Raw genomic sequence first — 55257 nt, 5'->3', positions numbered from 1 at the left:
GGGCCATGACCCAAGCCACGGCGCATGAGATCGGCGATCGTCTCGCTAAGAGTGCGATGTGTATCGCGTGCGATGGACTGCACCTGTTTGTGCAAGTCCGCGGGAAGGTCGACCGTCGTACGCATCACCACATCATATCATCACTGCACCTTGATGCGCCTAGTCATAGGCCGCCGCTAACCTCGTGCATATGCCCCTGTCGAAGGATGAACGCGAAGAGTTCCTTGCCCAACCACACATCGCGGCCTTGTCGGTGTACGCCGGCGGCAGCCGCGGGCCGTTGACCGTCCCGATCTGGTACCAGTACACGCCCGGCGGCGAGCCGTGGGTGCTGACCGGGGCCGGGTCACGCAAGACGCGACTCATCGAAGCGGCCGGCTACTTCTCTTTGATGGTCGAACGTCTGGAGCCGACGGTGCGGTATGTCGCGGTCGACGGGCCGGTCAGCCGAATCGAGCCCGGCACCGACGACCAGCTCGTCGAAATGACCCGCCGCTACATGCCTCCGGAAAAGGTGGAGCCCTACCTCGAATACGCGCGCAACGAACTGGGCGAGAGCGTCGCGATCTATCTACAGCCGCAACACTGGCTTTCCGCCGACCTGGGAGGATTGTGACATGGCTTCTCGGCACGCACTATTCAGGGTTTTCTACGGACTCGGATTCACTCCGTGGGATGGTCATCCGATCGTCACGTTGCTGCGCGAATTGGTCGAAGGGCCGGATGCGCTGCCGCCCGGATCGGCGCTCGACGTCGGTTGCGGCACAGGCGATTCGTCGATCTATCTGGCCCAGCACGGATGGCGGGTGACCGGCGTCGACTTCGTCCCGAAAGCGCTCGACAAGGCGCGCGCCAAGGCCAGCGCCGCTGGCGCCACAGTCAACTTCGTGCACGCCGACGTCACGCATTTGAGCCAGGCCGGGGTCGGCGGCGACTTTCAGCTGATCGTGGACAACGGCTGCCTGCACGGCATGAGCCATCACGACCGAGACCTCTACGTCCGCGAGATCACCGCCGCCGCGGCGCCGGGCGCCCGGCTGTCGATCGTCGCCTTCAAGCCCGGCGGGCCGGTCGGACCGGCAGGCATCGACCAGGCGGAGATCGAGCGCCGGTTCACTCCCGCATGGACGCTGCTGTCGGCGGCGGACGAACCGCGGTGGACGCCGCAGGGCGGGTTGGCGGGCCGGTTCGCGGCCCGCTTCGAGCCGCGTGCCTACGTTTTGCAGCGGCAGGGCTGACGCCGCCGCGACACTTGATCAGTCGCGACGACACGCCGAGAAGCGTCGCAACGACTTAAGTCTCGGCGCGGACCTTAGGTGAGCGACGCCGGTGGCAGGAACCGGTCGCCGTACTTGGCGGCCAGCTCGCGGGCGCGGGCGACAAAGGCTTGCTGACCCCTGCCGTGCGCACCCTCATAACCGACAACGAACTGCGCGGTGCCACCGGTCCACGGCGGGAAGCCGATCCCCATGATCGAGCCGATGTTGGCGTCGGCGGTCGACGTCAGCACACCCTCGTCGAGGCACTTCTGAGTTTCCAGCGCCTCGGCGAACAGCATCCGGTCGATCATATCCTGAAGCGGCGGCTGCGACGAACCGGAGTTGAACGTCTCACGCAGACCCGGCCACAGGCCAACCCGCTTGCCGTCGGCGTACTCGTAGAAACCCTTGCCGGACAACCGGCTTGGCCGGCCCAGCTCGATCATCTTTTCGACGACGGCTTCCGCCGGGTGCGGCTCGTAGGTGCCGCCGGCATCCTCGACACCCTTGCGGGTGGCGACGGCGATCTTGTGCATCAGCTCCATGTTGAGCTCGTCGGAGAGCTGCAGCGGCGGCGCCGGGTAGCCGGCCTGCGAACCCGCGTGCTCAATCGAGGCAGGCTCCACGCCCTCGCCGAGCATCGCCAGCGCCTCGTTGACGAACGTGCCGATCACGCGCGAGGTGAAGAAGCCGCGGCTGTCGTTGACCACGATCGGCGTCTTGCCGATGGCCAGGGTGTAGTCGAACACCCGGGCCAGCGCCTCGTCAGATGTCTTCTCCCCCTTGATGATCTCGACCAGCGGCATCTTGTCGACCGGCGAGAAGAAGTGGATCCCGATGAAGTCCTCCTGCCGCTTGACGCCGGTCGCCAGACCGGTGATCGGCAGCGTCGATGTGTTGGAGCCGAGCAGCGCGTTGGGCTCGACGATGTCCTCGATCTCCTGGAACACCTTGTGCTTGAGCTCCTGGTTCTCGAACACGGCCTCGATCACGAAGTCCACGCCGGCCAGGTCGGCGGCGTCGCCGGTCGGCTTGATCCGGTCCAGCAGCGCCTTGGACTTCTCCGGTGTGGTGCGGCCACGCTCCAGCGCCTTGGCTTCCAGCTTTTCGGAGTAGCCCTTGCCCTTCTGCGCTGCCTCGAGACTGACATCCTTGAGCACCACGTCGAATCCGGCCTTGGCCGACACGTAAGCGATGCCTGCGCCCATCATTCCGGCGCCCAGCACGCCGATCTTCTTGATCGGCGTCTTGCCGATGCCGTCGGGCCGTGAGCCGCCGGAGTTGATGTGCTGCAGGTCGAAGAAGAACGCCTGGATCATGTTCTTGGCCACCTGAGACGTGACCAGCGAAGCGAAATAACGGCTTTCGATGCGGGTGGCGGTGTCGAAGTCGACCTGCGCGCCCTCGACTGCTGCGGCCAGGATGGCCCGCGGCGCGGGCATCGGCGCGCCCTTGAGCTGCTTGCGCAGGTTCGACGGGAACGACGGCAGGATCGCCGCCAGCGACGGCGAGCTCGGGGTGCCGCCGGGCATCTTGTAGCCCTTGGCATCCCACGGCTGCACATGTGCGTCCGGGTTGGCCTTGATCCACTCCTTAGCCCTCGGTACCAGCTCCTCGACCGTCGGCAACACCTCGTCGACCAGCCCGATCTCCTTGGCCTTGGCCGGCTTGAACCGGGTGCCCTGCGCCAGGATGTTGACGAAAGCGTTCTGGATACCGAACATCCGCACGGTGCGGGTCACCCCGCCGCCGCCGGGCAGCAGACCCAGCGTCACCTCGGGCAGACCGATCTGGCTGCCCTTGACGTCGGCGGCAATGCGGTGATGACAGGCCAGCGCGATCTCCAGGCCGCCGCCCAGCGCCGCGCCGTTGATGGCGGCGACGACGGGCTTGCCGAACGTCTCCAGGGTGCGCAGATCCTTCTTGACCCGCTCGACGGTGTCGAAGAACTGCCCCGCGTCCTCGGGACGCGCCTGGACCATCGCGGTCAGGTCACCGCCGGCGAAGAAGGTCTTCTTGCCGCTGGTGATCACCACACCGGTGATCGAATCCTTCTCGGCGACAAGGCGTTCCACCGCCTTGCCCATCGACTCGATGTAGGCCTCGTTCATTACGTTGGCCGACCCCGACGGGTCGTCCATGGTCAGCGTGACAATGCCGTCGGCGTCCTTGTCCCACTGAATCGTGTTGTCTGCCATTACTGTTCGAAACCCTCTCAAACTCGTTCAATGATGGTCGCGACGCCCATGCCGCCGCCGATACACAAGGTGACCAGTGCGCGTCGCGCCCCCCGTCGCTCCAGTTCGTCGACCATGGTGCCGAGGATCATCGCCCCGGTGGCGCCCAGCGGGTGGCCCATCGCGATCGCGCCGCCGTTGACGTTCAGCTTCTCGTCGGGAATGTTCAGGTCTTTCTGGAACTTCAGCACCACCGACGCGAACGCCTCGTTGAGCTCGAACAGGTCGATGTCGTCGACGGTCAGCCCGGCCCGGTCGAGCACCTTGCGGGTGGCCGGGGTGGGGCCGGTCAGCATGATCGTCGGCTCGGCGCCGCTGGTGGCGGTGGCCACGATGCGCGCCCGGGGCGTCATATTGGCGGCCTTTCCTGCGCTTTCACTACCGACCAGCACCAGCGCGGCGCCGTCGACAATGCCGGAGCTGTTGCCGCCGGTGTGGACGTGGTTGATCTTTTCCACCCAGTGGTACTTCTGCAGCGCCACGTCGTCGAAACCGCCCAGTGCCGCAACGCCTTCGAACGCCGGCTTCAGCTTGGCCAGGCCCTCCATCGTGGTGTCGGGCCGCATGTGCTCGTCGTGGTCGAGGATCAGCAGACCGTTCTGGTCGCGGACCGGCACCACCGACTTGGCGAAGTAGCCGCCGGACCACGCCGCGGCGGCCTTTTCCTGACTGCGCAGCGCGTAGGCGTCGACGTCTTCCCGCGAGAACCCCTCGATGGTGGCGATCAGGTCAGCGCCAATACCTTGCGGAACGAAGCCCAAGTCGTAGTTGGTGGCCGGGTCCAGCGCCCACGCGCCGCCGTCGGAACCCATCGGCACGCGGCTCATCGACTCCACGCCGCCGGCCAGCACCAGGTCGTCCCAGCCGGAGCGCACCTTTTGGGCGGCGGTGTTCACCGCTTCCAGGCCGGACGCGCAGAACCGGTTGAGCTGCACGCCGCCGGTGGTGTCGGGCAGGCCAGCGGCCAGCACCGCGGTGCGGGCGATGTCACCCCCCTGGTCGCCCACCGGCGACACCACGCCGAGGATGACGTCGCTGATCAGGTTCTCGTCGAGGTCGGGGAAGCGCTTGCGCAGCTCGTCGATCAGGCCGACGACCAGGTTCAGCGGCTTGACCTCGTGCAACGACCCGTTCTTCTGCTTGCCGCGCGGAGTGCGGATGGCCTCGTAGACGAAGGCTTCTTCGGACATGGCTGATTCCTCTTCCAAGGGTCGGATCCGTCTGCCGTCACCCTAACAGCAGGCCCGATCAACCTGTTGGTTGGGAGGCCGTCAGCGCCGAGCGTGAAGTTGAGTTCACGCTCGACGCTGAGCGTGAAGCTATGTTCACGCTCGGCGCTTTAAGCTCGACACTCATGACGGTGTCGCGACTGCGGCCCTACGCGACGACGGTGTTCGCCGAGATGTCGGCGCTGGCCGCGCGCATCGGCGCGGTCAACCTCGGGCAGGGCTTCCCCGACGAGGACGGCCCGCCGGGAATGCTGAAGGCCGCCCAGGACGCCATCGCCGACGGGTTCAACCAGTACCCGCCGGGCATCGGTGTCCCCGAGCTGCGCCACGCGATCGCCGCCCACCGGCAGCGGCACTTCGGTGTCGACTACGACCCCGACACCGAGGTGCTGGTGACGGTCGGGGCCACCGAGGCCATCGCCGCCGCGGTGCTCGGACTGGTCGAACCCGGCGACGAGGTCATCTTGATCCAGCCCTTCTACGACTCCTACTCGCCGGTGGTGGCGATGGCCGGCGCGCAGCGGGTCGTGGTGCCGCTGGTGCCCGACGGCCGCGGTTTCGCTCTGGACGCCGACGCGCTGCGGCGTGCGGTGACGCCGCGGACCAGCGCGCTGATCGTCAACTCACCGCACAATCCGACCGGCATGGTGCTGAGCGCACAAGAACTCAAGGCCATCGCCGAAATCGCTGTCGAGGCAGATTTACTGGTCATCACCGACGAGGTCTACGAGCACCTCGTCTTCGACCAGCACCGGCATCTTCCGCTGGCCGCCTCCGACGGCATGGCCGAGCGCACGATCACCATCTCCAGTGCCGCCAAGATGTTCAATTGCACCGGCTGGAAGATCGGTTGGGCTTGCGGCCCAAGCGAACTCATCGCCGGGCTGCGGTCGGCCAAACAGTACCTGAGCTATGTGGGCGGCGCGCCGTTTCAGCCGGCGGTGGCGCACGCACTCGACACCGAAGACGACTGGGTGGCGGCGCTGCGGGCGTCGCTGCAATCCAGAAGAGACCGCCTTGCCAACGGCCTGGCGGAGATCGGCTTCGAGGTCCACGACAGTGCGGGCACCTACTTCTTGTGCGCCGATCCGCGACCGTTGGGCTACGACGACAGCACGGCGTTCTGCGCCGCGCTGCCCGAGCGCGCGGGGGTGGCGGCGATCCCGATGTCGGCCTTCTGCGACCCGGCGGTCGGCGGACCGTGGAATCACTTGGTGCGGTTCACCTTTGCCAAGCGCGACGACACGCTCGACGAAGCCATCCGCCGCCTGGCGGTGCTGCGATCGCCTTAGCCGCCCGTCACCCGCTTGCGCAGGCCCTCTGTCGCGGTGCCCAACACGATGTTGCTGGCCCGCTTGACGAGGAACTCCGGAACCGGCCCCGACGGTTCGACCGTAATGGCGAAGCGCACCCGCGTCTTGTCGACGCCTTCTCGTTGCAGCGTGTACTCGACGTGCTGGCCGCGCTGCTGGAACGTCGCTTCGGCATCCCAGACCACCCAGTCGGGGCCCCAGTGGTATTCGAGAATTTCCTTGTCGACCAGCCCGAAAATCTTGATGGTGGCCCGGACATGGTGGGGCCGGCCGTCTTCGTAGCGGTCGAGCACCTCGACGCGCTTGTGCACCGGCGACCACGACGTCAACGTGCTGATATCGGCCAGCGCCTCCATCACCACCTCCGGCGGTGCGTCGATGACGATTTCGCGTGACGCTTGGACGGCCACGTCGGCACCTACCCCCGCCGATCCGAACCGACGACGCCCGTGACGCGCCGGCGCAGTCCTTCGGTCGCGGCGTTGAGAATCTTCTTGCGGGCCCGGTTGACGAGAAACTCGGGCAGCGGCGCCGACGGTTCCAGCGTGATGTCGAAGCGCACCCGCGTCTTGTCGAGCCCTTCGCGCCGCAGCGTGTACTCGGCATGCTGGCCGTGCTGATGAACGGTCTTCTCGGCGTCCCACACCAGCCAGTCCGGGCCCCAGTGATATTCGAGCACTTCCTTGTCGACGATGCCGACCACTTTGACGGTGACCTTCACGTGGTGCGGCCGGCCGTCGGGATAGATGTCGATGACTTCGGCGCGCTTGTGCACCGATGACCAGGACGGCACCGAGCCAATGTCGGCTAGCGCCTCCATGATTGCTTCCGGCGGCGCGTCGATGACAATTTCCCGCGATGCTCGTACGGCCACTATTCCCAACGTAGCCCCGCGGCCGGATGCAGAGGGCAGATCCGCGATTACCAGCCGATTTTGTCCAACGGTGTGGTGCCCGCCGGCGGCGCCCCGACGGCTCCGGCGGCGGTGCGGGGCCGGTACCGGACCGCTCCCGTTCGTAGAGCGCGGCGACGATGCCCAGCGGCACGAACATCGACCCGCCGCCGAAGTCGGCGACCAGGTTCAGCGGCGGCATCGGCGGCCCGTCGCGGTAGCCGAGCGCCGACAGCGCCCCGGTCTGCGACAGCTAGTTGATGTCATGGCCGGCCGTGGCGGCCCGCGGGCCGTCCTGACCCCGTCCGGTGATCCGCGCGAAGATCAGCCGCGGATTGACCGCCGCGCACTCGTCGGGACCGATGCCGCCGAGTTCGACGACCCGCACCCCGGCCAGAGGGCCGGTCACTTGCCTTTCTTCACGCTGAGCACCCGTTTGCGCAATCCCTCGGTGGAGGTGTCCATCACTCCTTTGATGGTGCGTTTGAGCAGGAAGCCCGGCAGCGGAACCATCGGGTCGATCGTGATGTCGAACTTCACCCGGGTCTTGTCCCCTTCCGGGATCAACGTGTACGTGGCGTCCTGCGCGCGCTGCTGGCCGGCGCTGACCAGCGTCCAGCTGACGGTGTTGTCGCCCCACGTGTAGGCCACCACCTGCTCGTCGGTGATGCCGGCCGCTTTGACTTTCATCTTCGCCACGCTGGGCCGCCCGTCGTCGCCCCGCTCGACCACCTCGGAGCTCTGGTGCGACGACGACCATTCGGTCAGCGACTCGAGATCTGCGATGACGTCCAGGATCTCTTCGGGGGTTGCTTCGATGACTACTTCGCGGGATTCCTTGATGGCCATGGTCCGCACGATAGCGAGGCGGCGTCTGATCTGTGCTGTTTTCGGGCCGGCGTACCGTCGATCCCGTGACTGCTGCCTACACCGTCGGTGACTACCTGCTGGACCGTCTCGCCGAACTCGGCGTCTCCGAAATCTTCGGTGTTCCCGGCGACTACAACCTGGAGTTCCTCGACCACATCGTCGCCCACCCGGACGTCCGGTGGGTGGGCAACGCGAACGAGCTCAACGCCGGCTACGCCGCCGACGGTTACGGGCGACTGCGCGGAATGTCCGCTGTGGTAACGACATTCGGTGTCGGCGAGCTTTCGGCGGCCAACGCCATCGCGGGCAGCTATGCCGAGCATGTACCGGTGGTGCACATCGTCGGCGGGCCGTCCAAAGACGCGCAGGGCAGCCGCCGGGCGCTGCATCATTCGCTGGGCGACGGCGATTTCGAGCACTTCCTGCGGATGAGCCGGGAAATCACCTGCGCCCAGGCAGATCTCAGGCCGGCGACGGCGACCCGGGAGATCGACCGTGTGCTATGCGAGGTGCGGGAGCAGAAGCGGCCCGGCTACCTGCTGCTGCCCACCGACGTGGCGCGCTTCGAAGTCGAGCGGCCCACCGCGCCGCTGCCGCGCTATGCCGGGGGCACAAGCCCGCGTGCGCTCGCTCATTTCACCGAGGCCGCAACCGAACTCATCGCCGACCACCAGCTGACGGTGCTCGCCGACTTCCTCGTGCACCGACTGCACGCGGTTTCGCACCTCGAGGCGCTGCTGGCTGCCGACGTGGTGCCGCATGCCACGTTGATGTGGGGCAAGAGCCTGGTCGACGAGAGCTCACCCAATTTCCTGGGCCTCTACGCCGGGGCGGCCAGCGACGAACCGGTTCGCCGCGCGATCGAAGAGGCGCCGGTGTTACTGACCGCCGGGGTGGTGTTCACCGACATGGTCAGCGGCTTTTTCAGCCAGCGCATCGATCCCGCGCGCACCATCGACATCGGGGTGCAGCAGAGCACGGTCGGCACCCAAGTGTTCGCACCGCTGGAGATGGAGGCGGCACTGGATGCCGTGACCACAATCCTCGCCCGGCGCGGCATCACGTCACCGCCGGTGCCCTCGACGGGCGACGGTGTGCCGCTGCAGCTTCCGCCGCCCGAGACACCACTCACCCAGAAAGCGTTGTGGGACAGGTTCTGTCAAGCTCTCACGCCCGGCAACGTGGTACTGGCCGATCAGGGCACCTCGTTCTACGGCATGGCGGGCCATCGGCTTCCCCGTGGCGTGACCTTCATCGGCCAACCGCTGTGGGGCTCTATCGGATACACGTTGCCGGCCACACTCGGCGCGGGGCTGGCGCATCGCGACCGCCGGCCGGTGCTGCTGATCGGCGACGGCGCCGCGCAGCTGACCGTGCAGGAACTGGGCACCTTCTCCCGCGAAGGACTCTCACCGGTCATCGTCGTGGTCAACAACGACGGCTACACCGTCGAGCGGATGATCCACGGAAAGACGGCCCCCTACAACGACATTGTGCGCTGGGACTGGGCCGAGATTCCCCACGCGCTGGGCGTGACCAACCATCTGACGTTCCGCGCGCGGACCTATGGCGAACTCGACGCGGCGCTCACCGCCGCCGCCGAGCATCAAGACCGGATGGTGCTCATCGAGGCTGTCGTGCCGCGCCTCGACGTCCCCGACCTGCTGGCCGAACTGGCCAAACCGACGTCACCGGACGGGAGTGCGCGCCGCTAGCGGCGATCGCAAGAGCGGCGAAGGGCGCTGGGGGCACCTCCCGCTCGCGGGGGACGTGTCGCGCTGTCAACTGATCCGTTCATCGAGCTGATGATCGCGCGCAGCGTGCGCCGGCAGCGGCCGCAGTCGGCGCCGGCGCCGCATGCCTCGGCGATCTGCTTGGTGGTCGACGCGCCTTGCGCCACAACCTCTGCCACCTTGTTGTTGGTGATCCCGTTGCAGAGGCAGACGAACATCACCGTCCCGCCTCGATACGCATGACGTCGACGAATCTGCCGACGAACAACGGTGGGTAGGCGCCCACTCCCGTCCCGCTCATCCACTCGGCCGCGGCGTCGGGCTGCTCGATCCAGCGCTGAGCCGTCGTCTCGTCGTCGAACTCCTGCAGGATCATCACTTCCTGCCCGTCGTCGAAAGCTTGGAAAAGCCAAGTCTTTCGGATGCCCGCGGCGCTGAACCGGCCCCAGGCGGCCCGGACCCCGGCTGTCAGCGTGGCCACGTTGTCGACCGGTGCGACCGCGGCCAGCACGATTCCGGGCGCATGCGGCTCGGAAGCCCGAGACGAATCGAACCGTTCGACGATTTCACCGGCGAACACTGCAGGGATGTCGTCGACACCCACCGCGTCGAACCAGTCGAAGAACACCCGTGACCGCAGCAACTCGACGATCGGTTCCCGGCTACGCACGCCGATCGTCACCAGGACACGGCCGTAGTCCCGCGTCGACTTGTACAGCAGCACGTGATGCGCGCCGATGTCGGCGAGGGCCGACTTGCGCCGCTGCAGCAGCGGCCATACCCGGTCCGGGTCCGGAACCCGGTAATCCGACGCGAGCACCATCGAATGCGAGTTGAAGTCCGCCACACTCACCGGAGTTGATCCTTCATCACCTTGCCGGTGGCGTTGAGCGGCAGCTCGTCGAGAAACTCGATCGATCGCGGCGCTTTGAATCCGGCCATCCGCTCGCGACACCACGCGATCAAATCCTCTTCGGACACCGGGGTTTTCGGCACGACGAAGGCCTTGCCCACCTGGCCGAGTCGCTGGTCGGGAACGCCGATCACCGCGGCCTGGGCAACCGCAGGGTGTTCCAGCAAAAAGCCCTCGATCTCGGCCGGGTAGGCGTTGAACCCGCCGACGATGAACATGTCCTTTTTGCGCCCGTCGATCCGTAGCCGCCCCGCCGCATCCAGCGTACCCAGATCGCCGGTGTGCAACCAGCCTTCGGCGTCGATTGCTTGCGCCGTTGCGGCGGGGTCGTCGAAATAGCCCTGCATGACCCCGTATCCGCGAACGAGGACCTCACCGTCGTCCGCGATGTGGACCTCGACGCCGTCGCAGGGCAGACCTGCGGTAGTGGCCACGTCTTCGAAGGAGTCGCCGGGCCGGGACAGCGTGACGTTACCGGCCTCGGTGAGCCCGTAACCGGTCATCAACGTCTGGAACGGCAGTTCGTCATGGATGCGGCGGACCAGCTCCACCGGAATGTCGGCGGCGCCGGTCACGGCTGCGCGCAACGTCGACAGCTTGTCCTTGTCGCGCACAGTCAGCAGCGAGTGGTACAGCGTCGGCGGGCCGGGCAGCATCGTGATGCGTTCGCGCTCAATGAGGTTCACTACGGTGTCGATGTCGAAAACCGCGACCGGCAGCATCGTCGCGCCGCGCAGGAACGACGTGATCAGTCCTGCTTTCAAGCCGAACGTGTGGAAGTACGGGTTGATCTGCAAATAGCGGTCGCCTTCGCGCAGATCCGCCAGCGTGGCCCATTCGTCGTACATCCGCAGCGTCTGTTGATGATTCATCATCGCGCCCTTCGGGCGACCGGTGGTGCCCGAGGTGAAGATGATGTCGGCGACGTCGGTGCCCTCCACCGCCCGCTCGAAGGGTGCACCGCTGGCCAGGAAGTCGGATTTCAGATCGATGACCGGGATGCCCGCGGGCGCGGTGTAGTCCTGGGCCAAAAATCCCTTCTGCACCAGGACGGCTTTGGCTCGGCTGCGGCTGATGATGTCGCCGCCTTCGTCGATCTTGAACCGAGTGTTGACCGGGACCAGCACGCCACCCGCCGTCAGCAAGCCGAACGCCGCGATGATCCACTCCGCCGAGTTGGGCGCCCAAACGGCGACCCGATCACCTTTTTCGATTCCAAAGTCGGCGAAAGCACCTGCAGCACAGCGGATTCGGTCGACTGCCTCGGCGAAGGTCAAGCGCAGCGGACCGTCGACAATCGCTTCCGCGTCGCCAAAGCGGTCCGCCGCGCTCAAGACCATCTCGGGGATGGTCTGCCAAGAACGCGCTCGCGTCACACCGTGACGAGTCGACCGAGGTTGCCGCCCATGATCTTTGCCTGATCCTCGAGGGGCAGGTGCGACAGCGCGTTGACGTAGTAGGTGGGCTCCGCCAGCCCTTCGGGGTGCGGCCAGTCCGAGCCGTACAAGACCTGATCCACACCGACGAGGCTGACCAGATCGTCGATGCCGTCCTCGAAGAACGGGCTGACGTGGATGCGGCTCTTGACCATCTCGACCGGGTCGCTCGGGAAAGCCTCCGGCGCCTTGCGGAACACCTCGGCCAGGCCGTCCAGCAGCGGGGTCATCCACTTCGAGCCGGCCTCGACGATTGCGACCTTCAGCTTGGGATGGCGGTATAGCGCACCATGGATCACCCACGACGCCACCGAGTCCTGGATCGGCCGCCACTCGTTGAGAATGCTCATCGCGTTGGTCTGGAACGGCAGCATCTCCTGGTCGGCGCCGTCCCACTCGGAGGTGTAGCGGGAATAGCCGCTGTCGGACGAGTGCATCCCGACCAGGACGTCGTGCTCGACGACCCGCTCCCAGAACGGGTCGAACTCGGGCAGCGCGAACGACCGGGGGCCACGGAAGCCGGGAACCGGCGCCGGACGGACCAGGATCGCGCGGGCACCGCGCTTGACCACCCACTCCAGCTCCTCAATCGCCTTCTCCACGATCGGCAGGGTGATGACCGGGGTGGTGAAGATCCGGTTCTGGTAGTTGAAGCCCCAGACCTCGTCGAGCCACTGGTTCAGCGCGTGGATCAGGACGTGGATGGCGACCGGGTCGTCGCGCAGCCGCTCCTCGATCAGGCTGGCCAGCGTCGGGAACATCAGCGTGCGGTCCAGACCCAGCTCGTTCATCTTCTCCAGGCGGGGGCCGGGCTCGAAGAAGGCCGGGATCGCGCGCATGGGCTCGCCGAACAACTCGCGCTTGCTCTTGCCGTCGGGGTTGCCGTACTTGAAGTACTCCTCCCATGCGCCCGGCCGGGCGACGACCTCGAACGTCGGGTTGGGAATATAGTTGCTGATCACGCCGCGCAGCGCGATCTTGGTGCGCCCGTTGATCTGCACGTACTGGACGAAGTCCTTGTACTCCTTGGGCAAAAACTTGGTCAGCGCCTCCGGCGGCTCGTAGAGATGGTTATCCGCGTCAAAAATCGGAAACGGGACGTCTTCCCGATGCGACAACTGCCCCATGAAATCCTCCTTCGCAGTTTGTGAGAATACTATTCTCACGCCCAGCCTATCGCAATGCCCGGTTGTCGCGGCCAGCCTGGGATCGACGCCCTGTCAGCGCCACGGCGATGCTATTCTCCGCTGAGGAGAATGCCAATATCGCGTGATGGAGTGCCGCAATGGTGGACTTGGAGTTCGACCAGGGTCTTGCTCTGCTCACCATCGACCGCCCGCACGCGCGCAACGCCATCGCCCTCGACACCATGGACCAGCTGGAGAAGGCGCTCGATGCGGCCGAGGGGGCCAGCGCGCTGGCCATCACCGGCGCGGGTGATCGCGCATTCGTATCCGGCGGAGACCTCAAAGAGCTCAGTGCGATCAGGACCGAGGACGACGCGGCGGCGATGGCGTGGCGGATGCGCACCATCTGCGATCGGCTGGCCGGTTTTCCTGCGCCGGTGATCGCCGCGCTCAACGGTCACGCGCTCGGCGGCGGTGCCGAGGTGGCCGTCGCCGCCGATATCCGGCTGGCCGCGGACGACATCAAGATCGGCTTCAACCAGGTGACGCTGGAGATCATGCCGGCCTGGGGCGGCGCGGAGCGGCTGGCCGGACTGGTCGGCAAGAGCCGGGCGTTGCTGCTAGCCGGGACCGGGACCGTGCTCGACGCCGCCGAGGCCGAACGCATCGGATTGGTCGATCGGGTGTTGCCGCGGTCCAGCTTCGACGATGATTGGCGGATGATCGCACGCGCGTTGGCCAGCCGCCCGGCCGGCGAGATCAAACGTGTGGTGGGCGGCGTTTCCGCCGATGAAGCGGTGCAGGCTTTCGCGCGGCTGTGGGTCGACGACGCCCACTGGCAGGCCGCCGATCGAGTGATGAACCGCGGCAACAACTCTCGGGCCGGAGGTGCGACGTGAAAACGATCGGTACGACGCTCACGCTCCTGTTGGCAGCGACCAGCCTCGCCGCGACGGCCCGCGCGGACGATCCGCCCATGCATCGTGTCAAGTACAGCGTGACGGCTGCCAACCCAATCCGCGCAGACATCTACTATCTGGACAACGAGCCGCCGCACTTCGCGGCCTGGAGCCACAACCCGTACGAGTGGTCTCCGAACATCCAAGCCGATGTCGGTCCGGGTAAGCCATGGGTATTCGAACTCATGTTGGCCAACCCCGACCAGTATGCGTGGGTTTCTGCCAGCAGCGGTTTATCGAGTGCCAAACCACAGTTTCATTGCGATCTCACGGTGGACGGCATAGTAGTCGCATCCAAGGACGGCCCCAAGGGCGTGCTCTGCTCGATACGTCACTGGTGAGCGGTCTGCGGCTCGCCCTCCAGACGGCGCAGATAGCGTTCGACGAACGCCACCGTTTCGGCATGGCCCGCCGACATGCCCAGCGCCTGTTCCATCACCAGCACCCGCGACACGCTGGTGATCAGCACCGACCACACCAGCGGCGGAACCTCGGCGGGGTCCATCCCGTAGCGCTCCAGCACCGTCGACACCGCCTTGGTCTGCTCCTCACGGAAACGCTCGGCGTAGTAAGCGATTTCGGCTTTGAGCGCCTTGCGGTGATTGGCCAGCGCGACATACTCCATCGTCAGCGCGGTGGCCGCGGGATCGATGCTGAACCGCCACAACGCCCACAGTGGTTGCGGCGACGCCAAAGCGTGGGCGTGCGCCTCGAGGCCTTCTTCGGCGCGACGACGGAAGGCCGCGAGAAACAGATCGTCCATGGTGCGGAAGTAGTAGTGCACGAGCTGCGGCTTGAGCGCGGCCTTCTGGGCGACGCGGCGGGAAGTGACTGCGGCATAACCCTCGTCGAGCATCAACTGCTCGGCCGCGTCGAGCAGCACGGAACGATTCTTCGCGTCCGGCGCCCCGATTCTGCGCGCCGTTGTCATGCGATGCTCCGAACCTCCCACTGTGCCGACCACGCCGATCGTAGCGTCGGCGACGCTCTCGACCTTGACCCCGACATTAGCCTCATGCTAAGCAAGTGCTCAGCACTTTGGTCGATTTCCCGGTGACGCCAGCTCACGTCGCCGTCAATCCAATCTCAGCTTCGGGAGGCACGCAGTACATGACCACTTTCGAATCGGTCGACTTTTTCACCGACGCCTCCCTGGTCCCCGACCCGTATGCCTACTTCGACTACCTGCGCAGCCAAAACCCCGTGCTGCGGCTGCCGCACTACAACGTCGTCGCGGTCACCGGCTGGGAAGAGGCAAACGCGGTCTACAAGGACCCCGACACGTTCTCCAACTGCGTCGCGCTCGGCGGGCCGTTCCCGCCGTTGCCGTTTGAGCCCGAGGGTGACGACCTGTCCGCCCAGATCGACGCGCACCGCGAGCAGTTCCCGATGTTCGAGCACATGGTCACGATGGACCCGCCCGACCACACCCGCGCGCGCTCGCTGCTGAGCCGGCTGCTGACCCCGAGCCGGCTCAAGGAGAACGAGGACTTCATGTGGAGCCTCGCCGACCGCCAGCTCGAGGAGTTCCTCGACAACGGCGAGTGTGAATTCATCGCCGAGTATTCGAAACCGTTCGCCACCTTGGTGATTGCCGATCTGCTCGGTGTACCGGAGGAAGACCACAAGCAGTTCCGCACCGTGCTGGGAGCCGATCGTCCGGAAACGCGGGTGGGCTCGCTCGACCACGGGTCGGTAGGGGTCAACCCACTGGAGTGGCTCGACGACAAGTTCTGCGCCTACATCGAGGACCGGCGCAGCCAACCCCGCGACGACGTGCTGACCGCGTTGGCGACCGCGAAGTATCCCGACGGCTCCACACCCGAAGTCATCGAGGTGGTCCGGTCGGCGACCTTCCTGTTCGCCGCCGGTCAGGAAACCACCGCCAAACTGCTCTCCGCGGCCCTGCAGGTGCTCGGCGACCGGCCCGACATCCAGCAGAGGCTGCGGAGCGACCGCAGCCTGATTCCGGCGTTCATCGAAGAATCGTTGCGGATGGAGAGCCCGGTCAAGAGCGACTCGCGGCTGGCCCGCAAACCGGCCACCATCGGCGGGGTCGACATTCCCGTCGGCACCGTCGTGATGGTGCTGCCGGGTGCGGTCAACCGTGATCCGCGCCGGTTCGACAACCCGCACGAGTTTCAGCTCGACCGCAAGAATGTCCGCGAGCACATGGCATTTGCCCGCGGGGTGCACTCCTGTCCCGGCGCACCGCTGGCCCGGGTGGAGGGTCGCGTCTCGATCGAGCGCATTCTCGACCGCATGTCGGACATTCGCATCAATGAGGCCAAACACGGACCGGCCGGCGAGCGGCGCTACACCTACGAGCCGACCTACATCCTGCGCGGACTTTCCGAACTGCACCTCACATTTACCATGGCGGGGTGAGCGCCGCAGATAAGACGATTGTCATCACCGGCGCCAGCGACGGGATTGGCGCGGCGGCTGCCCGCCGGTTGTCCCGCAACGGGGCCCAAGTCGTCGTGGTCGGACGCTCGGAAAGCAAAACCCGCGCGGTGGCAACGGAATTGGACGTCGACTGTTTCGTGGCCGACTTCACCGATCTGTCGCAGGTGCGGTCGTTGGCGCAGCAGTTGCGCTCGCACTATCCCCGAATTGACGTGCTGGCCAACAACGCCGGAGCCATGACCAGCACTCTGCAGATGACCGGCGACGGGTATGAGCTGGCCTACCAGGTCAACTATTTGGCGCCGTTTCTGCTCACCACGCTGCTGTTGGACGTGCTGGTCGATTCGCGGGCGTGTGTCCTCAACACGTCCAGTGCTTCGCACAAACTGCTCCGCAAGGTCAGCGCCGAGGACCTGGAGAACACCCATCGGGTGCGGCCCAGCAAGGCCTACGCACTCACCAAGCTCGGAATCGTCTTGTTTGCCAAGGAATTACACCGACGCTACCATGACGCGGGGCTTTCGGTGGCGGCGTTCGACCCCGGCTACGTCGACACGAACTTCGGTCCCGCCTCTGGGTCGCGGTTCATTGCCATCATGCGACGAACACCGGTGCGGCATCTGACGGCCAGCGCAGACGAGGGGGCCGACCCGCTGGTGTGGCTCGCGTCGGGCAAGCCCGGAAGCGACTGGAAATCCGGCGAATACTACGTGCGCCAGCGGATCGCCAAAGCGAATCGCCGCGCCGACGACCCGGACCTTGCCCGCGAGTTGTGGGAGCGCAGCCTCGCCGTCGTCAGCCGCTGGCGCTGAGGTCTTCGGCGATACCACATACACGCGCAAGCTTCCGATCAACGGTGAGCAGAGAAACGCGAAGCTGAGTGGCCAACTCGACGTAAAGCGCATCGAGAAGCCGGATGTCGGCACGTCGTGCCCATGCACCGAGGACGAGGGTATCGAGTCCGTGTCGTTGCACGGGGAACTGCGTAAGTCGGGTGAGTCCGGCCTCAACCTCGGTGGCATCGATGGTCCCTGAGCGGTTGAGCCGCCCCAAAGCCGATAAGACTTCTGCGTCGAGGTGCGCCGGCGCATGGATCCTGGTATCGCGTAGACGTTCCTGCACAGCCTGGCCATAGGTGAAATCTCCGAGCAGTTCGACGACGGCGGAGGCGTCGATCACGACATGCTCAGCTGTGCTCACGATGACCGGCCGAATTCGTCGCGCACTTCGTCCAGCGCTTTGATGGCCTCCTCGTGTGATCTCCGCCCGTGTAACGGCGGAAGGGCTTCGAGCCATGTGTTTGTCGCTCTGCGGTCAAGCTCGTCGGCGAGCGCGGCTTGTACCACCGCAGACACGTTCACGTCGGCCGAGCGCACTCGGTCCGCCAGCTCGTCGGGCACATACACGTTGATCCGCGTCATACACACACTATACACACATACTCAGGTGGGCGACGAGATGTGCGTCGCTTCCGAGCGGCCCCGCAACACTGTGGAACCGCGTGATTCCCAGTGCTGGCGCTCGGCGGCATCGGCACGCTCGATGGCCGCATCCGAGCACAGCACCCGTCGTTCCGAGGTTTTGGCGAGATCGGCCAGCCGGGCGGCCTCGTTGACGGCATCACCAATCACGGTGTATTCGTAGCGGTTTTCGGCGCCGATGTTCCCGGCGAACACCGGACCGGCCGATACGCCGATACCGAAGTCGACCACGGGCAGCTGCCTCAGTCGGATCGCCAACGCTCGCGCGGTCGCCAATGCTGCGGAGGCGGCTCCGCTGGTGCGCAGCGGTGCCCCGAACACCGCCAGCGCGGCGTCGCCCTGGAACTTGTTGATCAGGCCCTGGTTTTCGTCGACGGCGACGACCACGATCCGGAAGAAGTCGTTGAGCACCTCGGCGACCTCGCGCGGCGGGCGGCTGGCCGCCAACTGCGTCGAGCCCACCAGGTCGACGAACAGGATGGCCGCTTCCCCGACGTCTCCGGACATCGATGCCCCCTGCTGCAGGGCGCGACGCGCGACGTCTACCCCGACGTGACGGCCGAACAGGTCACGGAGCCGGTCACGTTCCGCTAGGCCGGCGACCATGCGGTTGAATCCGGTTTGCAGACGACCGATTTCGGAACGCTCATAAACGTCGACGAATGTGGCGATCCGGCCGTGCTCGATTTCTCCCATCGCGTCGATCACGTCGCGTACCGGATCCGAGATCGACCGCGACACCAGGATCATCCCCCGCAGGCCCAGCATCACCGCGACAAGCGACAGCACCAGCACGGCGAGCTCCACCGAAGCGGACTTCGGAAGGATCCACCCGTTCGAGTGAAGAAAGACCAGGGCGGCAATGGCTGCGCTGGGAAGCGCGCTGGACAGCAGCCACATGCCGATCAGCCGGGCCAGCACACCGGGGGCCACCACAAAACCCTCGAAACCCGGTGTCGCCGCGGCGATGATCGGGCGCAGCGTTCGTTGAGTGAGCAGAACGGCGGTACCTGTCGCGGCGGCTCCGCCGAAGACGACGGCCAACCCGGTCGCCACTGCAACGGTGAGGCCGCCATCGAGGTCGAGCAGGACGAAGAGCCCGCCGCTGGCAACCCATGTCGTCGCCAGCACGATCGACTGATTGCGCATGAGTTTCATTGCGGCAGCACGCTGTTTTGTATCGGGTTCATTCCCGGCGAGAAACCAGCGCAGTGACGGAGCGACCACCATGACACCGGCGACGAACACCACAACGGTTCCGAGGAACACGACTGCTAGCGAGGTGAGCACATATTTCCCGCTCGAATGGGCCCGGGCCCCGGGGCCGTGGCCGCTGAGCACGACGACGATGACGAGGACCTCGGCGACGCTGAGCAGATGCGCGAACGCCAAGCCGGCCGCGTACCGAATCGACGGCCTAACGACGGTGCCGTGTGGCGCTTCAGCCAGCCTGCTCACAGGATGACGGTAGCGGGACGCGCGTCGTCATGCACGGCGATCTCCGGAGGGTCGGTTCTGAACCGCAGCCGACCAAACCTCAGGTGGGATCACACGATGCGGTGTAAAAACAGAGAGACGAGGAAAGGCGCCAACGATGAAGCGACGATTAATCGCTGCGGTCGCGGTAGCGCTATCAGCTGTGCCCGCCGTCGCCGTACCCGCTGTGGCCGATACCAATTCCGACCCTCACATGCCTGACGTGAAAATCGGCTATTGTCCTGGGGGCAACGGAACGAAACCCATCGCCGCGCCCTATAGCGCGGCTGCCTACTACTGCGATGGCGTTCCATACGCAGACGGTTCGCACTGGCGCTACGTCCAGTTTCCCGTACCGACTTCCATGATCTTCAACCCGGAGCAGGTATCTTTCTACGGACTCCACTGCGTAACAGGTGACGAACTGGTGAGCTCGTCGATGGCGCCGCCGGGAGGCTGCGACGGCGCGGTCTGACCCGGCGCACGAACGGCGGACAGTTTCGTGAAGCGCGGGCAACTACTATGTGTCGCCGCGCACCCAGACCGTTCGACCGTTCTGCGCCATACAAGTCAGGAATAGTCCGTCCGGCGCCTGCGCGACCATGTTCAGATAGGGCGTGCAGTCCGCACCTAATTCTTTGATCCCGACCAAACTTGGTGACCGGAACCATCGCGGCGCGTACCTCCTCGGCGAACCGCAGAACACGATCCTGTTTGGCCCGTCCGAGCCGCCCGGGGCGAAGGCCGTCACGCCGAACACATAGTAGGTCGTGTTCTCACAGAGTGCACCGAGGACCACACCCGGCTGGATGCCCGGAACACAGCTGGGGTCGTCGCAACTGGTGGTGGGCTCGGCCGCCGCCGGCACTGCTGCCAGTCCACCAGCGACCACCAGCGCAGCCACAGCCGCCACGATCGATCGCATCCTGCTAGTCTCGCACGGGTGAAAGCCGAATTCTCGGTTTTCGAGAGGATTATTCCACGCCATGCTAGCCTCCGTCGTGTGCCGTTCCGGCCGATACCGTCGAGGATCGAGCGGCGTACCCAACCAGGGCCGCTGGCCGCCGGTTCCGGAATATCATTTTCGCTGGCTCGCAGTGCACGATCCATCTAAACAAGGAGTTCTGGATGACTTCCCCCGAGCGGCCCGCCTCGGCGCTCGATGCCAACCAGGGTGACGAGGCGCCAGAAGCCAGCCTCCTTGATTTGGCAGAGGCGGCCGAGGCAGAGGCCGCAGCCGCTGAGGCGGAAGCACGAGCTGCGGCGGCCCGCGCGCGCGCGATACGGCTGCGCCGGGAAGCCGGCGCAACGCTATCTGATCATTCCGAAGGTGCGGGCACGGCAGATTCGGCCGATGATGGTGCGGCCCTCGACCAGTCCGCGGAAGGCGCTCCTCGCTCTCGGCGCCTGCGTCGCCCAGGTAGGAAAGCCATCGCCGTCGGCGCGGGGATCGTGTTTATCTGTGCCTCACTCGCAGCGAGCGGTTATATGGTCCGGCAGGACCATATTGCTTCGCAGCAAAGACAACGCGCCGCAGAGTACGCGGCGGCAGCCCGCCAGGGCATCGACGCCTTGATGTCCCTGGATTTCAGTAAAGCCCAAGAGAACATGCAGCGCATCGCTGACAACTCGACAGGGAACTTCAAGAACAGTTTCCCCGTGATCGCTGACAAGCTGACCAAGGGCTTGGAGCAATCCAAGGTGACTACCACGGTCACCGTGCACGATGTGGCCGTCGAATCGATGACCGATAATTCGGCGATCGTCCTTGTCGCAGCCACGACGGAGGCCAAGGCACCCGACGGTCCGCCACAACCGCGTTCCTGGCAGATCGCGCTGGGCCTTCGCAGGGACGGCGGAAAACCCAAGATGGCGAATATCGAGTTCGTGCAATGACAGTCGATCAAGACCCCCAAGTCGAAGACGCTGACAACGTGGATACCGGCGAAAACGAGACGGCCGTGAAGCCCCCGGACGAGCACCCGCCACGGAGACGGCTGAGGCGCCTGCGACAACTAATCGATTTCAGTTGGCGCGGGATACGCCGATTGCTTGCGCGTTGGCGTGTCATCGTGCTGACGGTGGGAGTCGTTGCAGCGGTAGGACTTGCCGGCGGGTTGTACTTCTTTCAGTACCGCCCCATTCACCAGACTGACCAGTCCACGGCACAAGCAGCGATCAAGGCCGCGTCCGACGGTACGGTTGCGGTCCTGTCATACGCGCCGGAGACGGTCGACAACGATTTGGCGGTCGCGAAGTCACATCTGACCGGAAACTTTTTGAAGTACTTCAACGATTTTGGCCGATATTTCGTGAGCCCGGCCGTCCGGCAACAGGGCGTGAAGGCGTCCGCTACCGTCCTGCGCGCCGCTGTGGTGGAAATGCACCCGGATTCGGCCGTGGTGCTGCTGTTCGTCCACCAGACCAGCACCAGCAAGGAAAAACCGGAGCCGGTCTTGGCCACGAACAGCGTGCGGGTGACGTTGACAAAGGTCAACGGGTCCTGGCTGATATCGAAATTCGAGCCCGAATAGAGCGCGGCACATGATGTGAGGAGCGACCAATGCGGTTAGTTCACGCGATGGCAAGCGCAACACTGACAGCAGGCACAATGATCCTGGGGTTCGACGCCTCGGCTTGGGCAACAACGGATACGGATGCCCTCGCCCTCAACGGAAGATATCAGGCTACGTCCGACGGTCAATGGGCAACGACGAACGACCAGTTTCACAATGAAGCGACCGTCACGTCCATTTGGACCATCACCTCCAGTTGCACCAATCCCATGGAGTGCACGGGCCAAGTCACCAGCGACCAAGGATGGACCGCGCCGCTGCAGCTGGTCGGCGGGAATATGTGGCGCGTTGTCCACGATGTCCCAAACTGGGAGCAATGCGGAGACGACATGCCGGCCGCGACGGGGCACCAGGTTTTCAGGTTCTCCGCGGACGAGAAGCTGGCCGGCGATGACCACACCGTCGGTCCCAGCGGCGCGTGCGGCGCCAACAGATGGCTCGTCATCGACATGCCGTTCAAATTGGTCAAGATCGGCTGAGCCACTATCAACCGGCACAGGTGTGAATGGCGACGCCTACGTTTGGGTGAGTAGCAGGTCTTTCCACGTCTTGGCTTTGTGGTCCGACGGGGTCACCAGGTCTGACTGCCGGTAAAGGTGCCCGTCGGTTCCAACGTACGACCCGGTGCGCGGATTGTACGAAGCGATGGCTACCGACGGGCCGTTCCCAGATCCTTTGGCGCCGAACGAACTCGGGGCGGCTGACGGCATTCCACCGGGTGCCGGCGCAGGGCGCGCCGGCACTGGCGCAGCAGAATCAGCAGTATCCAACGGCGCGAGTGGCCCCAGTGGGGATGGACTCTCGGGATTAACCTGCGGTCCCGGCGGCGGGCTCGCAGGATTACCTTGCGGCCCCGATGGACTCGCGGGGTTAGCGGGTGGCGCCAGCCAGGGCGGACCTGCGGCGTACGTCGCCGGTCCCGGCGGCGGGGCACCGGCCGCGTTGCCGGGCGGTAACGGTCCCAGCGGCGGGCGCGCGGGGAGCGCCGGTGGTGGCGGTAGCGCCGTGGGCGGCGGTAGCGGCGTTCCCTCCGGTGGACCGTATTCAAAATCGTGGAAGTTAATCCGATCATCCGGTGGTATGCCCTGCGACACCAGATTCGGATCCAGCGGGTAGGGCCCGGCCATGTGCTGTCGCATGGCCAGCGGTTCGTATGGCTTGTCGCTGTTGCAGATTTCGACGGTCGGTGCGCGCTTTCCGGGATGCCCCATGCACGGATAGTTGCGTGCGCCGCGAACCGCCAGCGGCGAATCCTGCGGCAGTTTGCAGTACAACCCGTCCGGGGTATCGACCGTGGTGGTGTCGGCTGGTGATCGCCACTGGGAGGGCGGCAAGAAGCCGACCGTGCACGCCGGCGGATCAGCGACCGACACGTGGAAACCACCTACCGGTAGGCCGGTGTAGTTGTTGATCGGCTGAGCCGCCTGAAGCCCTGCGATAGCCGGCGGCAGCAGCACCAGTAATTGCTCTAGTGAGGGATGATAGGTCACGCCGATTTGGCCGATCGTGGTCAAATTCGCGAGCAACACCGGCAACGTGGGCTTGACCTGCTCGAGCAGGCGGGCGGCCTCGTCGGCCGTCCCAGGCCCGTTCTGCAACAACGTCCGGACCTGGGCATCGTCGGTCGCTACCTGCTCGCTTACTCCGGCGAGACTACGTGCCCACTGCCTGATCGAGTCGGCGGTCTGGGCTTGCGAGTCCAGCAGCGGCACAGTGTCTTCCGTTAGTGTCCGGGTGCGGTCGGACACAGCGTTGGCGTCGGCCGCCACCCTGGCCGACGAGTCGAACAGCGAGCCCAGGTCGTAGGCGGATCCGTTGAATCCCTTGAACGATTCATCGAGCAAGGTGCTGAGTCGATCCTTGGGAATGCTGTCGATCAGCTTGGTGGTCTGGTCCAGCATCGGTCCAACCGGTTGCGGGATCGCCGTCTTCCCAGCGGGTATCACAGAACCGTCACGCAGATAGGGTGGCGAGTCGGTATGCGGCCGCAAATCGACGTACTGCTCCCCCACAGCGGAGATGCTGCGTACCTCCGCGCTCAGGTCGGCCGGAATCTTGGGCGAAGTGCCAAGTGACAGCGTCGCTTTCGCGCCGTTGGGTGTCAGCCCGACCGCTGTAACCTTACCTACCTGGACACCGCGGTAGGTCACGTTGGAGAAACGGTACAGTCCCCCCGCGGCGGGCAACTCCAACGTGACCGTGATCCGGCCGATACCCAACAGGGTAGGTACTTGCATGTAGGAGAAGATCATCAAGACCACGCCGATGATCGAGACGACCACAAAGATGGTCAGCTGAACCCGAACAAACCGCGTCAACATCAGCGGCCCCCAGTCATGGCGGGGGGATTCGGGCCGCAGGGGTCCGGCGGCGGTGGCGTACGCGGTAATCCGGTGACACCGTCACCATTGGGAAACTTCGTGTAGAACGCGTCGTATCCCGGATCTCCGGGCGCTGGCACCCAGGAGAGATCCTTCTGTTGCCAATGTGTCCCTATGAATGTCTGTTGCTTCAGCCGGGAACGAGTCATGTCGATGATGACGAAGACATTGAAGTAGTCGCCCCGCACACCCCGGTCGATGAGATTTTGGCCGTACGGGAAGGCCGATCCTGCGAAGGCAATGTTCTTCGCAAGGTCGGGACCAACCTCGGCGAGCGAACAAAATGTCGGCGCAAGGTTTTGCAGGTTCTTCACCAAGTCGGTTTGTGTGTCGTTGACGAGCCTTGTCGCGGTGTCGCTGAAAACCCCGAGCTTTTCAAGTGCGGTGGTTATCTGTGGCCGTTCCTTCAGCAGAACATCGAGCGAGGGCGAAATCTCTCGTAGCGCACGGGCGATGACGTCACGTTGACCGGCGAAGGTACCGGCGACACGGTTCAAGGCCTGAATTGACGCGACGACGTTGTCGCGCTGGTCGTCGAACGTTCCGACGAAATCGTCCAGCCGGGTCAGCAGATCCCGGACCTCGCCTTCACGCCCCGACAGCGCGCCACTGAAGTTGTGAATGACGTCGCCAATCTGTCCCAACCCTCCCGAGTTGACGATCACCGACAAAGACGCCAGGGTCTGCTCGGTCGACGGATACGACGACGACTTGCTCAGCGGGATCGTGGCGCCCGGTTTGAGTCTTCCGGTCGGTGGCTGGCCGAGCGGGGGATTGAGTTCCAAATGCATCGACCCCAGCAGGCTGGTCTGCCCGACTTTGGCCACCGCGTTGGCGGGGACGACGACATCGGGCCTCACCCCGACCTCGACGTCGGCGTGCCAACCCTGCACTGTCATTTTGGCCACGCTGCCGACCACGACATCGTCGATCATGACGGGCGAATTCGATTCCATGGTGCCAACATTGGGGATCTCGACATGGAACAGTTGGGCCGCGGGTCCTCGTCCCACGGCGCCCGGAAGCGGCAGCGAGTTCAGGCCCTGGAATGCGCACCCTGTCGCGGTCAGCACCACACACGATCCGATAACCAGCAGTCGGCGCGCAGTACCGAAGACCGTCATGACCCTGGCCTTTCCGCGGGGAGCAGCATGTCGGGCACGGTCGGAGGTGCAGCCGCAGGCGGCTCCGCAGGAGGCGGCGGCCCGGGCGCGACCGGCTGGGCCGCGGGAGCGGCAGGGGAAGCCGGCCCGCCGACCACCGGAGCCGGCCCCCCAGCAGGCGGCTCGGGCGGCAGCGAAACGGCGCGCGGAGGCGGGGGTGGCGGCGGCGCCCAGAAGGCACCCGGACCCCAATTCGGAATGTTGTCACCGGGCAGCCCGGTGTATGCCGAGCCGGTGGGCGGAATTTCGGGTGGCGTGGGGGTCGTGCCGTTCAGGCCGCCCTCGCAGGCCTCCATGTGGGGATGACACGGTATCAGGGCCGGGTCGGTGTAGATGACGTCTTCCGGGTCCGCCGCTTTCGCGATCCACGGGTTAGTCGGAATGGGAAGATAGTTGATGAAGTTCAGCAGCCGTAGGCCTGGGCCCAGATATTCGGAACATAGCTTCCCGGATTCCGACGCCGTGATGTTTTCGATGGCCTCCAGAGACGTGCAAATCGAGAACGTCGTGTTCGAGAACTGGTTGACCACGAAAACGCCATAGTTCAGTCCGGTAGCGGGGCTGTAAATGTTGTAGAAGTTGGCGAACGCGTTCGGCGCGACGTGCAGGATGTTTTCGACATCCGTTCGGTGCTCGACAAGGTTTTGGGTGACGTCGACCAACCGCGCGATCTGCTCGCTCGTTTTGTCGCGGGTCCCTGCGACGAAGCGCTGCACCTCGCCCACCGCCACCGACAGATCTTTCAGGGCCGCATCCAGATCGGACCGGCTTTCGTTGAGCACGCTGGTCAACGTGGCGAACCGGTCTTGGAACTGAACGATCTGGGTATTGCTGTCGCGCAGCGCCGTGACGAATGTTTGCAAGTTCTTGATGATGTCGACGATGTTGCCGCTCCCGTTGGCAAGGATTCGTCCGACACCGGACAGTTGCGCGAGTGTCTGCCGCAGCTTGTCTCCGTTGCCCTCCAGTGAGTTGGCGGCGCTGTCGATAAACCGAGCCACCGACGGCGTGGAGACCTTACTGTTGGGCCCCAAATCTGTTGCCAGCAGTGTCAGTTGGGTTTTCACCTCATCCCACTCGACCGGTACAGCTGTCCGATCTGCTGGTATCACCGCTCCGTCGGGCATCGTCGGGCCATTCGTCCGGTAAGCCGGTGCAAGCTCGACATACCGCGCTGCGACCAGATTCTGGGCCACAATCACCGCCTTGGCATCGGCTGGAATGGGCACATCACGGTCCACGTGGAGCGTCATTTTGGCTTGAGTGCCCACCGGCTGGATGGAGGCGATATTGCCCACCTTGACACCCGAGACCCGCACCTCATCGCCCGGGTAGATCGCAGTAGCGGTGGTGAAAAAGGCGGTAATCGTCTTTGGCCGGAAGAACGTGTGGCGGACCACCAAACCCGCGCCGATAACGATCAGCGCTGCCAGCGCAATCGCCAACCCGGCTGCCAGCCTGTTGCGCGGAATCATCCTCCTCCGATCCTTCCGCCCAGTGTGCAGCCGTCGCACGGCGGAATACCGGCGTACGGCCAGGGAAGCAGCGCCCGTGGCATGGGTGACGGGTAACCAGGGCCTCGACCGGGTGCCGTGTCAAAGGTGCGGAAGCCCCACAGGTAGTCGATAAATGGTTGAAGGAGCTGCAGTACCAACATGTTTGGGACGAACGCCTGATAGTAGAAGCCGCTCGACACTGCCTCGCCAAGAGTGATCTGGTATTTCGCCAACCCGGGCAGCGCTTTGGCGATGTTGTCCCGATTCTTCTCCAAGACCCCTAGTACCGAATTCAGCCTGTCCAACGTCGGCGCCAACTTCGCTTCGTTGTCGTGCACCAGGCCGGTCAGTTGCTTGGCGACAACGGAAGTGTTCGCCAGCAAATCGACGATCGCCTGACGTCGCCGTACCAGCACGCCAACCAGATCGTTGGCGTTGAGGATGAGCGTGTTGACCTGTTGGCTGCGCTCCGAGAGGATTCCGGTGACATCACTGGCGCTCTTGAGCAGTTCGCTGAGATTCTCGTTGCGGCTGTTGATGGTCTGTGACAACCGGGTCAGCCCGTCGAACGTCGGTCCCAATTGTGGTGCGATCTGGTCGATCGTTTTCGACAGGGTGTCCAACGATTGGTTGAGCATGGCGGTGTCGGTCCCGGCTGCGTTGGTGGTCAGTTCGCTCACCGCGTCGGTCAGTGAATATGGCGAGGATGTACGCGTCGTCGGGATGACGTCCATGGGATGCAAGCGACCGCTGCCGGCCGACTCCAGCGTCAGCACCCGCTCGCCGAGGAGTGTGCCGGTTCGGATGTGCGCGGTGGTCTCCGAACCCAGCAGAATATTTCCGTTGAGGCTGAAGGTCACCAGGGCATCCCCGTGGTGCAGCGACACATCCGATACCGAACCGACCTTGATACCCGATACCATCACGCCGTTGCCCACGGCCAGACCGCCCGCTTCGGAAAACAATGCCTGGTAGCGCACGGCGCTCGCCAACGACAACAGCCGCTCCGGCTGCAGGCCCACGGCGATGACGAGTATCACCAGGACGACCCCGATGAAACCCGCCTTTATCAGGTGGGAACCGCGGTATTTAAGCATCGGGTTCTGCGCACCTCCCGCCTTCTTGCTTGATCCACGGCGCAACCACGGTGCGGTTCTGCATGTCGGTGACCCGCCAGCTCAGCGCGCAGAGGTACCAGTTGATGGTGCTCATGTATGAGCCGGCCCTGATCAGTTTCCGGTAGTTTTGCGGCGCCTTGATCAAACCGGCGTCGATCTGGTCCTTGTGGTCATCGAGCAAGGGCGCCAATCGGTTCAACTGATTTATGTCGTCGCGTAACGGCGGGCGTGCGTTGGTCAGCAAGTCCGCCAGGGACGCTGTTCCCTTGTCCAGAGAGTCAATTGCGGTGCCGATCGGATCTCGGTCTGCCGCAAGTTCGCCGACGAGCCGTTGGAGACGGTCGATTGTGCCGGAGAACTTGCCGCCTTCCTTGTCGATCGTGGCTAGCGTGATGTTGAGATTGTCGATCACTTGCTGGACCACTTGTCTGTTGTCCGCCAACGCGTTCGTGAAAGAAGACGTTCTGGACAATAGCGACTCCAAGGTCCCACCCTGGCCTTGAAAGACCTGAATGAGCGATGACGTGAGCGCATTCACGTCTTGCGCGTTCAAACCGCGGATCACCGGCTTCAGTCCGCCCAGCAGCAGATCGAGGTCGAGCGCCGGCGCGGTGCGGTCGACCGGAATCTGCGTCCCTGCCGGCAATCGCTTCGTCGAGCCCGGACCATCGAGTAGCTCCAGATACCGATCGCCCACCAGGTTGAGATACCGAACCGCCGCCTTGGTGCCGTCAGTGAGCACCACTGTGCGGTCGGCGTCGAATTTCACCAGGACTTTTTTGTCCGGCCGTAGCGAGACGCTATTGACTGTGCCGACTCGGATACCGGCGACGCGCACTGAGTCTCCGGACTTCAGGCGTGACACGTCATTGAAGACGGCCGAATACCCGGACGTCGAACCAGTTCGGTACTGGCCGAAGATGAAGAACAGGAAGGTGGTCAGCACCCCCATGATGATCGCGAAGATGCCGAACTTGATGATCATTGCTCGCGTTGAGGCGCTCATCCGGGCTGGCCGATCTGTGCGGTATTGCGAGGCGGTCCGTCAAGCGGCCCGAACAGCCACTCTTTGATGAGGTCCGAGTTCCACAACAGGAATTGGTTTCCGTACTTGAACGGGTTGGAGCCGGTGTCGGCAACGATTGATGGAGCCTTCCCCTCGAAGGGCATCTCCGGAAGATCAGTGCATTGCGGGCCGCCCTTGGCCGCCACCCGTGGCAGGTCGCCCGGATACCGGTAACGCTCCGCACCGAATTCGAAGCCGATCAACAGCGTGATGCCCGGATCTTTGAACGGCGGATTCTTCCACCAGTACGAGAGACCCTTGATCCCGCACCACAGTCCTTCGTGATACTGGTTGAGGACATCTGTCGTCGGCAACAGCAGGTGCACGACGTCGGTCAGCCGCTGGCGGTTGTCGCCCAACACCTGATTGCCGATGTCGGCCAACCCAATCGAGCTGACCAGTAGTGAATCCAGATTGTTTTGCTCGTCGACGATGGTTCGGCTGATCCGGGTGGCGCTGTCCGCGGTCTTGATCAGGTTTGGCGCCGCATCAGCATAGGCGTTGAGTACCTCTGGTGCGACCGCAAGGTCATGGGTTAATGCGGGGCGACTCGAATCCAGCGTGGCGAGAAACGCGTCCAAATCACTCAGCGTCTGGCCGATTTTCGTGCCTCGCCCGTTGAACGCCGAAGCCAACGCGCCCAGGGTCTCGTTGAGCTTTTCCGGTTCGATCTTCGACAGCAGCGCTGTCAATTGCTCGAATACCGTGTTGACTTCGACCATCACGTGTTTGCCTTCCAGCGTCTGCCCCGGGCGTAGCCGCTGGGCCGATGGCTCGGCGGGTGCAACCAGGTCGACGAACTTGGCGCCAAACACCGTTGAGGATGTGATGTCGACAAGGACGTTGGCAGGAATGAGACGCAATTGGCCAGGATCCAACGCCAGGTGAAGAGCGGCCTGGCCGTTGGGCAGCGATTCGATCCAGTCGACCTTGCCCACCTGCACACCGCGCATCTTGACTTTCGCATCGGGATTCATGACCAGACCGGCGCGTTGCGAGATCACCGTCACCGGAACGGTTTCGGTGAAACTGCCCTGGAACAAACCCACGGCCAGAGCGAAGATCGCGACGACAACCGCAATGGTCGCCAGGCCCGCCAGCGGACGCGCGTATGACTGCGCGCCGAAGTGGCGCCCTGGCGAGGCAGCCACGGGCGTTGCGGCGCTCGCGGTTTCAGACCGGTGAATCGGGCCGGGCCCGAGGTTGCGCGTCACGTCCCCTCCCCTAGCCAGATAGATTGAAGTTGCCGTTGGAGCCGTAAATGGACAGCGAGACCAGCAGGGTCACCGACACAACGACGATCAGCGACGTGCGGACCGCGTTGCCCACTGCCACGCCGACGCCCGAGGGTCCGCCAGAGGCGAAATAGCCGAAGTACGTATGGATCAACAAGATCGTCAATGCCATCAACACCGCCTGCAGGAATGACCACAGCAAGTCGATCGGGTTCAGGAACGTGTTGAAGTAGTGATTGTAGAGCCCAGCGGACTGCCCGAACAAGAACACCGTGGTGAATTGGCTTGCGACAAACGACAAGATGACCGCGATGGAATACAACGGGGTGATCGCGATCAACCCAGCCAAGATCCGGGTGCTTACCAAATAGGAAACCGGGCGGATCGCCATGGCTTCCAGTGCGTCGATTTCCTCGCTGATCCGCATCGCGCCCAGTTGCGCGGTGACGCCGGCGCCGAACGTGGCGGCCAAACCGATACCGGCAACCACCGGCGCAGAGATCCGGACGTTGATGAACGCCGCCAAGAACCCAGTCAACGCCTCGATCCCGATGTTGCCCAGCGAGCTGTAGCCCTGCACCGCCAGTGTGCCGCCGGCGGCCAGCGTCAAGAATCCGACGATCACCACCGTGCCGCCGATCATCGCCAACGTGCCGGCACCCATGCTGATTTCGGCGATGAGACGAATGACCTCCCGCCGGTAGTGCACAGCCGCGAAGGGCGCCCCGGCGAGCGCCTTGCCGTAAAACAGGGTGTGGTCTCCGATGCGCCCCAACGTGCCAACCGGCCGTTCCAATTGGCGGAACAGCCGCGGGTAGGCGGCTCGCAACGTCATGCCATCCCCCCGCTCACTTGGCCGTCATCTTGATGCCGATCGCGGTGACCACCACGTTGACCACGAACAGTGACATGAACGCATAGACCACGGTTTCGTTGACCGCGTTGCCAACCGCCTTGGCGCCGCCACCGCTGATGATCAGGCCGCGATAGCAGGCGACCAATCCGGCGATCAGGCCGAAAAGCATTGCCTTGACACAGGAAATGATCACCTCGGGAACACCGGTGAGCAATGTGATGCCCGCGGCGAAAGCCCCGGGATTGACGTCCTGGACGAACACCGAGAACGTGTAGCCCCCCAGGATGCCGACTATGACCACCAGGCTGTTCAGCAGCAGCGCCACCAGCCCCGAGGCCAGCATGCGCGGGGTCACCAACCGCTGCACGGGGTTGATGCCCAATACCTCCATCGCGTCGATCTCCTCGCGGATAGTTCGCGAGCCCAAATCCGCACAGATCGCAGTGGCGCCGGCGCCGGCCACGATCAGCACCGTCACAATCGGGCCGACCTGAGTGACGGCGCCGAATGCGGCACCCGCGCCGGACAGGTCGGCGGCACCGAGTTCACGCAACAAGATGTTGAGGGTAAAGCTCACCAGCACGGTAAAGGGAATGGCCACCAACAGCGTTGGCGCCAATGAAACCCGGGCGATAAACCACGACTGCTCCAGGAACTCCTTCCAGAAGAACGGCCGGCGAAACGCGAATTTCACCGCGTCCGCCGACATCGCAAACAAACCGCCGACGGCCTGCATCGGCCCAGAGAAGTTGCGGGGCACCGAGATACCCGGCGACCACCGATCCATCGTCTCTCTAAATCCCATCGGTCCCCGGTCCTTCCAGAATCGTGACGGCCGAAACCGCTGTCGGACCACCGATGTTGTGCGCCAAGCCAATCCGCGCGCCGTCGACCTGGTTGACCGCCTCGCCGCGCAGCTGCTCGAACAGCTCAACGCACTGCGCCACCCCGGTGGCCCCGGGCGGGTGACCCTTCGACTTCAGGCCGCCGCTCGGGTTCACCGGCAACGCGCCGCCGACGCTGGTGACTTCCTCCTCGACGAGTTTGTGCGCGCCGAATCGTTCGGCGAATCCCAGGTCTTCGTAGCTGATCAGCTCGATCCCGGTGAAGTAGTCGTGGACTTCGGCGACATGCACATCCGACGGCGTCAAGCCCGCCATTGCGAACGCGCGTTTGGCGGCGCGAACACTGGCCGGGAAGGTCGTCATATCCGGCTTGTGCTGATGCATTACCGAATCCAACCCCAGGCCGACGCCCCGGATCCACACCGGCCGGTCGGTGAAGCGGTCGACCACGTCCTCGGCGGCGAGCACCAGCGCGGCCGCGCCGTCGCTCTGCGGCGCGCAATCGTAGAGGCCGAACGGGCTGACCACGGTCGGCGCGTTCAACGCCTGCTCAATAGTGATCTCAAAACGCAACCGCGCCTTGGGATTGTTGACCCCGTGACGGTGGTTCTTGACAGCCACCATCGCCATATGCTCTTTGGTGGCGGCCGACTCGTGCAGGTAACGCGCGACATGCAAAGCGAATCCGGCGGGCGCTACCAAGCCCAGCGGATAGTCCCACGCCATGTCGCGAGCCATCGCCTCCCACTCCCACAGCAGGTCCTTCGACGCGGTCTCGCGGAGCTTATCGGCGCCCATGACCAGTACGACGTCGAACGCACCAGATGCGACCCCGAAGAGCGCGTTGCGCACGGCGTCGTTGCCGGTGGCGCAGGAGTTCTCCACCCGGGTGACCGGAAGGTCGGGCAGCCCGAGGGTGTCGGCAAGAATACCGGACGGGAATCCGTCGGTGGTGCCCATTGCGCCGAACCAGGCGGCCTGCAGATCGCGCTTGGCCAGACCCTTGTCGACGCTGGCCGCGCAGTCCGCGAACGCCATCGGCAGCAGGTCTTTGATGCCCAGCGCGAAGTGCTCGGCGAACGGCGTCATGCCGGCGCCGACGATGGCCACTCGCCTCACGCCGCCGCCTCCTCGGGTTCGAAGGCATAACCGTAGTCGGGAACGCCCGACCGTACCGCAATGCGGCGCAGTACCAACCGGCCGCGGTCGCCGATCCGAACGGTGTCGGGTTCGGCGCCGGTCACCTTTACCAGCGCGCGCACGCTGCACTCGTCGAGCTCGACAATCACCAGCGCATACGGCGTCCGCAGACCGGGCACCGGCATGTGCACCGAGACGGCGGTGTACACCGTGCCGGTACGCGGCAGCGGCACCAGTTCGTAATCGGTTGCCAGCGCGCCGTCGTCGCCGACCCGGTAACGCGGCGGAAAGTCCAAGTCGTCGCTGTCGGCGTATTTGCCTGCCTCCCAGCGCACTTTGGCCTCGAATGCCCGCTCGTAGGCGGCCAGCGAAATCGCCAGATCGGTGCCGGCGATGAAGGTCGTCTCGGGCATCGCGCGGGCGGGCGGCTGATGGCGGTAGATGCGGGCCGCCCCGCCGACCACGGTGATCCCGGACAGGCTGGCCTGCTCGACGCCCACCAGCCGCCCAGTGATCTGCGACTGTGCCATGTCGGCAAGCGCGAACAGCCCCGAGCTTGCCCCGACCGTGGGTAGCCGCGGCTGCTGTCCGGCGGACAGCTCGAGCGCCTGCTCGTGCTCCACACCGGCGACCGCCAGCGGAGTGTCGACCCAGGCCGCCTCCAGCGAGGCCACCACCCCGCGTTGCTGCAGCAACCGCGGGTCGCCGTAATCGTGCACCACCCCAACAGCGTTGCGGGTCCGCACTGGCAGGCTGCGGGCAATGCGGGCGGCGGTTCGCACGTGCAAACCCTCTTCGGCCGTCAGCACCGCCGCCGCGCCGGCCGGATCGAGATCCATCCCGATGATCAGCGTGCGCGGCCGCGCGGAGCTCAACGCGTCCAGCGTCGCCGGCGCCCCGCCGAGCCGTTCGTCGACTTCCAGTTCGGGATCCAGGCCCAGCCCGGCCAGCAGCACCGCCGCGTTACTGCTTTCGGTCAGCGGCAGACATCGGCTGACCACGACGACCCGTTCCACCGCACCGCCACCGCTCAACGCTGCGCGGCCCGCCTCGACGGCCAGCGTGATGGCGTCCTCGTCGTCACCGGCCACCCGCCGGTGGGGCGCTCCCCAGCCCGGCAGGTAGGTACCAATCGCAGCGACGTGCGGCATCGAGTCCCCCGATTTATGTGACGGCGCCGGCCGTCTTGAGCTCGATAATGCGGTCCCAGTCGTATCCGAGTTCCATCAAGATGTCGTCGGTCTGTTCGGCGAACCCGGGCGCCGGGCCTGTTGTGGGTGCCGCGACGTCGAATTGCACCGGGTTGGCGACCAACTCGAGTTCGCCGGCCTGCACCATATATTCGTTGGCCCGGATCTGTGCGTCGGCGGCCGCTTGCAGGGTGTCCTGCACCGGCGCCCACGGCCCGGACAGCGTCGCGAAGCGTTCGCTCCATTCCGCGAGCGTGCGGGTGGCCATCACCTTGGACAGGATCTCCACGGCCTCCGCGGTGTTGGCGGCGATCTTCTCGTCCGTGGCGAACCGGGGGTCGTCGGCGAGCTCGGGCGCATCGATGTGCCGGCAGACGTCGGCCCAGAATTTGGACGCCTGCATCATCACGAAGGAGATGTAGCGGTTGTCCGACGTCGCGTACAGGCCGACGAGCGGGTTGATCGGCGAACCGTGCACGCCGGGCGGAAACGCCTCCATCCGCTGGCCGAGGTGGACGGTCAACGCGACGGTGTGCCCCAGTGACCACAGGCCGCTGCCCAACAACGAGACGTCGACGACCGACGCCTCGCCGGTGCGTTCGCGCTTGAGCAGTGCGGCGGCGATGCCGCCGGCGAGGTTGGTCCCGGAAATGGTGTCGCCGTAGGCCGGTCCGGGCGGCCCGATCATCCCTTCCATTGCGGGCGGGGTGATGGTCGCGGCGGTTCCGGCGCGGCACCAGAAGGCGGTCATGTCGTAGCCGCCCTTTTCCGCTTCGGCGCCGCGCGGCCCCAGCGCACTGCCACGCGCATAGATGATCTTCGGGTTCACCGCGCGGATGTCGTCGACGTCGATGCCGAACTTCTTGCGGTGTCCCGGCAGGAAACTGGTCAGGAACACATCCGAACGCCGGGCCAGCTCAAGCAGCACGTCCTTGCCTTCGGGCACCGACATGTCCAGGCCGATGCTGCGCTTGGCGCGGTTGGCGTGCTCGATGTTGGGGTTGGGGTCGCCCTCGACGCGCAACATGCCGGTCTGACGCAGCCCGCGCTGGGGGTCGCCTGTGACTGCATGCTCGACCTTGATCACGTCGGCGCCCCATTCGGCCAGCACGGCGCCCGCCGACGGGACGAACCCGTACATGGCGACCTCAAGAACACGGATACCTTCTAACGGTTTCATCCCGCCGCCTTAACGGGTGCGGCAAAGGTCTTGCGCTCCAGGAACTCCTCCAGCCCGGCCACGCCCATCTCCCGCCCGATGCCCGACTGCTTGAAGCCGCCGAACGGGCTGTTGGCGCCGAAGTAGTTGCCGCCGTTGATCGAAAAGGTTCCGGTCCGGATCCGGCGGGCCACCGCCAGCGCCCGGTCCGCGTCGGCGCTGAACACCGCGCCGGACAGCCCGTAGATGGAGTTGTTGGCGATGCGCACGGCGTCGTCGTCGTCGTCGAACCCGATCACGACCAGCACCGGGCCGAAAATCTCCTCCTGGGCGATCTCGCTGTCGGGGTCGACGTTGGTCAGCAAGGTCGGTGAATAGAAGTAGCCCGGATCGAGTTTCTTGCCGCCGGTGACCAAAGTGGCGCCCGCCGCGATGGCCCGCTGCACCATGCCGTCGACCTTGTCACGCTGGCGCTCGCTGATCAGCGGGCCCATATAGGTTTTCGGGTCGGCCGGATCGCCGTGGCGGACGTTCGCGAAGTTGGCCGCGATCAGCTCGACGATCTCGTCGTGGTGCGCCTTGGGAACGAGCAGCCGGGACGTGAGGGCGCAGCCCTGCCCGGCGTGGGTGACCATCGAAAATGCCGCGAACATGCTGGCCGTGGCGAAGTCGGCGTCGTCGAGGATGATGGCCGCCGACTTGCCGCCCAGCTCGAGGAAGACCCGCTTGACCGTCTCGCTGGCCGCGGCCATGATCTTGCGGCCGGTGGCGGTCGACCCGGTGAAAGTGATGACGTCGACGTCCGGGCTGGCGGTCAGCGCGGCACCGACGGCAGGGTCCGAGGAGGTCAGCACGTTCACTACGCCGGGCGGGATGTCGGTGTGGTTGGCGATCACCTCGCCGAGCGCCAGGGTGACCAGCGGCGTGTCCGGCGCGCCCTTGAGCACCACGGTGCATCCGGCGGCCAGCGCGGGCGCCAGCTTGGCCAGCGCCAGCTGGTTGGGATAGTTGTAGGCGATGATGGCCCCGACCACCCCGGCCGCTTCCTTTTCGATCCACCGGTGGTGACGCATGCCGCGCGACTCGACCTCGCCGATCTCTTCGGTCATCGGGTAGGTGCGCAGCAGATCGGCGTAATAGCGGACGATCCCGATCGGCTCGTCGAGTTGCGCTCCTTGGGTCAGGGCACGGGTGGCGCCGACCTCGGCGATAGTCAGCGCTCGCAATTCCTCGGCGTTGTCGAGCAACGCCTGATGCAACTGGTCCAGACAGCGGATCCGTAACTCGACGTCGGTCGACCAGTCTGTGGTGTCGAATGCACGGCGCGCCGCAGCGATCGCTGCCTGAGCTTCCTCAGCCCCCGCGTCCGGCGCGTACCCGAGGACGTCGCCCGTCGCCGGATTGACCGAAGGGAAGGTGCGGTCGGCTGTGACGAGCCGACCGTCGATCAGCAGCCTTCGGTCGCCGGCAGTCTCGCTCCCCGCGTCAGCACCCGCGATGGTCGCTGCCGCGTCCTGCGCTGGCATTCCCGCCTCCTCGACACATGGATAATTTCATTCTCATCCCCGGCGAATCATACATTCAGCGTTCGAGAATTCAACAAAACGGGAGAAACGAGACTGCCGTACTCGGCGAGCGGGCACCTGCGCCGATTCCGCGACGTCTCCGCAGGCAAAACAGGGTTTCCGTCGAGCCTTGCGACAGCGCGCAGCGTGAGAGTAGGGTTCTCATATTCGGAAGGGAGATTCTTTGTGATCGAGACGGCCTCTGGCACGGTCTGGACATGAGGACCGCCGTCGTCACCGGTGGGGGATCGGGCATCGGGCTGGCCATCGCGCAGCGGCTGCGCAAAGACGGCCTCCGCGTGGCCACCATCGATTTGAAACCCTCGGAGACCGAGCACGCGTTCACCGCGGACGTCACCGACCGCTCGCAGATCGACGCCGCGCTGTCGCCCATCCGCGAGCAACTCGGCCCAGTCACCGTCCTGGTCAACGCCGCGGGCCTCGACGGGTTCAAGCGGTTCACCCACATCAAGTTCGAGGACTGGCAGCGCATCATCGACGTCAACCTCAACGGCGTGTTCCACATGATCCAGGCGGTGCTGCCGGACATGTTGGAGGCCGGCTGGGGCCGCATCGTCAATATCTCCTCGTCGAGCACGCATTCCGGCGTCCCCTTTATGTCGCACTACGTCGCGGCCAAGTCTGCCGTCAACGGGCTCACCAAGTCGCTGGCGCTGGAGTACGGGCCCAACGGCATCACCGTCAACGCCGTGCCACCGGGCTTCATCGACACCCCGATGCTGCGCAAGGCCGAGGAACAAGGCTTCCTGGGCGACATCGAGAAGAACATCGCCGCCACGCCGGTGCGCCGGATGGGCAAGCCGGAGGACATCGCCGCCGCCTGCGCCTTCCTGATCTCCGAGGAGGCCGGCTACATCACCGGACAGATCTTGGGCGTCAACGGCGGTCGAAACACATAAGTATCGAAAGGAAAATTTGTGGGACGTGTTGAGGGCAAAGTCGCATTCGTCACGGGCGCGGCGCGCGGTCAGGGTCGCAGCCACGCGGTGCGGCTGGCCGAAGAGGGCGCCGACATCATCGCGGTCGACGTATGCCATGACATCGAGACCATCGGCTATCCGATGGCCTGCCCGGAAGACCTCGACGAGACCGCCCGGCTGATCGAGAAGACCGGCCAGCGCGTCGTAATCGCGCAGGCCGACGTGCGAGAGGCCGCGCAACTGCGCACCGCATTGGAAAGCGGCCTGGCCGAATTCGGCAAGCTCGACATCGTGGTGGCGCAGGCCGGCGTCGCGGGCATGAAGGGCCAACCGCCGCTGCAGGCCTGGTGCGACGTGATCAACACCAACCTGGTCGGCACTATCAACGCGATCCAGGTGGCGTTACCGCACCTGGGCGAGGGCGCCTCGATCATCGCCACCGGATCCACCGCGGCACTGATGGACACCGCCAAAAAGGACAACCCGGGCGCCGACCCCGGCGGCATGGCCTACGTGCACTCCAAGCGCGCGATAGCCACCTACGTGCACGACCTGGCGACCGAGCTTGCGCCGCTTGGTATTCGGGCCAACGTCATCCATCCGACCAACACCAACACCCCGATGCTGCAGAGCGAGCCGATGTACCGCTCGTTCCGGCCCGATCTGGAGAGTCCGACCCGCGCCGACGCCGAGCCGGTTTTCGGTGTCCAGCAGGCGATGCGGATTCCGTTCGTCGAACCCGAAGACATCAGCAACGCGGTGTTGTGGCTGGCCTCCGACGAAGCGCGGTACGTCACCGGTGTGCAGTTGCGCGTCGACGCCGGCGGCTACCTGAAGTGGTACGACTACAGCAAGTAAGGGGAATACGGTGAAGGTTCGGGTCGACCCGGAACGCTGCCAGGGCCACACGCTGTGCGCCATGATCGCCCCGGATTCCTTTGTGCTCGACGACATCGAAGGGCATTCCTCGGCGGTCACCGAAGACGTTCCGCCGGATCAGGAATCGCAGGTGCGCGAAGCCGCGCACTCGTGTCCGGAGCAGGCCATCTTTGTCCGCGACGAGGAGACAACCTCTTGAGGGTCGACGAAAACCGCAAGAAGAACCGGTATCACTTCGACCGGCACACTCCGGAATACCGGCTGCAGTTCGAGAAGATCACCGAGGAGATGCACGCCAAGTGTCCGGTCGCCTGGACCGACACGTACGGCGGGCATTGGGTTGCCGCGGGCAGTCAGGCGGTGTTCGAGCTCGCCCGTTGCCCCGCCGTCTCCAACGACCACGACGTCAACGGTGAACGACGTGGCTACCAAGGCATTTCGATTCCGGTGGCCAAACGCGCCAGCGGCGTTCGGGGTGGCATCCTGGAGATGGACGAGCCGGAGCACCGCATCTACCGCAACGTGCTCAACCCGTACCTGTCCCCCGCCGCGGTCAAACGCTGGCAGCCGTTCATCGACGAGGTGACCCGCGCGTGCCTGGACGAGAAGATCGAGGGCGGCCACATCGACTTCGTCGACGACCTGGCCAACGTCGTGCCGGCCGTGCTGACTTTGGCGATGCTGGGCATCCCGCTGAAGAAGTGGTCGATTTACAGCGAGCCGGTCCATGCGTCGGTGTACACCCCCGAGCATTCACCCGACATGGAGCGGGTGGTCGCGATGCATCGCCAGATGGGGCTGGATCTGCTCAACAACATGCTGGAAATCCGGGAGAATCCTCGGCCCGGCATCGTCAATGCGTTGCTGCAGATGAAGATTGACGGTGAGCCGGCCCCCGACATCGAGATCCTGGGCAACCTCGGGCTGGTGATCGGCGGCGGGTTCGACACCACCACCGCGCTGACGGCTCATGCGATGGAGTGGCTGTCGCAGCATCCCAACGAGCGGGAACGACTCAGCCGCGAGCGCGACACCCTGCTCGACCCCGCAACCGAGGAGTTCCTGCGCTACTTCACCCCGGCGCCGGGCGACGGCCGCACCTTCTCCGACGACGTGGAAGTCGAGGGAACGCAGTTCAAAGAGGGCGAGCGGCTGTGGATCTCATGGGCGATGGCCAACCGCGATCCATCGGTGTTCCCGGAACCCAACGAGATCGTGATGGACCGCAAGGGCAACCGGCACTTCAGCTTTGGCATCGGCGTGCACCGCTGCATCGGGTCCAACGTGGCGCGCACCGTGTTCAAGTCGATGCTGACCGCGGTGCTCGACCGGATGCCCGACTACCAGTGCGACCCCGAGGGCACCGTGCACTACGAAACCATCGGCGTCATCCAGGGCATGCGAAAGCTGCCGGCCACCTTCACTCCCGGCCGCCGGCTGGGCGCCAGCCTGGACGAGACGCTGGAGCGGCTGCAGCGGATCTGCGACGAACAAGAACTCGCGCGGCCAATCACCGAACGCAAGGAAGCCGCCGTCATCGACTGAGCCGTCTCCGTGGCCACCAGACGCAAAAGCCCCTAATACAACGGCGTTTTGGGGGCTTTTGTGTCTGCTGACACTCAAGGCGCGACCCGACGCGTACAATGAAGCGCCCAACGCATACAACGGAGGCTGCGGATGTCCAGCTATGTGATGAAGGTGTCGAGGAACGGCCAGGTATCGATCCCGGCGGACGCTCGTGCTCGTTGGCAAACGGATCGCGTAGTGGTCGTCGACCTGGGTGATCGCGTGGTGATGCGCCCGCTGCCGAAGGATCCGATCGGCGACCTCACCGGTAAGTATCCGCGGCGTCCGAGCAGCGACGAGGCCCGCCGCCGGGCTCGAGCCGAGGACATCGCAGCGGCCCGGCGCAAGCGGACTTGACGGTCCTCGACGCCTATGCCGTGCTCGCACTGCTCAAGGGCGAGCCGGCGGCGGAACCAGTAGCGCAGCTGCTGGGGGATGATCCGAACGTGTTCCTGACCCCGTTGGGGGTGGCGGAGGTTCTCGATCACCTCGTTCGCATTGAGAAAGCGACCGACGAGGAGGCCGCGCTGGACCTCGCCCAGCTCGGCCTCGCGGACCCGCCCGCGTTGGATGAGACGGTGGCGACGCGAGCAGGGTTACTCCGCGCTCGCCACTACCACCGGACTCGCCGCGCGGTCAGCCTCGCCGACTGTGTGGTCGCCGTGGTCGCTCGTTCTGCCAAAACCGCCGTCGCCACGTCTGATCCGCATCTGCTTGAGCTTTGTCACGACGAGGGGATCGACGTGATCGTGCTGCCGGACAGCACTGGGCGCATCTGGAGTCCGCCACGGTGAGCAAGAACTCACCCCGCCCCCGGTGAACAGACGCAGTCAGCCGTGCGGCAGGCCGAGGACTCGTTGGGCGATGATGTTGCGCTGGATCTCCGACGTGCCGCCGGCGATGGTCCCGGAGAAGCTGCGGGCATAGCGCTCGAACCAGCTGGCGAAATAATGGTCGAGATTCATTGGCGCATACGGGCCGGTGAGCGCGGGGTGGACGAGGCCGTCGGCACCCGCGGCCGACAATGCGTGTTCGGACGCCTTTAGCTCCGCCTCCGAGCCGAGCAGCTTGAGCACGGACACGGCCGACACGTCTTGTTCACCGCGGGCGGCACGCGCCAGCGCCGCCGACCCGAGAAGTCGCAGCGCCTGGTGGTCCATCACCAAGGTGGCGTACTGGTCGCGCTCCAGCTCGGTTTGCGGATGGAAGTCGCTGATCAGGTTGTCCAGCCGGTCGGCGAACCCCAGCCACATCATCGTGCGTTCGTGCCCGAGCGACCCGTTGGCCACCCGCCAGCCCTGGTTGAGCGGACCGACGAGATTCTCGGCCGGCACCCGGGCATCGGTGAAGAACACCTCGTTGAAATCCAGGTCGTCGATCGAGCAGATCGACGGGAACGGCCGGCGCACCACCCCGGGGGTGTCGGTGGGGATCAGTAATGCGCTGATGCCCTTGTGTTTTGGTGCGTCGGGATCGGTGCGTACGAACGTCAACAGCACGTCGGCGTCGTGTGCGCCCGACGTCCACACCTTCTGCCCGTTGACGACGAACTCGTCGCCATCACGCACCGCGCGGGTACGCAGCGACGCCAGGTCCGAGCCGGCGCTCGGCTCGCTCATGCCCAGTGACGCGGTGATTTCGGCCCGCAGGATCGGCACCGCCCAGCGCTGCTTCTGCTCGTCGCTACCGAACGAGAGCAGCGACGCCGCAACGATATTCACGCCCTGCGGGTTGAAGCTGTGGTAGATCCGCCGCCGGCACAGCTCCTCGAGGTGGACGAATTGCTGCAACACCGTCGCATTGCGGCCGCCGAACTCCGGCGGTTGCCCGGGTAGCAGCCAGCCGTTGTCGAACAGCAACCGCTGCCAGCGACGCGCCCACGCCGGCATGTGCGACACCGAGCGCGGCCGCTCCAGCGTCTCGGCTTCGTCGGGCAGATGCTCGTCGAGGAACGCCGCAAATTCCGCGCGAAAAGCCTCGACGTCGGGATCAAAGCTGAGTTGCACGGTATTCCTCGGCGATCATGGCCCGGTGCTCCGCGGCGCCGCCGAGCATCAACTCGCCTGCCTTGGCCCGCTTCAAAGCAAACTGCAAATCGTTCTCCCACGTGAAGCCCATCGCGCCGTGCAGCTGCAGACCGTGGCGAAACACCAGCGACTGGCACTCGCCCGCAGCGGCTTTGGCCATCGCGGCGGCCAGCCGTCGCCGCGGGTCGTCTTCGGCGATCGTCAGCGCGGCGAAGTATGCCAGGGCCCGGGCGCGCTGCACCGCGACGTACATATCGACGGCCTTGTGCTGGACCGCCTGGAACGAGCCGATCGGAACCCCGAATTGCTGGCGGCTGCTGACGTGTTCGAGAACCAAGTCGAGGATGCGTTGGCAGGCGCCGACCATCGTCATCGCCATGCCGGTCAGCGCGATGTGGCGTGCGCGCTCGGTGTCGGCGCCGAGCCGGGCGGTGTCGGGCACCCGGACCCCGGCGAACGTCACGTCGGCGACATGCAGCACCGGGTCGAACACCGATGCGCGACGGGCGGATACCTGGTCGGCCGCGACCACGAACACGGCCGCGTCGGTGACCACCGCCAACCGATCGGCGCGATCACCGTCAAGGACATGACGCGCGGTCCCGTCGAGCAGCCAGCCGTCGCGGTCGCGGTGCGCCGAGACCCCGCTGTAGACGGCGGTCCCCGAGCCGTGCGGGTCGAACCGATCACCGACCAGCGGCGCGAATTGGGTCATCGTCGCCAAGTACGGAGTCGGGTCGGTGGCGCGGCCCAATTCCTCGGTCACGATCGCCAGCTCCACCGCGCTGGCCGGATCGTTCAGCTCGGTCCAGCCCAGGTCGACGTAGACCTTCCACACCGGGGTGGGGTCGGCGCCGTCCTCGGCCACACTGCGCACCAGCGCCGGCGGGCATTGCTTGGCGACGACATCGCGCACGGTTTCCTGCCACAGCCGCTGATCGGCGTCGAACTCTAGAAGCATCGTCCGAGAATAGCATTCTCGTTAGCGAAAGTATCCATCTCAGTAGCGGCGAAACGGCTTGTTGGCCTGAGTCCCTGGACTTACGGGCCTTCAGCGCCAGGAGCCCGCGCGACGTGGGTCAGCTGGGCAGGGCCCTCCTAGAATGTTATTCTCGCGATGGAAGAACTCGACTTACAGTAGGGCGTGGCCACCAGCTGTTCGATTAATCGAAACGCTTACCGGAAACCCGTTGAATGGCGGTAAAGTGGAATGTTAGGTTACCTAGCGGATCGCCAACAGGCCCGACACAGCGGTCGGAGCCGCGGAGGGTGGTTTAGGTGATAGAACACCCGGACGGGACCCGCACGCCGGTCATCGACGCCAGCGTGCACATCTTCTTCGCGTCCACCCCCGAGTTGCGCGAGTTTCTCCGCGAACCGTTCAAGAGCCGCGGATTTCCGGACTACGAAATGGACTGGTACGGCGCCCCCGGCAGCGAATACGCGCCCGGCACTCAGGGGCCAGACCGCCGCTACCCCGGCTCGGATCCAGAGTTCGTCGGCCACCAGCTGTTCGACGAGCGCGGCGTCGACGTCGCGGTGCTGCACCCGATGGGCCGCGGCATCATGCCGGACCGGCACCTGGGCAGCGCGCTCTGTGCGGCGCACAACGAGATGCTGGTGTCGCGGTGGCTGGAACACCCCGAATTCGGCGACCGGTTCCGCGGCACGATCCGGCTCAATCCCGACGACATCGCCGGCGCCCTGCGCGAGCTCGCCAAATACAAGGACCACCCGCAGGTGGTGCAGATCGGCATCCCGCTGCAGTCGCGCGAGCTCTACGGCAAGCCGCAGTTCTGGCCGCTGTGGGAAGCGGCCGCGGAGGCGAACCTTCCGGTGGCGGTGCACATCGAAACCGGTGAGGGCATTGGGTTTCCGCCGACGCCGTCGGGACACACCCTCACTTACGAGCAGTACGTCAGCTTCATGTCGCTGAACTACCTGTACCACTTGATGAACATGATCGCCGAGGGCGTCTTCGAGCGGTTCGAAACGCTGAAGTTCGTCTGGGCCGACGGCTGCGCGGACTTCGTGACGCCGTTCACCTGGCGGATGGACACCTTCGGGCGTCCGCACCTCGAACAGACACCGTGGGCACCGCGGATACCGAGCGACTACCTGCCCGGGCACGTGCACTTCGTCGCGGGCCGCTTCGACGGACCGGGCGACGTCGAGTTCGCCGGCGAGTGGTTCGGCTTCACCGGCAAGGACGACATGGTGATGTTCGGGTCCAGTTACCCGCACTGGCACATGAGCACACTGGCGGTGCCGAGTGCCTACACCGCCGAACAGCGCGAGAAGTTCTGCTGGCGCAACGCCGCCGAGCTCTACGGCATAGACATCCCGGCCCAGTTGGCCGCACAGTAGATACAGGGAGGCCACGATGACTGCAATACAGACTCAAGAACGGGTTCCCGCCGCCGAGCGTATCGCCGTGCGGTGCGTGGACTCCGACGTCCACCCGGTACCCAAACGCGGCGAGCTGACTCAGTACATCCCGGAGCCGTGGCGGAGCAAGTTCTTCCTCGACCACAAGGTGGGCGAGCTGATTTACTACGACGCTCCCGACTACGCACACGCCTTCGCGATGCGGACCGACACCTTTCCGCCGGATGGCGAATTTCCCGGCAGCGACCCGGACATGGCGTTCCGCCAACTGATCATGGAAGCGGGCTCCGACATCGCGATCCTGGAGCCGGCCGGGCGGACTCCGCGGCTGCCCGAAGCGCACCAAGCGATGTGCTCGGCGCTAAACGACTGGCAGGCCCACCACTGGCTGGACAGTCACAACAACTGGCACGAGCGTTGGCGCGGCTCGATCTGTGTCGCGATCGAGGACCCGCAGGGCGCGGCCCGCGAGATCGAAAAGTGGGCCGGCCACCCCTACATGGCGCAGGTCCTGATCAAGGCCGAGCCGCGGCCGTCATGGGGCCACCCGATGTACGACCCGATCTGGGCGGCCGCCACCAAGCACGACATCACTGTGAGCTGTCACCTGTCCCGGAGCAACTACGAGATGCTGCCGATGCCGCCGGTCGGATTCCCCAGCTACAACCACGACTTCATGGTCACCTACTCGCTGCTGGCGGCCAACCAGGTGATGAGCCTGATCTTCGACGGCGTCTTCGACCGCTTCCCCACCTTGCGAATCGTGTTCGTCGAGCACGCTTTTTCCTGGGTACTGCCGCTGATGTGGCGGATGGACGCCATCTACGAGGCCCGCAAGTCGCGGATGGAGATCAAACGCACGCCGTCGGAAATCCTCAAGGAGCACATCAAATTCACCACCCAGCCGCTGGACTACCCGGAGGACAAGACCGAGCTGACCCGGGCTCTGGAATGGATGGAGTGCGACAAGATCCTGCTGTACTCCTCGGATTATCCGCACTGGACCTTCGATGACCCGCGCTGGCTGGTCAAGCACCTGCCCAAAGCGGCCCGCGAGGCGGTCATGTTCAAAAACGGCATCGCGACCTATCACCTGCCGGAGACGGTCCCGGTGCTCGAAGGTCAAGTACGGGTGTTCTGAATGCCCGAAGAAATCACGCGGCCCCGGCTCGCCCAGGGTCGCGAGCACGTCGTCGCCACGGTCGACGAAATTCCGCCCGGCACACATAAATTGGTGCCGATCGGGCGGCACGGCGTCGGCGTGTACAACGTCAACGGCACGTTCTACGCCATCGCGAATTACTGCCCGCACCAGGGCGGACCGCTGTGCTCGGGACGTGCCCGGGGCCGCACCGTCGTCGACGAGTCTGCGCCCGGCGACGCGGTGATGGTCCGCGACCTCGAATACATCTACTGCCCGTGGCATCAATGGGGGTTCGAGCTGGCGACCGGGACGACGGCGGTCAAACCGGAGTGGAGTATCCGTACCTACCCGGTGCGGGTTGTCGGCAACGACGTGGTGGTGCAGGCATGAACCGCGCCGGCGACGATATATGGGGCAGCGGTGAGGTGGGGGCACCTCCCGCTTGCGGGGGAGAGCGGCGCACATGAACCGCACCATCGAGATCAACGGCGGCAACGTAGTCTACGAAATCCTTGGCAGTTCAGGCGATCTCATCGTGTTGACGCCCGGCGGCCGGTTCAGCAAGGATATCCCGGGCCTTCGTCCGCTGGCCGAGGCGCTGGTCGACGGCGGGTATCGGGTGCTGTTGTGGGACCGACCCAACTGCGGGGCGTCCGACGTGCAGTTCTACGGGCAGAGCGAGTCGCACATGCGGGCCGAGACGCTGCACGGGCTGCTGACCAAACTGGACACCGGGCCCTGCATCATCGCCGGCGGGTCCGGCGGTGCACGGGATTCGATGCTGACCACGATGCTCTATCCCGAGCTCGTGACGAAACTCGTTGTGTGGAACATCGTCGGCGGCATCTACGGAACCTTTGTTCTCGGTTCGTATTACGTGATCCCGAGCATTCTCGCGGCGCGCGGGACGGGCATGGAAGGGGTGGTGAAGGTCCCCGAATGGCGGGAGCGCATCGAGGAGAACCCGAACAACAAGCAGCGATTCCTCGATTTCGACCGTGACGAGTTCCTCAAGGTGATGTTGCGCTGGCTGGGCGCGTTCGTATCGAAACCAGGCCAGACCATTCCGGGCGTCGACGACGAAATGTTCGACCGGATCACGGTTCCCACGCTGATCATCCGCGGCGGGGAGAACGACTGGGATCACCCCAAGCGAACCTCGCTGGAGGTCAGCTGCTTGATCAAGGGATCCAAGTTGATCGATCCGCCATGGCCGGAAGACGCCTGGGAACGTGCGGCCGAAGAGCGGGCTGCGGGCAAGGTCGACCGCTTCAACATGTTCGACACCTGGGTGCAGGCCGCGCCCGCGATCCTGGAATTCCTGGACAGCTGATGGCTTTACGTGGTGAGAATGTGGACCTCGCAGTTGAGCGAGGCCTCCAGCGCGGTGTGGATACGGCTTTCCGGGATGCGGTCCAGGTCGGCTTCGCGCAGCGTCACGTAGACGACGTCGAACCCCTGGTCGCCGGGAACCCGCCGAATCTCCCCCGACAGGCCGAACCCGGCCAGCACGCCGTGCGCGTCGTCGTCGGTGCCGCGGCTGACATAGGTGACCACCCCCGCGGCCGGCGTGGTGCCGAATGCCTTCGCGCACAACTCGACAGCCGTTTCTTTGACGACGTCCGCGTCGCTGGCGGCGATCAGCAGCTGTACCTCGCGGCGGGACACCGGCAGCAGCTCGGCGCCGGTCGCCTCGACGAGTTCCCGGAGCGTGGTCATGCCCTTGTCTAACTCCGCCGGGGTGAGCGCACCCGACGGGTCGACACCGACCCGCACCACCGCAGTTCGCACGGGTCCCAGCCTAACTGTCGCCGCCTGGCCCGACCTCGCACCACGACTACTGGGCGATGCGCCCAACGGTTACCGCCCCTTGGCATCAGCCGATGACCTGCTCGCCGAAGTCGACCGCAGCGGGCTCCTCGGCCGCGGGGGCGCGGCCTTCCCGCTGGCGGTGAAACTGCGCACGGTGCGCGACAACGGCCGCGCCGCGGGGGGCGCCGTCGTCGTCGCGAACGGCGAAGAGGGAGAACCGGCTTCGGTCAAGGACCGCTGGCTGCTACGTAACCGGCCGCACCTGGTTCTCGACGGGTTGCGGTTGGCGTCGGCGATCGTGGGCGCGGACCGCGCCTGTGTGTACGTCTCCGATCCCGAGTCGGCGCGCAGCGTCGAGGACGCGGTGTGCGACGACCTGGGTGTTGCGGTGAGTGTCCGGCTGGTCGATCCCGGCTACGTGGCCGGCGAGGAGACGGCGGCGGTGCGCGCACTCAACGGCGGCCCGGCCAAACCGACCGACAAGCCGCCGCGGCCGTTCCAGGAGGGGGTCGGTGGACTGCCCACACTGGTGAGCAATGTCGAGACGCTGGCCAACCTGCCCTACCTACAGGAGCACGGTGCCGCGGCGTTTCGGGCCCAGGGCACGCCGCTGTCGCCGGGTACCTTTTTGATGACGATCACCGGCGCCGGGCGGCCACCCGGTCTTTACGAAATCCCGCACGGCCTGCCGTTTACCGAACTGCTTGCACTGCACGGGATTTCGCCAGATCATGTCAAAGGTGTGCTGATGGGCGGCTACTTCGCCGGGCTGCTCAACCGCGACGTGCTCGACGCGACGCTGGATCACGAAACACTGCGCAGGCTCGGCAGCGGGCTGGGCGCCGGTGCCATCACGGTGCTCACCGACGACTGCGCCGTCGCCGTCGCCGCGTCGGTGCTGGCGTACTTCGATCGCGAGAACGCCGGCCAGTGCGGTTCGTGTTTCAACGGCACCGCGGCGATGGCGGCGGTCGCCGGCGCGCTGCGCGACGGCGTGGCGACCAGCGAGGACGTAACCCGGCTGCGACGCTGGTCGGTGATGCTGCGCGGTCGTGGCGCCTGCGCAACGCTGGACGCCGCCTGCAACATGGCGGCCAGTCTGCTCGGCCAGTTCCCACATGCGGTGGACCGCCATCTCGAGAATGCTTGCGAGACATGCCATGCCGGCATTTTCCGTGCCGACCGGCCCTACGCAGTGGAGCTGGCATGAGCGAGCGCATGACAATCCGCCTCGACCGCACAGTGTGCGACGGCTTCGGCATCTGCGCCAAGCATGCACCGAAGTATTTCTCGCTGGACGACTGGGGTTACGCCTCGCTGGTCGGCGACGGCACCGTCGCCGAGGAAGACCACGACGCCGTCATGCGAGCGCTGCTGGACTGTCCCGTGCACGCCATCATGGAGGTTGGTGAGCACCGACCGGCCGGCACCCATCCCGTGTCCTCTACCGCGGTGGAAGACCCCGCCGCCGGCATCAAGGCCGAGGACAACGAAGCGGAATGGGGGTTCACCCGTTGACCGGACGCCCGCTGCCCCTGCTCACGCCGGACAACGAGTTCTTCTGGAAATCAGGCGAAGACGGCACGCTGCGGTTCCAGGAATGCACCGACTGCACCGCGCTGATCCATCCGCCCGCACCGGTGTGCCGCTATTGCCGCTCCCACAACATGGGGGTGCGAGCGGTGTCCGGTCGCGGCACGCTCGCCGGCTTCACCGTCAACCACCGGTTCAGCCTGCCGGACCTACCCGCACCGTACGTGGTGGCACAGGTGGCAATCGCCGAAGATCCGCGAGTCCGGTTGACCACCAACATTGTTGAGTGCGATCCCGATCGATTGCAGCTAGGTCAGCCGGTGGAAGTCGTCTTCGAGCAGGCCGACGACGTGTGGCTGCCGCTGTTTCGGCCGGTGCCCGGCGCTCTAGGCCCCCTGCCCGTCGACGAGATCCCGCCGGAGAGCTTCGGCGAGCACGTGCATCCCATGCTCACCCGGGGGAAGTTCGAGGACAAGGTCGCGCTCACCGGGATCGGCATGTCGGACATCGGGCGCCGGCTCATGGTGCCGCCGCTGCAGCTGACGGTGCAGGCATGCGAGGCCGCGGTCGCCGACGCCGGGCTCACCCTCGACGACATCGACGGCCTCTCAACGTATCCGGGCGGCGGCAACCTCGGCGGGTTCGGCGAAGGTGGGATCACCACACTCGAAGCCGCACTGGGCATCCGGCCGGTATGGCACAACGGCGGCATCGAAACGTTCGGTCCGGCCGGGTCGGTGATCGCCGCGATGCTCGCGGTCGCCAGCGGCCTGGCCCGCCACGTCTTGTGTTTCCGGACCTTGTGGGAAGCCACGTACAACGAGCTTTTGAAGCAGGGCAAGATCGTCCCGCCCGGCGGCCGCACCACCAGCTGGCAGTTCCCATTCGGCGCCACCTCGGCCGCGCACACGTTGGCGATGAACGCGCAGCGCCACATGCATCGGTACGGGACGACGAAGGAAACGCTGGGCTGGATTGCGTTGAACCAGCGCGCAAATGCCGAACTCAACCCGTCGGCGGTCTACCGGTCGCCGATGACGATGGAGGACTACTTGGGCGCGCGGCCGATCACCACGCCGTTCGGGCTCTACGACTGCGACGTGCCGTGCGACGGCGCCATCGCCGTCGTCGTCTCCGCGGTCGACGCCGCCCGCGACCTGGCCAAGCCACCGGTGCTGGTCGAGGCGGTGGGCACCCAGATCATCGAGCGGATCGACTGGGACCAAAGCACTTTGACGCACGAGCCGCAGGTGCTCGGCCAGTCGGCACACATGTGGTCGCGCACCTCTCTTCGGCCTGACGACGTCGACGTCGCCGAGCTGTACGACGGCTTCACGATGAACTGTCTGTCCTGGATCGAGGCGCTGGGGTTCTGCGGAATCGGTGAGGCCAAGGAATTCCTCGACGGCGGCAAGAACATTGCCCGCGACGGCCAGTTGCCGCTCAACACGCACGGCGGCCAGCTCTCGCATGGCCGCACCCACGGGATGGGCCTGCTGCACGAGGCAATCAGCCAGTTGCGCGGTGAGGCGGGCGAGCGCCAGGTCGCCGATGCGCGTGTCGGCGTGGTCAGCAGTGGGGGGCTGACACCCAGCGGCGTGCTGCTGCTGCGGGCCGCCACATGACCCCCCGGCCCAGGGTGGTGCTCGTCGACGGAGTGCCGATGTCGGCGCTGGTCGCGGAGGCGCCGCAGCCGCGGGCGGTCGTCGTTGCGCTGCACGGCGGAGGCACCACCGCAGCATATTTCGACTGCCCCGGCCACCCGTCGCTGTCGCTGCTGAGAATCGGTGCGGCGCTCGGCTTCACGGTGATCGCGCTCGACCGGCCGGGGTACGGCAGCTCCGCGGCCTACCCGGAGGCCTTGGTCGAGCCCGAGCAACGGGTGCGGCTGGCCTACGGCGCCGTCGACCGCATTCTCGGCGAAAGGCCCGGCGGCGCAGGACTATTCGTGGTGGCCCATTCCAACGGCTGCGAGCTGGCGCTGCGGATGGCCGCCGATCCGCGCGGCGCGGATCTTCTCGGTATCGAAATGGCCGGCACCGGTAGGCATTACCACCCGGCCGCGCGGGAGGTTCTCAAGACGGCCAGCGCGACCCACCGGCCGCCCGGTCTACGCGAGCTGCTGTGGCACCCGTCGGAGTTATATCCACCCGAGGTGCTCGGCGGCCTGACGAACTCTGCCACCGGCGCGCCGTACGAAGCGGCGATGGTCACCGAGTGGCCCCGCCGTGACTTCCCGGCGCTGGCCGGCCAGGTGCGGGTGCCGGTGCAGTTCACCGTCGCCGAACACGAAAAGGTATGGCAGTCCGACCCTGTCGCGCTGGCCGAGATCGCCGCGACGTTCACCGCCTGCCCCCGATTCACCACCAACGAGCAACGTGCGGCGGGGCACAACCTCAGCCTCGGCCATACGGCGGCGGCCTATCACCTGAAGGTGCTGTCATTCGCCGAGGAATGTGTCGTCGCCCGCGAGACCACCACCAATGCGGATTTGGAGGCCGGTTGATGCATGTCGGATTTATCGGGCTGGGCAGCCAGGGCGGCCCGATGGCACGCCGGATCGTCGAAGCCGGCTACCCGACCACCTTGTGGGCGCGCAGGCCGGCGTCGCTCGTGCCCTTCGCCGATACTGCGGCCAAGATGGCCGGCTCGCCGGCTGAACTTGCCGCGGCCAGCGATCTGATATGCCTGTGTGTGGTCGGTGACGCCGACGTCGAGGAAGTCGCCGACGGGCTGTTGGCCGGCGCCAAGGCGGGCAGCGTGATCGCCGTACACAGCACCGTGCATCCCAAGACCTGCCAGGAGTTGGCCAAGAAGGCTGCCGCCCAGGATGTCTCGGTGATCGACGCCCCGGTCAGCGGCGGTGCCCCGGCGGTCGCAGAAGGCCGTCTGCTGGTGATGGTCGGCGGCGACCCCGACGTGGTGGAGCGCTGCCGCCCGGTGTTTCAGACCTACGCCGATCCGATCGTGCACCTCGGCGATCTGGGCTCGGGCCAGACCACCAAGCTGCTGAACAACCTGCTGTTCACCGCCAACCTGGGAACCGCCGCCACTGCCCTGTCCCTTGGCAAGGCTCTGGGCGTTTTGCCGGATCGCCTCACCGAGGTCATTTCGCGGGGCAGCGGGAACAGCTTTGCGCTCAACGCTCTTGGCGGTGACGCCGGCGGTTTGGACCGCCTTGCCGAACTCGCCGGAGCGTTGCTGCAGAAAGATGTGCGGCTGATCGCCGACCTCGCCGACACCGCGGGCATCGACGGCGGGGCCGTGCTCGACGCGGCCGACGCCACCCTGGCCCTGATGGCACACCCCCGGTGAGAGTCGGATTCATCGGAGCGGGCCGGATGGGCCGGCCGATGGTGGCCAGGCTGGTCGAAGCCGGCCACGACGTCCGGGTGCTGGGCCGCTCCGACGAAAAGCGGGCAGCGATTACCCAATTGGGCGCGACGGCGGTGGCGGAGGTAGCTGGGGTGAGCGCGCAGGCCGGTGTGGTGGTGGTCTGTGTCTTCACCGACGAACAGGTGCGCCAGGTTTGCCTGGAGAGCGAGCTCTCCATAGCTCCCGGCGCCGTGTTGGTGGTGCACACCACCGGAAGTCCGCGCACCGTCGAGCGAATCGCGGCATCTGGTGTAGACGTGGTCGATGCGCCCGTCAGCGGCGGCCCACACAACGCGGCGGCCGGCGAGCTGACGTTGTTCGTGGGCGGTGCCGACGAAGTCGTCGCGCGGGCTCGGCCGGTGTTGAGCTGCTACGGCGATCCGGTGTTGCACATCGGCCCGCTGGGCGCCGGCCAGAAGGTCAAGCTGGTCAACAATGCGCTGTTCGCGGCGCAGATCGGATTGCTGTCGGCGTCAGTGGATCTCGCGGAGCGCCTAGGTGTCCCGGAGCCGGCGCTGCTGGCGGCGCTTCCGCATGGCAGCGCGGCCAGCCGGGTGCTGGACCTCGTCGCGGCGGGCGGCTCTGTGGCGTCGTTTACCCAGATGGCCGGTGAATTCGTCGGCAAGGACGTGACCGTGGCGCGCGGCGCCGCCGCTGAGCTGGGCAGTGATCTCGGGGTGCTGGAAAACGTCATTGAGGTGTTTTCATCCCGGCAAAAATGATTTACCGTTAGCGTTACAGTCAAGCCTTCCATCGTAAAGGCTTCAGCCGCCAGCCCGCCGCTGAGGAGATGCAATGACCAAGCCAAAGGTCGTCTTCGATCCGTTCTCTGAAGAGTTCTTCAACAACCCCTTCGAGATATACCGACGAATGCGCGAGGACGCCCCCCTTTACTACGACGAGCAAGAGGACTTCTACGCGCTGACCCGCCACGAGGATGTGGCTGCGGCGTTCAAGGATTTCGAGACGTACTCGTCGGCGCGCGGTTGCGACCTGGCGATGGTGCGCAAGGGAATTCCGCCGGAGCATAAGTCGATCATCTTCATGGACCCGCCCGAGCACCGGCACATGCGCAGCCTGCTCAACAAGGCCTTCACACCGCGGGCAATCCAATCGCAGACGGACATCGTCGTCGACGTCATCGAGAAGTATTTGAGCAAGGCCGATCCCGACAACTTCGACGTCGTGCAGGACTTCTCCGGACCCTTCCCAGTCGAGGTGATCACCACGATGTTGGGGGTGCCGGAGGAATTCCGCCAACAGGTGCGGCACTGGATCGACACCAGCCTGCACCGCGAGCCGGGCCAGATCGAGGTCAGCGAGGCCGGCATGCAGGCCAACATCGACAGCGCGATGTATTACTACGGCCTGGTGCAGGCGCGGCGCGAGAATCCGCAGGACGACTTCATCAGCAGGCTGATCGCCGCCGAAATCCCCGGCGAGGACGGCGAAGTACGCAAGCTCGACGACATCGAAATCACCGGTTTTGCCTCGCTACTCGGCGGCGCGGGCGCCGAAACCGTCACCAAGTTGGTCGGGAACGCAGCGGTGATCTTCGCCCGTCACCCCGACCAGTGGCAGAAGCTGCTCGACGACCGCAGCAAAATTCCGGGAGCGGTCGAAGAGCTGTTGCGCTACGAGGGACCGGTCCAGTACAACGTGCGCTACACCCTCAAGGAGGCCCACGTCAGCGGTGGGGTGATTCCCGCGGGCAAGCCCGTGTTTCTGTGTGGCGCCGCCGCGAACCGCGATCCGGACGCATTCACCAACGCCGAGGAGTTCGATATCGAACGCGACCACACCGAGGCGCAGCACCTCGGTCTTGGATACGGGATTCACAGTTGCCTGGGTGCGGCGCTGGCCCGGATGGAAAGCAGGATCGCGATCGAGAAGCTGCTGGACTTCATGCCCCGCTACGAACTGAATTGGGATGGCCTGCAGCGCGTTCACATGCAAAACGTCGCGGGCTACCAGCACGTGCCGGTGAAAGTGCTGCGATGAAAAAAGTAGAAGTCGACTTCGGTCTCTGTGAGAGCAACGGCGTCTGCATGGGAATCATCCCGGAGGTGTTCCACCTCGGCGACGACGACATGCTGACCGTCCTTCAGGACGAAGTCACTCCGGAGAACGAGGAACAAATCCGCGACGCGGTGCGGCAGTGCCCGCGGCAGGCCATCTCGATCAAGGAGTAGTGGCCGGAGCTGGCGCTACGCGCAGCTTGTGACGGCGGCGTGCTAACCGTGGTGCGTTACCGTCCCGGCTTGGCTTCAAATTGGTGCGTGCGTCGTCGGGGATCGTCGGGTGGTGGGCCGGCGGGGTCGCAGGGTTTGGTTGTCGGCGTTGATGATCACGATCCGATAGCAGCGGGTACCAGCGAACGAATTCCTCTACGCCTCAACCTGTTTGGTCTGCCGTAGCTGACTTAGTTGTTTGCTGGTGGGGGTTGGGGCTGGAAGGGGTCGTACCAC

Annotated in this window: 60 protein-coding genes and 1 pseudogene (1 of these 61 only partly in view); 30 read left to right on the top strand and 31 right to left on the bottom strand. The window is 65.4% G+C overall.

The window, feature by feature from the left end; translation table 11 throughout:
* A protein-coding gene (locus tag AWB95_RS24035; protein ID WP_062538584.1) for a hypothetical protein crosses the window boundary here: on the bottom strand, positions 1 to 125 show its 5' portion. The gene continues 103 nt to the left of window position 1, outside the view; 125 of the gene's 228 nt are visible here — the first part of the coding sequence; its start codon is at positions 123 to 125; its stop codon lies beyond the left edge, outside the window.
* 65 nt (positions 126 to 190) lie between these two features.
* Between AWB95_RS24035 and AWB95_RS13645 the strand changes: the two genes are divergently transcribed.
* Entirely contained in the window at positions 191 to 616 is a 426-nt protein-coding gene (locus AWB95_RS13645; RefSeq protein WP_062538565.1) for a pyridoxamine 5'-phosphate oxidase family protein, read from the top strand.
* A 1-nt stretch (position 617) separates the two neighbouring features.
* Positions 618 to 1238 (top strand): class I SAM-dependent methyltransferase, encoded by a 621-nt coding sequence (locus tag AWB95_RS13640; RefSeq protein WP_062538566.1) that lies wholly within the window; start codon positions 618 to 620, stop codon positions 1236 to 1238.
* 74 nt (positions 1239 to 1312) lie between these two features.
* Here AWB95_RS13640 and AWB95_RS13635 read toward each other — a convergent pair whose 3' ends face one another.
* Positions 1313 to 3457: a 3-hydroxyacyl-CoA dehydrogenase NAD-binding domain-containing protein gene (locus AWB95_RS13635; RefSeq protein ID WP_062538567.1), complete on the bottom strand. Its 2145-nt coding sequence runs from the start codon at positions 3455 to 3457 to the stop codon at positions 1313 to 1315.
* Positions 3458 to 3474: 17 nt separating this feature from the next.
* The gene (locus AWB95_RS13630) at positions 3475 to 4686 is read right to left on the bottom strand and encodes an acetyl-CoA C-acetyltransferase (protein ID WP_062538568.1); all 1212 of its coding nucleotides are present in this window, start codon (positions 4684 to 4686) and stop codon (positions 3475 to 3477) included.
* A gap of 164 nt (positions 4687 to 4850) precedes the next feature.
* Here AWB95_RS13630 and AWB95_RS13625 point away from each other — a divergent pair, with 164 nt between their 5' ends.
* Complete coding sequence (locus AWB95_RS13625) at positions 4851 to 6017, top strand: pyridoxal phosphate-dependent aminotransferase (RefSeq protein WP_062538569.1); 1167 nt, start codon at positions 4851 to 4853, stop codon at positions 6015 to 6017.
* Here AWB95_RS13625 and AWB95_RS13620 read toward each other — a convergent pair.
* From AWB95_RS13620 to AWB95_RS13605, 4 genes and pseudogenes are all read right to left on the bottom strand, one after another.
* Complete coding sequence (locus AWB95_RS13620) at positions 6014 to 6448, bottom strand: SRPBCC family protein (RefSeq protein WP_062538570.1); 435 nt, start codon at positions 6446 to 6448, stop codon at positions 6014 to 6016. The genes AWB95_RS13625 and AWB95_RS13620 overlap by 4 nt on opposite strands.
* Before the next feature lie 8 nt (positions 6449 to 6456).
* Positions 6457 to 6912, bottom strand: coding sequence for an SRPBCC family protein (locus tag AWB95_RS13615; protein ID WP_084706917.1), 456 nt, complete (start codon positions 6910 to 6912; stop codon positions 6457 to 6459).
* 118 nt (positions 6913 to 7030) lie between these two features.
* A pseudogene (locus tag AWB95_RS13610) lies at positions 7031 to 7297 on the bottom strand (CoA transferase); the annotation flags it as partial.
* A gap of 38 nt (positions 7298 to 7335) precedes the next feature.
* Positions 7336 to 7779, bottom strand: a complete 444-nt coding sequence (locus AWB95_RS13605) for an SRPBCC family protein (protein WP_062538572.1) — start codon at positions 7777 to 7779, stop codon at positions 7336 to 7338.
* A 35-nt stretch (positions 7780 to 7814) separates the two neighbouring features.
* On the opposite strand from AWB95_RS13605, the gene AWB95_RS13600 reads away from it, so the two are divergent.
* Positions 7815 to 9515: an alpha-keto acid decarboxylase family protein gene (locus AWB95_RS13600; RefSeq protein ID WP_062538585.1), complete on the top strand. Its 1701-nt coding sequence runs from the start codon at positions 7815 to 7817 to the stop codon at positions 9513 to 9515.
* Here the strand turns inward: AWB95_RS13600 and AWB95_RS13595 are convergent.
* Genes AWB95_RS13595 through AWB95_RS13580 form a run of 4 tightly spaced genes read right to left on the bottom strand, consistent with a single transcriptional unit; the run spans position 9512 to position 13009 of the window.
* Positions 9512 to 9751, bottom strand: a complete 240-nt coding sequence (locus tag AWB95_RS13595; RefSeq protein WP_084706918.1) for a (2Fe-2S)-binding protein — start codon at positions 9749 to 9751, stop codon at positions 9512 to 9514. The two genes, AWB95_RS13600 and AWB95_RS13595, sit on opposite strands and share 4 nt — an antisense overlap.
* Complete coding sequence (locus AWB95_RS13590) at positions 9751 to 10356, bottom strand: fatty-acid--CoA ligase (protein WP_099539588.1); 606 nt, start codon at positions 10354 to 10356, stop codon at positions 9751 to 9753. The genes AWB95_RS13595 and AWB95_RS13590 overlap by 1 nt, the downstream gene beginning before the upstream one ends.
* A 26-nt stretch (positions 10357 to 10382) precedes the next feature.
* Positions 10383 to 11786 carry a FadD3 family acyl-CoA ligase gene (locus AWB95_RS13585; RefSeq protein WP_062538574.1) on the bottom strand — a complete coding sequence of 468 codons (1404 nt, stop codon included), beginning with the start codon at positions 11784 to 11786 and terminating at the stop codon, positions 10383 to 10385.
* A gap of 32 nt (positions 11787 to 11818) precedes the next feature.
* Positions 11819 to 13009, bottom strand: coding sequence for an amidohydrolase family protein (locus AWB95_RS13580; protein ID WP_062538575.1), 1191 nt, complete (start codon positions 13007 to 13009; stop codon positions 11819 to 11821).
* Between the two features lie 158 nt (positions 13010 to 13167).
* Here AWB95_RS13580 and AWB95_RS13575 point away from each other — a divergent pair, with 158 nt between their 5' ends.
* Both AWB95_RS13575 and AWB95_RS13570 read left to right on the top strand, forming a co-directional pair.
* Positions 13168 to 13908, top strand: coding sequence for an enoyl-CoA hydratase/isomerase family protein (locus AWB95_RS13575; protein WP_062538576.1), 741 nt, complete (start codon positions 13168 to 13170; stop codon positions 13906 to 13908).
* Between the two features lie 77 nt (positions 13909 to 13985).
* On the top strand, positions 13986 to 14309 hold the full coding sequence (locus AWB95_RS13570) for a hypothetical protein (RefSeq protein ID WP_099539587.1): 324 nt from the start codon (positions 13986 to 13988) through the stop codon (positions 14307 to 14309).
* On the opposite strand, the gene AWB95_RS13565 is transcribed toward AWB95_RS13570, so the two are convergent.
* The gene (locus AWB95_RS13565; RefSeq protein ID WP_062538577.1) at positions 14300 to 14899 is read right to left on the bottom strand and encodes a TetR/AcrR family transcriptional regulator; all 600 of its coding nucleotides are present in this window, start codon (positions 14897 to 14899) and stop codon (positions 14300 to 14302) included. The genes AWB95_RS13570 and AWB95_RS13565 overlap by 10 nt on opposite strands.
* A gap of 179 nt (positions 14900 to 15078) precedes the next feature.
* On the opposite strand from AWB95_RS13565, the gene AWB95_RS13560 reads away from it, so the two are divergent.
* Positions 15079 to 16356 carry a cytochrome P450 gene (locus tag AWB95_RS13560; protein WP_062538587.1) on the top strand — a complete coding sequence of 426 codons (1278 nt, stop codon included), beginning with the start codon at positions 15079 to 15081 and terminating at the stop codon, positions 16354 to 16356.
* On the top strand, positions 16353 to 17189 hold the full coding sequence (locus AWB95_RS13555; protein WP_062538578.1) for an SDR family NAD(P)-dependent oxidoreductase: 837 nt from the start codon (positions 16353 to 16355) through the stop codon (positions 17187 to 17189). Before AWB95_RS13560 ends, AWB95_RS13555 begins: the two co-directional genes overlap by 4 nt.
* Here the strand turns inward: AWB95_RS13555 and AWB95_RS13550 are convergent.
* Genes AWB95_RS13550 through AWB95_RS13540 form a run of 3 tightly spaced genes read right to left on the bottom strand, consistent with a single transcriptional unit; the run spans position 17173 to position 19250 of the window.
* Positions 17173 to 17577, bottom strand: coding sequence for a type II toxin-antitoxin system VapC family toxin (locus AWB95_RS13550; RefSeq protein WP_232315491.1), 405 nt, complete (start codon positions 17575 to 17577; stop codon positions 17173 to 17175). The genes AWB95_RS13555 and AWB95_RS13550 overlap by 17 nt on opposite strands.
* Positions 17574 to 17798, bottom strand: a complete 225-nt coding sequence (locus AWB95_RS13545) for a type II toxin-antitoxin system CcdA family antitoxin (protein ID WP_062538579.1) — start codon at positions 17796 to 17798, stop codon at positions 17574 to 17576. The genes AWB95_RS13550 and AWB95_RS13545 overlap by 4 nt, the downstream gene beginning before the upstream one ends.
* Positions 17799 to 17819: 21 nt before the next feature.
* The gene (locus tag AWB95_RS13540) at positions 17820 to 19250 is read right to left on the bottom strand and encodes an adenylate/guanylate cyclase domain-containing protein (RefSeq protein ID WP_062538580.1); all 1431 of its coding nucleotides are present in this window, start codon (positions 19248 to 19250) and stop codon (positions 17820 to 17822) included.
* A gap of 202 nt (positions 19251 to 19452) precedes the next feature.
* Between AWB95_RS13540 and AWB95_RS23010 the strand changes: the two genes are divergently transcribed.
* Positions 19453 to 19809 (top strand): hypothetical protein, encoded by a 357-nt coding sequence (locus AWB95_RS23010; RefSeq protein ID WP_139818498.1) that lies wholly within the window; start codon positions 19453 to 19455, stop codon positions 19807 to 19809.
* Between the two features lie 45 nt (positions 19810 to 19854).
* Here the strand turns inward: AWB95_RS23010 and AWB95_RS13535 are convergent, their stop codons facing one another.
* Positions 19855 to 20259 (bottom strand): hypothetical protein, encoded by a 405-nt coding sequence (locus AWB95_RS13535; RefSeq protein ID WP_062538581.1) that lies wholly within the window; start codon positions 20257 to 20259, stop codon positions 19855 to 19857.
* Between the two features lie 203 nt (positions 20260 to 20462).
* Between AWB95_RS13535 and AWB95_RS13530 the strand changes: the two genes are divergently transcribed.
* The 3 genes from AWB95_RS13530 to AWB95_RS13520 are packed head-to-tail and all read left to right on the top strand — an operon-like array spanning position 20463 to position 22389.
* The gene (locus AWB95_RS13530; RefSeq protein ID WP_084706921.1) at positions 20463 to 21230 is read left to right on the top strand and encodes a hypothetical protein; all 768 of its coding nucleotides are present in this window, start codon (positions 20463 to 20465) and stop codon (positions 21228 to 21230) included.
* A gap of 38 nt (positions 21231 to 21268) precedes the next feature.
* On the top strand, positions 21269 to 21868 hold the full coding sequence (locus AWB95_RS13525) for a twin-arginine translocation pathway signal (protein ID WP_238600899.1): 600 nt from the start codon (positions 21269 to 21271) through the stop codon (positions 21866 to 21868).
* Positions 21869 to 21897: 29 nt separating this feature from the next.
* The gene (locus tag AWB95_RS13520) at positions 21898 to 22389 is read left to right on the top strand and encodes an Rv2253/PknI dimerization domain-containing protein (RefSeq protein ID WP_084706922.1); all 492 of its coding nucleotides are present in this window, start codon (positions 21898 to 21900) and stop codon (positions 22387 to 22389) included.
* Between the two features lie 36 nt (positions 22390 to 22425).
* On the opposite strand, the gene AWB95_RS13515 is transcribed toward AWB95_RS13520, so the two are convergent.
* From AWB95_RS13515 to AWB95_RS13460, 12 genes are read right to left on the bottom strand one after another with little or no spacing between them, the layout of a single operon-like run.
* The gene (locus AWB95_RS13515) at positions 22426 to 24231 is read right to left on the bottom strand and encodes an MCE family protein (RefSeq protein WP_085168318.1); all 1806 of its coding nucleotides are present in this window, start codon (positions 24229 to 24231) and stop codon (positions 22426 to 22428) included.
* Positions 24231 to 25415 (bottom strand): MCE family protein, encoded by a 1185-nt coding sequence (locus tag AWB95_RS13510; RefSeq protein WP_085168317.1) that lies wholly within the window; start codon positions 25413 to 25415, stop codon positions 24231 to 24233. The genes AWB95_RS13515 and AWB95_RS13510 overlap by 1 nt, the downstream gene beginning before the upstream one ends.
* On the bottom strand, positions 25412 to 26929 hold the full coding sequence (locus AWB95_RS13505; RefSeq protein ID WP_085168316.1) for an MCE family protein: 1518 nt from the start codon (positions 26927 to 26929) through the stop codon (positions 25412 to 25414). Before AWB95_RS13505 ends, AWB95_RS13510 begins: the two co-directional genes overlap by 4 nt.
* Positions 26926 to 28047, bottom strand: a complete 1122-nt coding sequence (locus AWB95_RS13500; RefSeq protein WP_062540324.1) for an MCE family protein — start codon at positions 28045 to 28047, stop codon at positions 26926 to 26928. The genes AWB95_RS13505 and AWB95_RS13500 overlap by 4 nt, the downstream gene beginning before the upstream one ends.
* Positions 28040 to 29074, bottom strand: a complete 1035-nt coding sequence (locus AWB95_RS13495) for an MCE family protein (RefSeq protein ID WP_062540325.1) — start codon at positions 29072 to 29074, stop codon at positions 28040 to 28042. The genes AWB95_RS13500 and AWB95_RS13495 overlap by 8 nt, the downstream gene beginning before the upstream one ends.
* The gene (locus AWB95_RS13490; protein ID WP_062540326.1) at positions 29071 to 30348 is read right to left on the bottom strand and encodes an MCE family protein; all 1278 of its coding nucleotides are present in this window, start codon (positions 30346 to 30348) and stop codon (positions 29071 to 29073) included. The genes AWB95_RS13495 and AWB95_RS13490 overlap by 4 nt, the downstream gene beginning before the upstream one ends.
* 10 nt (positions 30349 to 30358) lie before the next feature.
* Complete coding sequence (locus AWB95_RS13485; protein WP_062540327.1) at positions 30359 to 31204, bottom strand: MlaE family ABC transporter permease; 846 nt, start codon at positions 31202 to 31204, stop codon at positions 30359 to 30361.
* 13 nt (positions 31205 to 31217) lie between these two features.
* Positions 31218 to 32012: an MlaE family ABC transporter permease gene (locus AWB95_RS13480; RefSeq protein ID WP_193830648.1), complete on the bottom strand. Its 795-nt coding sequence runs from the start codon at positions 32010 to 32012 to the stop codon at positions 31218 to 31220.
* A 7-nt stretch (positions 32013 to 32019) separates the two neighbouring features.
* Entirely contained in the window at positions 32020 to 33189 is a 1170-nt protein-coding gene (locus AWB95_RS13475; protein ID WP_062540329.1) for a thiolase C-terminal domain-containing protein, read from the bottom strand.
* Complete coding sequence (locus tag AWB95_RS13470) at positions 33186 to 34361, bottom strand: OB-fold domain-containing protein (RefSeq protein WP_062540330.1); 1176 nt, start codon at positions 34359 to 34361, stop codon at positions 33186 to 33188. The genes AWB95_RS13475 and AWB95_RS13470 overlap by 4 nt, the downstream gene beginning before the upstream one ends.
* A 13-nt stretch (positions 34362 to 34374) precedes the next feature.
* Positions 34375 to 35580: a CaiB/BaiF CoA transferase family protein gene (locus tag AWB95_RS13465; RefSeq protein WP_062540331.1), complete on the bottom strand. Its 1206-nt coding sequence runs from the start codon at positions 35578 to 35580 to the stop codon at positions 34375 to 34377.
* A complete protein-coding gene (locus AWB95_RS13460; protein WP_062540332.1) occupies positions 35577 to 37085 on the bottom strand; it encodes an aldehyde dehydrogenase family protein in 1509 nt (502 codons plus the stop codon). Before AWB95_RS13460 ends, AWB95_RS13465 begins: the two co-directional genes overlap by 4 nt.
* A 257-nt stretch (positions 37086 to 37342) precedes the next feature.
* On the opposite strand from AWB95_RS13460, the gene AWB95_RS13455 reads away from it, so the two are divergent.
* The 6 genes from AWB95_RS13455 to AWB95_RS13435 all read left to right on the top strand — a co-directional run bounded on the left by AWB95_RS13455 (position 37343) and on the right by AWB95_RS13435 (position 41304).
* The gene (locus tag AWB95_RS13455) at positions 37343 to 38044 is read left to right on the top strand and encodes an SDR family NAD(P)-dependent oxidoreductase (RefSeq protein ID WP_062540333.1); all 702 of its coding nucleotides are present in this window, start codon (positions 37343 to 37345) and stop codon (positions 38042 to 38044) included.
* A gap of 18 nt (positions 38045 to 38062) precedes the next feature.
* Positions 38063 to 38923 (top strand): mycofactocin-coupled SDR family oxidoreductase, encoded by an 861-nt coding sequence (locus tag AWB95_RS13450; RefSeq protein WP_062540334.1) that lies wholly within the window; start codon positions 38063 to 38065, stop codon positions 38921 to 38923.
* Between the two features lie 10 nt (positions 38924 to 38933).
* A complete protein-coding gene (locus AWB95_RS13445) occupies positions 38934 to 39143 on the top strand; it encodes a ferredoxin (protein ID WP_062540335.1) in 210 nt (69 codons plus the stop codon).
* Positions 39140 to 40489: a cytochrome P450 gene (locus AWB95_RS13440; protein ID WP_062540336.1), complete on the top strand. Its 1350-nt coding sequence runs from the start codon at positions 39140 to 39142 to the stop codon at positions 40487 to 40489. Before AWB95_RS13445 ends, AWB95_RS13440 begins: the two co-directional genes overlap by 4 nt.
* 132 nt (positions 40490 to 40621) lie before the next feature.
* Positions 40622 to 40867: an AbrB/MazE/SpoVT family DNA-binding domain-containing protein gene (locus AWB95_RS23005; RefSeq protein ID WP_139818497.1), complete on the top strand. Its 246-nt coding sequence runs from the start codon at positions 40622 to 40624 to the stop codon at positions 40865 to 40867.
* Positions 40864 to 41304 (top strand): PIN domain-containing protein, encoded by a 441-nt coding sequence (locus AWB95_RS13435; protein WP_062540337.1) that lies wholly within the window; start codon positions 40864 to 40866, stop codon positions 41302 to 41304. Before AWB95_RS23005 ends, AWB95_RS13435 begins: the two co-directional genes overlap by 4 nt.
* A 36-nt stretch (positions 41305 to 41340) precedes the next feature.
* Here AWB95_RS13435 and AWB95_RS13430 read toward each other — a convergent pair whose 3' ends face one another.
* Together AWB95_RS13430 and AWB95_RS13425 are read right to left on the bottom strand one after the other, a co-directional pair.
* Complete coding sequence (locus AWB95_RS13430; protein ID WP_062540338.1) at positions 41341 to 42516, bottom strand: acyl-CoA dehydrogenase family protein; 1176 nt, start codon at positions 42514 to 42516, stop codon at positions 41341 to 41343.
* On the bottom strand, positions 42500 to 43498 hold the full coding sequence (locus tag AWB95_RS13425) for an acyl-CoA dehydrogenase family protein (protein ID WP_062540339.1): 999 nt from the start codon (positions 43496 to 43498) through the stop codon (positions 42500 to 42502). Before AWB95_RS13425 ends, AWB95_RS13430 begins: the two co-directional genes overlap by 17 nt.
* 317 nt (positions 43499 to 43815) lie before the next feature.
* Between AWB95_RS13425 and AWB95_RS13420 the strand changes: the two genes are divergently transcribed.
* The 4 genes from AWB95_RS13420 (at position 43816) to AWB95_RS13405 (ending at position 47402) form a co-directional block, all read left to right on the top strand.
* Positions 43816 to 44904: an amidohydrolase family protein gene (locus AWB95_RS13420; protein ID WP_062540340.1), complete on the top strand. Its 1089-nt coding sequence runs from the start codon at positions 43816 to 43818 to the stop codon at positions 44902 to 44904.
* A 16-nt stretch (positions 44905 to 44920) separates the two neighbouring features.
* Entirely contained in the window at positions 44921 to 46066 is a 1146-nt protein-coding gene (locus AWB95_RS13415; RefSeq protein WP_062540341.1) for an amidohydrolase family protein, read from the top strand.
* Entirely contained in the window at positions 46067 to 46459 is a 393-nt protein-coding gene (locus AWB95_RS13410) for a Rieske (2Fe-2S) protein (protein ID WP_062540342.1), read from the top strand.
* Between the two features lie 73 nt (positions 46460 to 46532).
* Positions 46533 to 47402 carry an alpha/beta fold hydrolase gene (locus tag AWB95_RS13405; protein WP_062540026.1) on the top strand — a complete coding sequence of 290 codons (870 nt, stop codon included), beginning with the start codon at positions 46533 to 46535 and terminating at the stop codon, positions 47400 to 47402.
* 5 nt (positions 47403 to 47407) lie between these two features.
* Here the strand turns inward: AWB95_RS13405 and AWB95_RS13400 are convergent, their stop codons facing one another.
* A complete protein-coding gene (locus AWB95_RS13400; protein ID WP_062540025.1) occupies positions 47408 to 47860 on the bottom strand; it encodes a hypothetical protein in 453 nt (150 codons plus the stop codon).
* Between AWB95_RS13400 and AWB95_RS13395 the strand changes: the two genes are divergently transcribed.
* The 8 genes from AWB95_RS13395 (at position 47811) to AWB95_RS13360 (ending at position 54981) form a co-directional block, all read left to right on the top strand.
* Positions 47811 to 49091, top strand: coding sequence for an NADH-ubiquinone oxidoreductase-F iron-sulfur binding region domain-containing protein (locus AWB95_RS13395; protein WP_062540024.1), 1281 nt, complete (start codon positions 47811 to 47813; stop codon positions 49089 to 49091). The two genes, AWB95_RS13400 and AWB95_RS13395, sit on opposite strands and share 50 nt — an antisense overlap.
* A gap of 8 nt (positions 49092 to 49099) precedes the next feature.
* A complete protein-coding gene (locus AWB95_RS13390) occupies positions 49100 to 49399 on the top strand; it encodes a ferredoxin (protein WP_180275979.1) in 300 nt (99 codons plus the stop codon).
* On the top strand, positions 49381 to 51039 hold the full coding sequence (locus AWB95_RS13385) for a thiolase C-terminal domain-containing protein (RefSeq protein WP_062540022.1): 1659 nt from the start codon (positions 49381 to 49383) through the stop codon (positions 51037 to 51039). Before AWB95_RS13390 ends, AWB95_RS13385 begins: the two co-directional genes overlap by 19 nt.
* Positions 51036 to 51920, top strand: a complete 885-nt coding sequence (locus AWB95_RS13380; protein WP_062540021.1) for an alpha/beta fold hydrolase — start codon at positions 51036 to 51038, stop codon at positions 51918 to 51920. Before AWB95_RS13385 ends, AWB95_RS13380 begins: the two co-directional genes overlap by 4 nt.
* Entirely contained in the window at positions 51920 to 52729 is an 810-nt protein-coding gene (locus tag AWB95_RS13375; RefSeq protein WP_062540020.1) for an NAD(P)-dependent oxidoreductase, read from the top strand. The genes AWB95_RS13380 and AWB95_RS13375 overlap by 1 nt, the downstream gene beginning before the upstream one ends.
* Positions 52726 to 53511 carry an NAD(P)-dependent oxidoreductase gene (locus AWB95_RS13370; RefSeq protein WP_085168315.1) on the top strand — a complete coding sequence of 262 codons (786 nt, stop codon included), beginning with the start codon at positions 52726 to 52728 and terminating at the stop codon, positions 53509 to 53511. The genes AWB95_RS13375 and AWB95_RS13370 overlap by 4 nt, the downstream gene beginning before the upstream one ends.
* Positions 53512 to 53584: 73 nt before the next feature.
* Complete coding sequence (locus tag AWB95_RS13365; protein WP_062540019.1) at positions 53585 to 54790, top strand: cytochrome P450; 1206 nt, start codon at positions 53585 to 53587, stop codon at positions 54788 to 54790.
* The gene (locus AWB95_RS13360) at positions 54787 to 54981 is read left to right on the top strand and encodes a ferredoxin (protein WP_045384414.1); all 195 of its coding nucleotides are present in this window, start codon (positions 54787 to 54789) and stop codon (positions 54979 to 54981) included. The genes AWB95_RS13365 and AWB95_RS13360 overlap by 4 nt, the downstream gene beginning before the upstream one ends.
* The last annotated feature ends 276 nt before the right edge of the window (positions 54982 to 55257 follow it).

Source organism: Mycobacterium celatum (genome assembly GCF_002101595.1).
Lineage (GTDB): Bacteria > Actinomycetota > Actinomycetes > Mycobacteriales > Mycobacteriaceae > Mycobacterium > Mycobacterium celatum.
This window is presented reverse-complemented; position numbering and strand designations above follow the sequence as displayed.

Coding starts and splice junctions, on each gene's coding strand:
- AWB95_RS23010 (WP_139818498.1), top strand. CDS start 19,453: ATGAAGCGACGATTAATCGCTGCGGTCGCGGTAGCGCTATCAGCTGTG.
- AWB95_RS13530 (WP_084706921.1), top strand. CDS start 20,463: ATGACTTCCCCCGAGCGGCCCGCCTCGGCGCTCGATGCCAACCAGGGT.
- AWB95_RS13570 (WP_099539587.1), top strand. CDS start 13,986: ATGCATCGTGTCAAGTACAGCGTGACGGCTGCCAACCCAATCCGCGCA.
- AWB95_RS13380 (WP_062540021.1), top strand. CDS start 51,036: ATGACCCCCCGGCCCAGGGTGGTGCTCGTCGACGGAGTGCCGATGTCG.
- AWB95_RS13635 (WP_062538567.1), bottom strand. CDS start 3,457: ATGGCAGACAACACGATTCAGTGGGACAAGGACGCCGACGGCATTGTC.
- AWB95_RS13560 (WP_062538587.1), top strand. CDS start 15,079: ATGACCACTTTCGAATCGGTCGACTTTTTCACCGACGCCTCCCTGGTC.
- AWB95_RS13585 (WP_062538574.1), bottom strand. CDS start 11,786: ATGGTCTTGAGCGCGGCGGACCGCTTTGGCGACGCGGAAGCGATTGTC.
- AWB95_RS13645 (WP_062538565.1), top strand. CDS start 191: ATGCCCCTGTCGAAGGATGAACGCGAAGAGTTCCTTGCCCAACCACAC.
- AWB95_RS13505 (WP_085168316.1), bottom strand. CDS start 26,929: ATGATTCCGCGCAACAGGCTGGCAGCCGGGTTGGCGATTGCGCTGGCA.
- AWB95_RS13545 (WP_062538579.1), bottom strand. CDS start 17,798: ATGACGCGGATCAACGTGTATGTGCCCGACGAGCTGGCGGACCGAGTG.
- AWB95_RS13385 (WP_062540022.1), top strand. CDS start 49,381: ATGGGGGTTCACCCGTTGACCGGACGCCCGCTGCCCCTGCTCACGCCG.
- AWB95_RS13625 (WP_062538569.1), top strand. CDS start 4,851: ATGACGGTGTCGCGACTGCGGCCCTACGCGACGACGGTGTTCGCCGAG.
- AWB95_RS13565 (WP_062538577.1), bottom strand. CDS start 14,899: ATGACAACGGCGCGCAGAATCGGGGCGCCGGACGCGAAGAATCGTTCC.
- AWB95_RS13520 (WP_084706922.1), top strand. CDS start 21,898: ATGCGGTTAGTTCACGCGATGGCAAGCGCAACACTGACAGCAGGCACA.
- AWB95_RS13515 (WP_085168318.1), bottom strand. CDS start 24,231: ATGTTGACGCGGTTTGTTCGGGTTCAGCTGACCATCTTTGTGGTCGTC.
- AWB95_RS13535 (WP_062538581.1), bottom strand. CDS start 20,259: ATGCGATCGATCGTGGCGGCTGTGGCTGCGCTGGTGGTCGCTGGTGGA.
- AWB95_RS13360 (WP_045384414.1), top strand. CDS start 54,787: ATGAAAAAAGTAGAAGTCGACTTCGGTCTCTGTGAGAGCAACGGCGTC.
- AWB95_RS13470 (WP_062540330.1), bottom strand. CDS start 34,361: ATGCCGCACGTCGCTGCGATTGGTACCTACCTGCCGGGCTGGGGAGCG.
- AWB95_RS13640 (WP_062538566.1), top strand. CDS start 618: ATGGCTTCTCGGCACGCACTATTCAGGGTTTTCTACGGACTCGGATTC.
- AWB95_RS13510 (WP_085168317.1), bottom strand. CDS start 25,415: ATGACGGTCTTCGGTACTGCGCGCCGACTGCTGGTTATCGGATCGTGT.
- AWB95_RS13455 (WP_062540333.1), top strand. CDS start 37,343: ATGAGGACCGCCGTCGTCACCGGTGGGGGATCGGGCATCGGGCTGGCC.
- AWB95_RS13410 (WP_062540342.1), top strand. CDS start 46,067: ATGCCCGAAGAAATCACGCGGCCCCGGCTCGCCCAGGGTCGCGAGCAC.
- AWB95_RS13390 (WP_180275979.1), top strand. CDS start 49,100: ATGACAATCCGCCTCGACCGCACAGTGTGCGACGGCTTCGGCATCTGC.
- AWB95_RS13595 (WP_084706918.1), bottom strand. CDS start 9,751: ATGTTCGTCTGCCTCTGCAACGGGATCACCAACAACAAGGTGGCAGAG.
- AWB95_RS23005 (WP_139818497.1), top strand. CDS start 40,622: ATGTCCAGCTATGTGATGAAGGTGTCGAGGAACGGCCAGGTATCGATC.
- AWB95_RS13375 (WP_062540020.1), top strand. CDS start 51,920: ATGCATGTCGGATTTATCGGGCTGGGCAGCCAGGGCGGCCCGATGGCA.
- AWB95_RS13590 (WP_099539588.1), bottom strand. CDS start 10,356: ATGGTGCTCGCGTCGGATTACCGGGTTCCGGACCCGGACCGGGTATGG.
- AWB95_RS13415 (WP_062540341.1), top strand. CDS start 44,921: ATGACTGCAATACAGACTCAAGAACGGGTTCCCGCCGCCGAGCGTATC.
- AWB95_RS13405 (WP_062540026.1), top strand. CDS start 46,533: ATGAACCGCACCATCGAGATCAACGGCGGCAACGTAGTCTACGAAATC.
- AWB95_RS13500 (WP_062540324.1), bottom strand. CDS start 28,047: ATGCTTAAATACCGCGGTTCCCACCTGATAAAGGCGGGTTTCATCGGG.
- AWB95_RS13485 (WP_062540327.1), bottom strand. CDS start 31,204: ATGACGTTGCGAGCCGCCTACCCGCGGCTGTTCCGCCAATTGGAACGG.
- AWB95_RS13465 (WP_062540331.1), bottom strand. CDS start 35,580: ATGAAACCGTTAGAAGGTATCCGTGTTCTTGAGGTCGCCATGTACGGG.
- AWB95_RS13365 (WP_062540019.1), top strand. CDS start 53,585: ATGACCAAGCCAAAGGTCGTCTTCGATCCGTTCTCTGAAGAGTTCTTC.
- AWB95_RS13495 (WP_062540325.1), bottom strand. CDS start 29,074: ATGAGCGCCTCAACGCGAGCAATGATCATCAAGTTCGGCATCTTCGCG.
- AWB95_RS13460 (WP_062540332.1), bottom strand. CDS start 37,085: ATGCCAGCGCAGGACGCGGCAGCGACCATCGCGGGTGCTGACGCGGGG.
- AWB95_RS13630 (WP_062538568.1), bottom strand. CDS start 4,686: ATGTCCGAAGAAGCCTTCGTCTACGAGGCCATCCGCACTCCGCGCGGC.
- AWB95_RS13575 (WP_062538576.1), top strand. CDS start 13,168: ATGGTGGACTTGGAGTTCGACCAGGGTCTTGCTCTGCTCACCATCGAC.
- AWB95_RS13425 (WP_062540339.1), bottom strand. CDS start 43,498: ATGCTTCTAGAGTTCGACGCCGATCAGCGGCTGTGGCAGGAAACCGTG.
- AWB95_RS13605 (WP_062538572.1), bottom strand. CDS start 7,779: ATGGCCATCAAGGAATCCCGCGAAGTAGTCATCGAAGCAACCCCCGAA.
- AWB95_RS13580 (WP_062538575.1), bottom strand. CDS start 13,009: ATGGGGCAGTTGTCGCATCGGGAAGACGTCCCGTTTCCGATTTTTGAC.
- AWB95_RS13480 (WP_193830648.1), bottom strand. CDS start 32,012: ATGGATCGGTGGTCGCCGGGTATCTCGGTGCCCCGCAACTTCTCTGGG.